Annotated in this window: 50 protein-coding genes (1 of these 50 only partly in view); 15 read left to right on the top strand and 35 right to left on the bottom strand. The window is 71.4% G+C overall.

Annotation, left to right across the window (positions count from 1 at the left end):
* On the top strand, positions 1-705 hold the 3' portion of the coding sequence (locus tag AB0H82_RS32595) for an NADP-dependent oxidoreductase (protein WP_362999115.1). The gene continues 288 nt to the left of window position 1, outside the view; only the last 705 of its 993 coding nucleotides appear in the window; the start codon falls outside the window, past its left edge; it ends in the stop codon at positions 703-705.
* Between the two features lie 55 nt (positions 706-760).
* Positions 761-1468: a nitroreductase family protein gene (locus AB0H82_RS32590; protein WP_362999114.1), complete on the top strand. Its 708-nt coding sequence runs from the start codon at positions 761-763 to the stop codon at positions 1466-1468.
* On the opposite strand, the gene AB0H82_RS32585 is transcribed toward AB0H82_RS32590, so the two are convergent.
* Complete coding sequence (locus tag AB0H82_RS32585; RefSeq protein ID WP_362999113.1) at positions 1447-2565, bottom strand: alkene reductase; 1119 nt, start codon at positions 2563-2565, stop codon at positions 1447-1449. The two genes, AB0H82_RS32590 and AB0H82_RS32585, sit on opposite strands and share 22 nt — an antisense overlap.
* Positions 2566-2687: 122 nt before the next feature.
* Here AB0H82_RS32585 and bla point away from each other — a divergent pair, with 122 nt between their 5' ends.
* Entirely contained in the window at positions 2688-3578 is an 891-nt protein-coding gene (gene bla / locus AB0H82_RS32580; protein WP_362999112.1) for a class A beta-lactamase, read from the top strand.
* Between the two features lie 87 nt (positions 3579-3665).
* On the opposite strand, the gene pruA is transcribed toward bla, so the two are convergent.
* Positions 3666-5297: an L-glutamate gamma-semialdehyde dehydrogenase gene (gene pruA, locus AB0H82_RS32575; RefSeq protein ID WP_362999111.1), complete on the bottom strand. Its 1632-nt coding sequence runs from the start codon at positions 5295-5297 to the stop codon at positions 3666-3668.
* A 53-nt stretch (positions 5298-5350) separates the two neighbouring features.
* Entirely contained in the window at positions 5351-6277 is a 927-nt protein-coding gene (locus AB0H82_RS32570) for a proline dehydrogenase family protein (RefSeq protein ID WP_362999110.1), read from the bottom strand.
* Between the two features lie 193 nt (positions 6278-6470).
* Here AB0H82_RS32570 and AB0H82_RS32565 point away from each other — a divergent pair, with 193 nt between their 5' ends.
* Positions 6471-7640: a helix-turn-helix domain-containing protein gene (locus AB0H82_RS32565; RefSeq protein ID WP_362999124.1), complete on the top strand. Its 1170-nt coding sequence runs from the start codon at positions 6471-6473 to the stop codon at positions 7638-7640.
* A 93-nt stretch (positions 7641-7733) separates the two neighbouring features.
* The gene (locus AB0H82_RS32560) at positions 7734-8081 is read left to right on the top strand and encodes a hypothetical protein (protein WP_362999109.1); all 348 of its coding nucleotides are present in this window, start codon (positions 7734-7736) and stop codon (positions 8079-8081) included.
* Between the two features lie 99 nt (positions 8082-8180).
* Here the strand turns inward: AB0H82_RS32560 and serA are convergent, their stop codons facing one another.
* The 6 genes from serA to AB0H82_RS32530 form a co-directional block, all read right to left on the bottom strand.
* Positions 8181-9785: a phosphoglycerate dehydrogenase gene (gene serA, locus AB0H82_RS32555; protein WP_362999108.1), complete on the bottom strand. Its 1605-nt coding sequence runs from the start codon at positions 9783-9785 to the stop codon at positions 8181-8183.
* Positions 9786-10012: 227 nt separating this feature from the next.
* A complete protein-coding gene (ilvC, locus tag AB0H82_RS32550; protein WP_127909881.1) occupies positions 10013-11014 on the bottom strand; it encodes a ketol-acid reductoisomerase in 1002 nt (333 codons plus the stop codon).
* A 104-nt stretch (positions 11015-11118) separates the two neighbouring features.
* Positions 11119-11646, bottom strand: a complete 528-nt coding sequence (gene ilvN / locus AB0H82_RS32545; RefSeq protein ID WP_030785263.1) for an acetolactate synthase small subunit — start codon at positions 11644-11646, stop codon at positions 11119-11121.
* A 29-nt stretch (positions 11647-11675) separates the two neighbouring features.
* On the bottom strand, positions 11676-13523 hold the full coding sequence (locus AB0H82_RS32540; RefSeq protein ID WP_362999107.1) for an acetolactate synthase large subunit: 1848 nt from the start codon (positions 13521-13523) through the stop codon (positions 11676-11678).
* Between the two features lie 233 nt (positions 13524-13756).
* The gene (locus AB0H82_RS32535; protein WP_362999106.1) at positions 13757-16801 is read right to left on the bottom strand and encodes an EAL domain-containing protein; all 3045 of its coding nucleotides are present in this window, start codon (positions 16799-16801) and stop codon (positions 13757-13759) included.
* Positions 16802-17187: 386 nt separating this feature from the next.
* The gene (locus tag AB0H82_RS32530) at positions 17188-18141 is read right to left on the bottom strand and encodes a 2-hydroxyacid dehydrogenase (protein WP_362999105.1); all 954 of its coding nucleotides are present in this window, start codon (positions 18139-18141) and stop codon (positions 17188-17190) included.
* A 116-nt stretch (positions 18142-18257) separates the two neighbouring features.
* On the opposite strand from AB0H82_RS32530, the gene AB0H82_RS32525 reads away from it, so the two are divergent.
* The gene (locus tag AB0H82_RS32525) at positions 18258-19286 is read left to right on the top strand and encodes an aldo/keto reductase (RefSeq protein WP_362999123.1); all 1029 of its coding nucleotides are present in this window, start codon (positions 18258-18260) and stop codon (positions 19284-19286) included.
* A gap of 91 nt (positions 19287-19377) precedes the next feature.
* On the top strand, positions 19378-20511 hold the full coding sequence (locus tag AB0H82_RS32520) for a PQQ-dependent sugar dehydrogenase (RefSeq protein WP_362999104.1): 1134 nt from the start codon (positions 19378-19380) through the stop codon (positions 20509-20511).
* A 1-nt stretch (position 20512) separates the two neighbouring features.
* On the opposite strand, the gene AB0H82_RS32515 is transcribed toward AB0H82_RS32520, so the two are convergent.
* From AB0H82_RS32515 to AB0H82_RS32440, 16 genes are all read right to left on the bottom strand, one after another.
* The gene (locus AB0H82_RS32515; RefSeq protein ID WP_362999103.1) at positions 20513-20758 is read right to left on the bottom strand and encodes a DUF6191 domain-containing protein; all 246 of its coding nucleotides are present in this window, start codon (positions 20756-20758) and stop codon (positions 20513-20515) included.
* Between the two features lie 80 nt (positions 20759-20838).
* Positions 20839-23943 carry an AAA family ATPase gene (locus AB0H82_RS32510; RefSeq protein WP_362999102.1) on the bottom strand — a complete coding sequence of 1035 codons (3105 nt, stop codon included), beginning with the start codon at positions 23941-23943 and terminating at the stop codon, positions 20839-20841.
* A 67-nt stretch (positions 23944-24010) separates the two neighbouring features.
* Positions 24011-24211: a hypothetical protein gene (locus AB0H82_RS32505; RefSeq protein WP_362999101.1), complete on the bottom strand. Its 201-nt coding sequence runs from the start codon at positions 24209-24211 to the stop codon at positions 24011-24013.
* A gap of 206 nt (positions 24212-24417) precedes the next feature.
* Complete coding sequence (locus AB0H82_RS32500; protein WP_362999100.1) at positions 24418-25083, bottom strand: hypothetical protein; 666 nt, start codon at positions 25081-25083, stop codon at positions 24418-24420.
* A gap of 35 nt (positions 25084-25118) precedes the next feature.
* Positions 25119-25676, bottom strand: a complete 558-nt coding sequence (locus AB0H82_RS32495; protein WP_362999099.1) for a GNAT family protein — start codon at positions 25674-25676, stop codon at positions 25119-25121.
* Positions 25645-27924 carry an MMPL family transporter gene (locus AB0H82_RS32490; protein WP_362999098.1) on the bottom strand — a complete coding sequence of 760 codons (2280 nt, stop codon included), beginning with the start codon at positions 27922-27924 and terminating at the stop codon, positions 25645-25647. The genes AB0H82_RS32495 and AB0H82_RS32490 overlap by 32 nt, the downstream gene beginning before the upstream one ends.
* 230 nt (positions 27925-28154) lie before the next feature.
* Positions 28155-30263: a phosphocholine-specific phospholipase C gene (locus AB0H82_RS32485; protein WP_362999097.1), complete on the bottom strand. Its 2109-nt coding sequence runs from the start codon at positions 30261-30263 to the stop codon at positions 28155-28157.
* A 232-nt stretch (positions 30264-30495) separates the two neighbouring features.
* Entirely contained in the window at positions 30496-32010 is a 1515-nt protein-coding gene (gatB, locus tag AB0H82_RS32480) for an Asp-tRNA(Asn)/Glu-tRNA(Gln) amidotransferase subunit GatB (RefSeq protein WP_362999096.1), read from the bottom strand.
* Positions 32011-32026: 16 nt separating this feature from the next.
* Positions 32027-32266, bottom strand: coding sequence for a hypothetical protein (locus tag AB0H82_RS32475; RefSeq protein ID WP_362999095.1), 240 nt, complete (start codon positions 32264-32266; stop codon positions 32027-32029).
* Positions 32263-33762 carry an Asp-tRNA(Asn)/Glu-tRNA(Gln) amidotransferase subunit GatA gene (gatA, locus tag AB0H82_RS32470; RefSeq protein ID WP_362999094.1) on the bottom strand — a complete coding sequence of 500 codons (1500 nt, stop codon included), beginning with the start codon at positions 33760-33762 and terminating at the stop codon, positions 32263-32265. The genes AB0H82_RS32475 and gatA overlap by 4 nt, the downstream gene beginning before the upstream one ends.
* 4 nt (positions 33763-33766) lie before the next feature.
* Positions 33767-34063, bottom strand: coding sequence for an Asp-tRNA(Asn)/Glu-tRNA(Gln) amidotransferase subunit GatC (gatC, locus tag AB0H82_RS32465; RefSeq protein WP_362999093.1), 297 nt, complete (start codon positions 34061-34063; stop codon positions 33767-33769).
* 101 nt (positions 34064-34164) lie between these two features.
* Positions 34165-36480 carry a bifunctional diguanylate cyclase/phosphodiesterase gene (locus AB0H82_RS32460; RefSeq protein WP_362999092.1) on the bottom strand — a complete coding sequence of 772 codons (2316 nt, stop codon included), beginning with the start codon at positions 36478-36480 and terminating at the stop codon, positions 34165-34167.
* A 315-nt stretch (positions 36481-36795) separates the two neighbouring features.
* Positions 36796-38979: an NAD-dependent DNA ligase LigA gene (gene ligA / locus AB0H82_RS32455; RefSeq protein ID WP_362999091.1), complete on the bottom strand. Its 2184-nt coding sequence runs from the start codon at positions 38977-38979 to the stop codon at positions 36796-36798.
* Between the two features lie 30 nt (positions 38980-39009).
* The gene (locus AB0H82_RS32450) at positions 39010-40023 is read right to left on the bottom strand and encodes a methionine synthase (protein ID WP_362999090.1); all 1014 of its coding nucleotides are present in this window, start codon (positions 40021-40023) and stop codon (positions 39010-39012) included.
* Positions 40020-40718, bottom strand: coding sequence for an SDR family oxidoreductase (locus AB0H82_RS32445; protein ID WP_362999089.1), 699 nt, complete (start codon positions 40716-40718; stop codon positions 40020-40022). The genes AB0H82_RS32450 and AB0H82_RS32445 overlap by 4 nt, the downstream gene beginning before the upstream one ends.
* Before the next feature lie 7 nt (positions 40719-40725).
* Positions 40726-41271 carry a TIGR00730 family Rossman fold protein gene (locus tag AB0H82_RS32440; RefSeq protein WP_362999088.1) on the bottom strand — a complete coding sequence of 182 codons (546 nt, stop codon included), beginning with the start codon at positions 41269-41271 and terminating at the stop codon, positions 40726-40728.
* Between the two features lie 51 nt (positions 41272-41322).
* Between AB0H82_RS32440 and AB0H82_RS32435 the strand changes: the two genes are divergently transcribed.
* Positions 41323-41685 (top strand): DUF427 domain-containing protein, encoded by a 363-nt coding sequence (locus tag AB0H82_RS32435; protein ID WP_362999087.1) that lies wholly within the window; start codon positions 41323-41325, stop codon positions 41683-41685.
* On the opposite strand, the gene AB0H82_RS32430 is transcribed toward AB0H82_RS32435, so the two are convergent.
* Positions 41669-42649 (bottom strand): helix-turn-helix domain-containing protein, encoded by a 981-nt coding sequence (locus AB0H82_RS32430; protein WP_362999086.1) that lies wholly within the window; start codon positions 42647-42649, stop codon positions 41669-41671. The genes AB0H82_RS32435 and AB0H82_RS32430 overlap by 17 nt on opposite strands.
* 107 nt (positions 42650-42756) lie before the next feature.
* On the opposite strand from AB0H82_RS32430, the gene AB0H82_RS32425 reads away from it, so the two are divergent.
* The 3 genes from AB0H82_RS32425 to AB0H82_RS32415 all read left to right on the top strand — a co-directional run bounded on the left by AB0H82_RS32425 (position 42757) and on the right by AB0H82_RS32415 (position 46075).
* Positions 42757-43692, top strand: a complete 936-nt coding sequence (locus tag AB0H82_RS32425) for an NADP-dependent oxidoreductase (RefSeq protein WP_362999122.1) — start codon at positions 42757-42759, stop codon at positions 43690-43692.
* 152 nt (positions 43693-43844) lie between these two features.
* A complete protein-coding gene (locus tag AB0H82_RS32420; protein WP_362999085.1) occupies positions 43845-45272 on the top strand; it encodes an amidase in 1428 nt (475 codons plus the stop codon).
* Between the two features lie 149 nt (positions 45273-45421).
* Positions 45422-46075: a GNAT family N-acetyltransferase gene (locus tag AB0H82_RS32415; protein ID WP_362999084.1), complete on the top strand. Its 654-nt coding sequence runs from the start codon at positions 45422-45424 to the stop codon at positions 46073-46075.
* Between the two features lie 21 nt (positions 46076-46096).
* Here the strand turns inward: AB0H82_RS32415 and mnmA are convergent, their stop codons facing one another.
* Positions 46097-47251 (bottom strand): tRNA 2-thiouridine(34) synthase MnmA, encoded by a 1155-nt coding sequence (gene mnmA, locus AB0H82_RS32410; RefSeq protein WP_362999083.1) that lies wholly within the window; start codon positions 47249-47251, stop codon positions 46097-46099.
* 61 nt (positions 47252-47312) lie between these two features.
* Between mnmA and AB0H82_RS32405 the strand changes: the two genes are divergently transcribed.
* Entirely contained in the window at positions 47313-48014 is a 702-nt protein-coding gene (locus AB0H82_RS32405; RefSeq protein WP_362999082.1) for an N-acetylmuramoyl-L-alanine amidase, read from the top strand.
* Here AB0H82_RS32405 and AB0H82_RS32400 read toward each other — a convergent pair.
* The 3 genes from AB0H82_RS32400 to AB0H82_RS32390 form a co-directional block, all read right to left on the bottom strand.
* Positions 48011-49180 (bottom strand): cysteine desulfurase family protein, encoded by a 1170-nt coding sequence (locus AB0H82_RS32400; protein WP_362999081.1) that lies wholly within the window; start codon positions 49178-49180, stop codon positions 48011-48013. The two genes, AB0H82_RS32405 and AB0H82_RS32400, sit on opposite strands and share 4 nt — an antisense overlap.
* A gap of 48 nt (positions 49181-49228) precedes the next feature.
* Positions 49229-49561 (bottom strand): hypothetical protein, encoded by a 333-nt coding sequence (locus AB0H82_RS32395; protein WP_362999080.1) that lies wholly within the window; start codon positions 49559-49561, stop codon positions 49229-49231.
* Positions 49562-49623: 62 nt separating this feature from the next.
* Complete coding sequence (locus AB0H82_RS32390; RefSeq protein WP_362999079.1) at positions 49624-49776, bottom strand: hypothetical protein; 153 nt, start codon at positions 49774-49776, stop codon at positions 49624-49626.
* A 111-nt stretch (positions 49777-49887) separates the two neighbouring features.
* Here AB0H82_RS32390 and AB0H82_RS32385 point away from each other — a divergent pair, with 111 nt between their 5' ends.
* Both AB0H82_RS32385 and AB0H82_RS32380 read left to right on the top strand, forming a co-directional pair.
* A complete protein-coding gene (locus AB0H82_RS32385; protein WP_362999078.1) occupies positions 49888-50517 on the top strand; it encodes a TetR family transcriptional regulator in 630 nt (209 codons plus the stop codon).
* 53 nt (positions 50518-50570) lie between these two features.
* Complete coding sequence (locus tag AB0H82_RS32380; protein ID WP_362999077.1) at positions 50571-51419, top strand: alpha/beta fold hydrolase; 849 nt, start codon at positions 50571-50573, stop codon at positions 51417-51419.
* Here the strand turns inward: AB0H82_RS32380 and AB0H82_RS32375 are convergent.
* A complete protein-coding gene (locus AB0H82_RS32375; protein WP_362999076.1) occupies positions 51416-52285 on the bottom strand; it encodes a thioesterase family protein in 870 nt (289 codons plus the stop codon). The two genes, AB0H82_RS32380 and AB0H82_RS32375, sit on opposite strands and share 4 nt — an antisense overlap.
* A 65-nt stretch (positions 52286-52350) precedes the next feature.
* Positions 52351-53025 (bottom strand): trimeric intracellular cation channel family protein, encoded by a 675-nt coding sequence (locus AB0H82_RS32370; protein WP_362999075.1) that lies wholly within the window; start codon positions 53023-53025, stop codon positions 52351-52353.
* Between the two features lie 140 nt (positions 53026-53165).
* Between AB0H82_RS32370 and AB0H82_RS32365 the strand changes: the two genes are divergently transcribed.
* Positions 53166-53351, top strand: coding sequence for a hypothetical protein (locus tag AB0H82_RS32365; protein ID WP_362999074.1), 186 nt, complete (start codon positions 53166-53168; stop codon positions 53349-53351).
* Between the two features lie 53 nt (positions 53352-53404).
* Here the strand turns inward: AB0H82_RS32365 and AB0H82_RS32360 are convergent, their stop codons facing one another.
* From AB0H82_RS32360 to AB0H82_RS32350, 3 genes are read right to left on the bottom strand one after another with little or no spacing between them, the layout of a single operon-like run.
* Complete coding sequence (locus AB0H82_RS32360) at positions 53405-54574, bottom strand: dipeptide ABC transporter ATP-binding protein (protein WP_362999121.1); 1170 nt, start codon at positions 54572-54574, stop codon at positions 53405-53407.
* Between the two features lie 53 nt (positions 54575-54627).
* Positions 54628-55725: an ABC transporter ATP-binding protein gene (locus AB0H82_RS32355; RefSeq protein WP_362999073.1), complete on the bottom strand. Its 1098-nt coding sequence runs from the start codon at positions 55723-55725 to the stop codon at positions 54628-54630.
* Positions 55722-56681 (bottom strand): ABC transporter permease, encoded by a 960-nt coding sequence (locus AB0H82_RS32350; protein ID WP_362999120.1) that lies wholly within the window; start codon positions 56679-56681, stop codon positions 55722-55724. Before AB0H82_RS32350 ends, AB0H82_RS32355 begins: the two co-directional genes overlap by 4 nt.
* Between the last annotated feature and the right edge of the window lie 97 nt (positions 56682-56778).

Below are 56778 nucleotides of genomic sequence, written 5' to 3'. Positions count from 1 at the left end.
GCCGTGGTGGCACCGGACGAGGTGCGGCGGCTGCCCGCCTTCGAGGGCGTGCCGCTCTCCGCGTATCTGAGCATCCTCGGCGGCACGGGCCTGACCGCGTACGTCGGCCTGACCCGCATCGCCGAACTGCGCGAGGGACAGGACCTGTTCGTCTCCGCGGCGGCGGGCGGCGTGGGCACGGCGACCGGACGCCTCGCCCGGCTCATGGGCGCGGGACGGCTCGTCGGCAGCGCGGGCACCGCGGCGAAGGCGGCGTACCTGACCGGACACGTCGGCTACGACGAGGTCTTCGACCACCGCGCGGGGCCGACCGCCGACCTCCTCGCCAAGGCGGCGCCCGACGGCATCGACCTGTACGTCGACAACGTGGGCGGCGAACACCTGGAGGCGGCGATCTCCTCGCTGCGCGCGTACGGCCGGATCGTACGGATCGGCACGATCTCCCAGTACAACGCGACGGGCGCGCCGTACGCGCTGCGCAACCTCCCCGACATCGTCGAGAAGAGCCTGCGCATGGAGGGCTTCCTCGTCCGTGACTACCCGCATCTCCAGGAGGAGCTGTACGAGTTCGTGGTGCCGCACCTGCAGAGCGGCCGGGTACGGCTCGACGAGACGGTGGTGGAGGGCTTCGACCGGATCGTGGACGCGTTCCTGGGGATGCTGCGGGGCGAGAACCTCGGCAAGATGATCGTCCGCGCGAGCTGACCGCAATTGGTCTGCACCATGGCGTGGAGGCCGCTCCCCGACGCAGAATCGGACCATGCCTGAGACCGAGCAGCAGCAAGCGTGGACCCCGATCCACGGCGAGCCCTACCGCTCCGTGCCCTATCGGCCCGAGCGCATGCCCGAGTCGGAATCCCTGGCGCACGCCGCCGAGTTGAGGGCGCGGATGCGGGAGCGACGGACAGTGCGGCAGTTCGCTCCGGACCCCGTGCCCACGCAGGTCGTGCGGGACGCCATCGCGTGCGCGGCGACGGCACCGTCCGGCGCGCACCAGCAGCCGTGGACGTTCGTCCTCGTCCAGGACCCGGAGATACGCCGCCGCATCCGCGAGGCCGCCGAGCACGAGGAGCAGATCTCGTACGACGGCCGCCTCGGCGAGGAGTGGCTCGCGGCCCTCCGCCCCCTCGGCACCGACGAGGTGAAGCCGCACCTGACGGACGCGCCCGCCCTGATCGTCGTCTTCCAGCAGCGGTACTGGCTGGGCGAGGACGGCACCAAGCACAAGCACTACTACGTCGACGAATCGGTCGGCATCGCGGTCGGCATGCTGCTGTCCGCGCTCCATCTGTCGGGCCTCGCCGCGCTGATCCACACGCCGAGCCCGATGCGGTTCCTGTCCCAGGTGCTCGGCCGGCCCGAGAACGAGAAGGCGTTTGCGGTGATCCCCGTGGGCTATCCGGCGCCGGACTGCCGGGTCCCCGATCTCGTACGCAAGTCCCTGGATCAGGTGCTCGTGGAGGTCTGAGCGGTCAGCGGCCGGTCCGCCAGGGCGGGGTAGTCGGTGTAGCCCTCGGCGCCCTCTCCGTAGAGGAGGGTCTTGTCGATCTCCTGGAGGGGCGCGCCGGTCGCGAAGCGCTCCGGCAGGTCGGGGTTGGCGATGAACCCGCGCCCGTACGACACGAGGTCGGCGAGGCCCGACGCGAGGAGGGCCTCGCCCGCATCGCGGGTGGTCGGATCGCCGTTCTCGCCGACGTTGGCGATCAGCGTGCCGTGCCAGCGGGGGCGCAGGTCCGCGAGGGCCGGGTAGTCGTCGTTGTCGGTGAGGTGGAGGTAGGCGAGGCCCAGGCCGCCGAGCTCGTCGAGCAGCGCGCGGTAGACGGGCCCGGGGTCGGCCTCCACCATGCCGAACTGCGGGTTGCCCGGCGAGAGCCGCAGGCCGAGCCGTTCGGCGCCGATGGCGTCGGCGACGGCGCGCACCACCTCGACGGCGAAGCGGATGCGGTCGGCGACCGAGCCCCGGCCGTACTCGTCGTCACGGAGGTTGGTGTTGTCCGCGAGGAACTGGTGGATCAAGTAGCTGTTGGCACCGTGCAGTTCGACCCCGTCGAAGCCCGCCTCGACGGCGTTGCGGGCGGCGTCCGCGAAGTCCCTGACGGCGGTGCGGATGTCGTCCCGGGTCATCTCGCGGGGTGTGACCGGGTCGGCCTTGCCGCCGGGCACGTGCACGCGCTCCGGGTCCACCAGCACGGCGGACGGCGCGGCGGGGGCGTCCCCGTCGACGCGGGACAGGGGGTGTCCGTGGCGGCCGCCGTGCATCAACTGGGCGTAGATCCGGCCGCCTTCGGCGTGCACGGCGTCGGTGACGCGCCGCCAGGCAGTGATGTGCGCGGCCGTCTCAAGACCCGGGTAGCGCCAGCCGCTCTGGCCCCGGCTACTGGGCCAGATGCCCTCGGTGACGATGAGGCCGGCGCTCGCGCGCTGGGCGTAGTAGTCGGCGACGACCGGGAGCGGGGTGCCGTCGGCCGTCGCCCGGAGGCGTGTCATGGGGGCCATGACCATGCGGTTGGGGAGGAGGCCGAGGGGGCCGGCGGAGTGGGGCGCGAGAAGCGTGGTGTTCGTCATGCCGGAACGGTAGGAGTTGACACCGGTGTGAGGTTCAAGTGCGCAGGCCCGCCGGCCGGGGGGCGGCGGGCCGGTCCCGAACCCCTGGCCCGGCGCCGCAGCGGGCCGGTACCTTCTCGATCATGAACGTGACTCCCTCCCGCAGGACCGTCCTCGGTGCCGCCGCCGCGGCCCCCGTCTTCCTCTCCGTCCCCGGCACCGCGCACGCGGCACCCGCCGCGGAGGCCCGGCGGCGCCTGCGCGAACTGGAGAAGGGCTACCCCGGCCGCATAGGCCTGCACGCCCTGAACACCGGGACCGGCGCCACCCTCGGCCACCGCGCCGACGAGCGGTTCGCGATCGCCTCGACGTTCAAGGTCCTGGCCGCCGCGGCGATCCTGCGCAAGGCGCGCGAGGAGGAGCCCGGCCTGCTCGACACGGTGATCCGGTACGGCCGCGACGACCTGGTCACCCACTCGCCGCGGTGCGAGATGCACCTCGCGACGGGCATGACGGTCCGGGAGCTGTGCGACGCGACCGTGACGTACAGCGACAACGCGGCGGGCAACTTCCTGCTGCGGCGGCTCGGCGGCCCGTCCGGCATCACCCGCTTCGCCCGCTCCCTCGGCGACTCCCGCACCCGCCTCGACCGCTGGGAGACCGATCTCAACACCAACATCCCGGGGGACCCGCGCGACACGACGACCCCGGCGGCGATGACCGCGAACCTGCGCGCGCTCGTCCTCGGCGACGCCCTCGACCCGCGGGACCGCGACCAGCTCGTCCGGTGGCTCGTGGAGAACACCACCGGCGACGCCCGCATCCGCGCCGGGCTCCCCGAGGGCTGGCGGGTCGGCGACAAGACCGGCTCCCCCGCGTACGGCGGGGTCAACGACGTCGCCGTGGCCTGGCCCCCGAAGGGCGGCGCCCCGCTGGTCATCTCCGTCTACACGACCCGCCTGGACCCGGACACCCCCGGCGAGGACCGCATCGCCGCCGACATGACCCGCATCGCCGTGGACACCCTCACCTGACCCCGGACATGACACCGCCTCCGACCGGGGTGGGGCCCAGGTCGGAGGCGGGGTTCAGGGGCGGGCCGCACGGGCCCGCGGCGGGCGTCAGCCCATGTGCGGGTAGCCGTACTCGGTCGGCGGGACCAGCGTCTCCTTGATGGCGCGGGTCAGCGTCCACCGCTGGAGGTTCTGCGGGGCACCGGCCTTGTCGTTGGTGCCGGAGGCACGGCCGCCGCCGAAGGGCTGCTGGCCGACGACGGCGCCGGTCGACTTGTCGTTGATGTAGAAGTTGCCCGCGGCGTAGCGGAGCTTCTCCATCGTGTACGCGGCCGCCGCGCGGTCGTTCGCGATGACCGATCCGGTGAGCGCGTAGTCCGAGACCGACTCCATCTGGGTCAGCATCTCGTCGTACTTGTCGTCCTCGTAGACGTGGACGGCCAGGATCGGGCCGAAGTACTCGGTCGTGAAGACCTCGTTGGCCGGGTCCGAGCACTCGACGACGGTCGGGCGCACGAAGTAGCCGACGGAGTCGTCGTAGGTGCCGCCCGCGACGATCGTGCAGGAGTCGTCCGCCTTGGCGCGGTCGATGGCCGCCTTGTTCTTGGCGAACGCGCGCTCGTCGATGACCGCGCCGATGAAGTTCGACAGGTCGGTGACGTCACCCATCTTGATGCCGTCGACCTCGGCCGCGAACTCCTCCTTGAAACCGGAGTTCCAGATCGAGGCGGGGATGTAGGCGCGCGAGGAGGCGGAGCACTTCTGGCCCTGGAACTCGAAGGAGCCGCGGGTCAGCGCGGTCTTCAGGATCGCGCGGTCGGCGCTGGGGTGCGCGACGACGAAGTCCTTGCCGCCGGTCTCGCCGACGAGGCGCGGGTAGGTGCGGTACTTCGCGATGTTCTCGCCGACCGTCTTCCACAGGTACTGGAAGGTCGGGGTCGAGCCGGTGAAGTGGATGCCGGCCAGGTCGCGGTGGTTGAGGGCGACCTCGGAGACGGCGATGCCGTCACCGGTGACGAGGTTGATGACGCCCTTGGGCAGGCCCGCCTCCTCCAGGAGCTGCATGAGCAGCACGGCGGCGTGCGTCTGCGTCGGGGACGGCTTCCACACGACCACGTTGCCCATCAGGGCCGGGGCGGTCGGGAGGTTGCCCGCGATGGCCGTGAAGTTGAACGGCGTGATCGCGTAGACGAAGCCCTCCAGCGGGCGGTGGTCCAGGCGGTTCCAGACGCCGGTGGCGTTCGCCGGGGGCTGCTCGGCGAGCAGGTCACGGGCGTACTTCACGTTGAAGCGCCAGAAGTCGACGAGCTCGCACGGGGTGTCGATCTCGGCCTGCTGCGCGGTCTTCGACTGGCCGAGCATCGTGGAGGCGGCCAGGGTCTCGCGCCACGTCGTGGAGAGCAGCTCGGCGGCGCGCAGGATGATCGCGGCACGGTCGTCGAAGGACATCGCGCGCCACGCCGGGGCGGCGGCGAGGGCGGCGTCGATCGCGTCCTGGGCATCCTGCTGGGTGGCGCCGCGGCCGGTGCCGATGACGGCCTTGTGGTTGTGCGGCTGCACGACCTGGAAGGGCTCGCCGCCACCGAGGCGCTTGACGCCGCCGATGGTCATCGGCAGCTCGATCGGGTTGTCGGCCAGCTCCTTGAGCTTGGCCTCAAGGCGGGCGCGCTCCGGGGAGCCGGGGGCGTAGCCGTGCACCGGCTCGTTGACCGGGGCCGGGACCTGGGTGACAGCGTCCATGAGTTCCGTATCTCCTTTGAGAGGGTCGAGGGGGTGGGAGCTCAGCCCTTGGTTCAGTCCTTGGTGAGGATGGAGCGGGCGAAGAAGAGGAGGTTCGCCGGCTTCTCCGCGAGACGGCGCATGAAATAGCCGTACCAGTCGGTGCCGTATGCGGTGTACACCCGCATCCGGTGGCCTTCGGCGGCGAGCCGCAGGTGCTCGTCGCTGCGGATGCCGTACAGCATCTGGAATTCGTACTCGTCCAGTTTGCGCCCGGCACGCCGCGCGAGCTCCTGCGCGATCGAGATCAGGCGCGGGTCGTGGGACCCGATCATCGGGTACCCCTTGCCCTCCATCAGGGTACGCAGGATGCGGACGTAGGCCTTGTCGGTCTCCGCCTTGTCCTGGTAGGCGACCTCGGCGGGCTCCTTGTAGGCGCCCTTCACGATGCGGACGCGGCTGCCGTTCTCGGCGAGGCGCCGGGCGTCGGCCTCGGTGCGGAAGAGGTAGGCCTGGATGACGCAGCCGGTCTGCGGGAAGTCCTTGCGCAGCTCGTCGTGGATGGCGAACATCGAGTCGAGGGTGGTGTGGTCCTCGGCGTCCAGGGTGACCGTGGTGCCGATGGCCGCGGCGGCCTCCACGACGGGGCGCACATTGGCGAGGGCGAGCTCGTGGCCGCCCTCCAGCGCCTGGCCGAACATCGACAGCTTCACGGACATCTCGGCCTTCGTCCCGAGGCCCAGGTCCTTCAGCCGGCCGATGAGCTCCAGGTAGGCGTCGCGGGCGGCGTGCGACTGCTCGACGGTGGTGATGTCCTCGCCCACCACGTCGAGGGTCACCTCCAGGCCCTTGTCGGCAGCGTCGACGATGATCGGGACCACCTGGTCGACGGTCTCACCGGCGATGAACCGGGAGACGACCTGCTTGGTGCCGGGGGCCGCCGATACAAAACGGCGCATCTTGTCGCTGCGCGACGCGGCGAGGATCACGGGACCCAGCACGGGGCACCTCCACGGGTGTACGAAATCGAGGGCCATACCGACAAAACCCTCGATGGAGGGAATGCGGCGGTACGGCACGGAGAACCACCGTGAAATTTAGGGATACACCGGATCGTGAACCATCGACAGCTGTCACGCATCCGTGCCCTGGATCTCAGACAGATGTCTGAAGAAAGCGGTGGCCTGCGCGAGAATGGTCATCGTGAAGGGCGACTACCAAGAACTGGTCGACGAGATCTCGGCGCTGCTCGGCGCTCCCGCGACCCTGGAGAACCGGGATTTCGAGCTGATCGCCTTCGGCGCGCACGACGGCGGCGGCGACAGCGGCTTCGACGCGTCCGTCCTCGACCCGGTCAGGACCCGCTCGATCCTGACCCGCCGGTCCACGGCCGAGGTCCGCTCCTGGTTCGAGGGCTTCGGCATCACCCGCGCCACCGCCCCGGTCCGCATCCCGCCCACCCCGGCGGCGGGCGTCCACCGGGGCCGGATCTGCCTTCCCGTACGCCACCGGGGCTTCGCCCTCGGATACGTCTGGCTGCTCGACGACGATCCCGGCCCGGGCGAGCAGCAGCTGGCCGCCGCCATGGAGGTGGCCGCCAGGATCGGTGCGCTGCTCGCCGACGAGGCGCAGGCGGGCGCCGACCTCACCCGGGAGTTCCGGGCGGTCCTGACGGCCGAGCGGGGCTGGCAGCGCGACATGGCGGTGGCCTCGCTGCGCACGGCGCTCGGCTCGCGCGGCGACGGCCTGCACGCGGTGGTGTGCGTCGCCCCGTGGCGCTCCGCGGACCCGGACGACGCCCCCGCCGCCCGTACGGTGCCGGGCGCGGCGGCGGTGTGCACGGTGCCGTGGGGCACGACCGCGCAGTCCCTGGCGGCGCTGGTGCGGCTGCGCTCGGCCGACGCGCTGTCGCCCGCGCACACGGCGGCGTCGCGTCTGCTGGATTCGGCGCCGGGTGCGGCGGCCGGCATCGCGGGGGCCCGGCACGGTCTGGAGGATCTGGGTGCCGCCTGGTGGGAGGCGTCGGGGGCGGCGCGGGCGGCGCTGGCCGAGCGGCGCTTCGGCCCGGTCGCGCAGTGGTCGGACGTCGGCCCGTACCGCCTGCTGACCGCGCTGCCCCCGGAGGCGGCGCACGACCCCGTGGGCCGCCAGCTCCTCTCCCCCACCCACCGTGAACTGGCCCGGACCGCCGAGGTGTTCCTCGACTGCGCGGGCCAGGCGGGGCGCGCGGCCGCCGAGTTGGGCATCCACCGCCAGACCCTCTACTACCGCCTGTCGCGCGTGGAGCAGCTCACCGGCCTCGACCTGGACGACGGCGAGGACCGTCTGCTGCTGCACATGGTCCTGAAGTCGTCACGGCTGTAAGCGGCAGGTAACGAACGCCCGATTCCGTGATCTTGCAGGGGTACGGTTTTCCCCGTCCGAAAATCACCCTCCACACGGGAGAACGAACACCTCATGAAGCTCAGGCTGTTGGCCTCCGCCGTCGCCGTCTCCGCCATCGCGCTCTCCGGCACCGTCCTCACCACGGGCACCGCCGCGGCCGCCACGAGGCCGGACTGCTCCCGTGGCCTCACCAACGTCCCCGCCAAGGAGACGGTGAAGGTCCGCACCACGCCGAAGGTGAACGGCCACGCGGTCGGTCAGCTGAACAAGGGCCGCAAGGCGTTCCTCTGCAACGACGGCCAGTCCTTCACCGGCCAGTCGTACCGCCTCTGCGGCAAGAGCAGCAACAAGTGGCTGTACGTCATGCCGAACAACGCCAACATCAAGGGCTACGTTCCGGCCACCTGCATCGACTGGTAACCCTGCCCTACTGGTAACCCCTGCCCCACTGAACGCCGAACGGGCTGGAGCTCCATCTCTCCAGCCCGTCCGGCGTTTCGCGTTTCCTGGTCGGTTTTCCTAGTCCGTGAGGTTCACCGCGCGGGCGGACTCCGCGCCGATCTCCTCCGCCAGCTCGTTCAGCACCGGCTGCGGCACCGTGTCGTCGACGGTGAGGACGGCGAGGGCCTCGCCACCGACGTCGGCGCGGGCGACCTGCATGCCCGCGATGTTGATGCCCGCCTCGCCGAGGACGCGGCCGACGGTGCCGACGACGCCGGGACGGTCGGCGTACCGCAGGACGACCATGTGGTCGGCGAGCGCCAGGTCCACGTCGTACTCGCCGATGGCGACGATCTTCTGCAGGTGCTTCGGTCCGGCCAGCGTGCCGGAGACGGCGATCTCCTCGCCGCCGGAGAGCGTGCCGCGCACCGTGACCACGTTCCGGTGGTCGGGCGACTCGGAGCTCGTGGTCAGCCGGACCTCGACACCGCGCTCCTGCGCGAACAGCGGCGCGTTCACATAGCTCACGGTCTCGTCGACGACGTCCTCGAACACGCCCTTCAGCGCGGACAGTTCGAGCACCTTCACGTCGTGCTGGGTGATCTCGCCGTACACCTCGACGTCGAGGCGGGCCGCGACCTCGCCCGCGAGGGCGGTGAAGATCCGGCCGAGCTTCTCGGCGAGCGGCAGGCCGGGGCGCACGTCCTCGGCGATGACACCGCCCTGCACGTTCACCGCGTCGGGCACGAGCTCGCCGGCGAGGGCGAGGCGCACCGACTTGGCGACGGCGATGCCGGCCTTCTCCTGCGCCTCGTCCGTGGAGGCGCCGAGGTGCGGGGTGCAGACGACCTGGTCGAACTGGAAGAGCGGGGAGTCCGTGCAGGGCTCCTTCGCGTACACGTCCAGGCCGGCGCCGGCGACGCGGCCCTCCTTGAGGGCGGAGTGCAGCGCTTCCTCGTCGACGATGCCGCCGCGCGCGGCGTTGACGATGCGGACGGTCGGCTTGACCTTGTGCAGCGCCTCGTCACCGATGAGGCCGAGGGTCTCGGGCGTCTTGGGCAGGTGCACGGTGATGAAGTCGGAGACCTCAAGCAGCTCGTCGAGCGACAGGACCTTGACGCCCATCTGGGCGGCGCGCGCGGGCTGCACGTACGGGTCGTAGGCGACGACCTTCATGCCGAAGGCGCTCATGCGCTGGGCGACGAGGGCACCGATGCGGCCGAGGCCGACGACGCCGAGGGTCTTCTCGGCGAGCTCGACGCCGGTGTACTTGGAGCGCTTCCACTCGCCGTTCTTGAGGGCGGCGTTGGCCTGGGGGATGTTGCGCGCGGTGGCCAGGAGCAGGCCGCAGGCGAGCTCGGCGGCGGTGACGATGTTGGACGTCGGGGCGTTGACGACCATCACGCCGGCCTTGGTGGCGGCGGACACGTCCACGTTGTCCAGGCCGACGCCGGCGCGGGCGACGACCTTCAGCTTCTTGGCCGCGGCGATGGCCTCGGCGTCGACCTTGGTCGCGGAGCGGACCAGGATCGCGTCGACATCGGCGATGGCGGGCAGCAACTCGGCGCGGTCCGCGCCGTTGCACTGGCGGATCTCGAAGTCCGGGCCCAGCGCGTCGACGGTGGCGGGCGACAGCTCTTCAGCGATGAGTACGACGGGTTTGCCGGTGGCAGCAGTGCTCACGTGAGTCCTCACAAGTCCATTGCGGACGGCCGTCCCGACGGCCGCAGGCGGTGGAGGGTGCTAGCCGCGTGGAAGACGCACGACGCTGTGGGCCCGACGCGAATGTTGAACAGAAGCATAGTGGCGCCGAACGGATCAGCATGCGCCTCTACGGAAGGATCACCCGTCCGTGGCTGGACAGGGTGGACAAGGGCCGGGGCAACTGCCCCGGCCCTCACCCGTACGACTTACGCGTCGTCGTCGTTGACCCAGCTCATGAGCTTGCGGAGCTCCTTGCCGGTGGTTTCCAGGAGGTGGTTCTCGTCCTGGGTCTTGTACTCGTTGTACTTCTTCAGGCCGCCGTGGTACTCGTCCATCCACTGCTTGGCGAACGTGCCGTCCTGGATCTCCGCGAGGACCTTCTTCATCTCGGCCTTGGTGGCGTCCGTGATGATCCGCGGGCCGGTGATGTAGTCGCCCCACTCGGCGGTCTCGGAGACGGACCAGCGCATCTTCTCCAGGCCGCCCTCGTACATGAGGTCCACGATCAGCTTCAGCTCGTGGAGGCACTCGAAGTACGCGATCTCCGGCTGGTAGCCCGCCTCGGTCAGGGTCTCGAAGCCCGCCTTGACCAGCGCGGCGGTGCCGCCGCAGAGCACGGCCTGCTCGCCGAACAGGTCGGTCTCGGTCTCCTCGGTGAAGGTCGTCTTGATGACGCCCGCACGCGTGCCGCCGATGCCCTTGGCGTACGAGAGCGCCAGCGGGAAGCCGTTGCCGGTGGCGTCCTGCTCGACGGCCGCGATACACGGAACGCCGCGACCCTCCTCGTACTGGCGGCGGACCAGGTGGCCCGGACCCTTGGGGGCGACCATGCAGACGTCGACGCCCTCGGGGGCCTTGATGAAGCCGAAGCGGATGTTCAGGCCGTGGCCGAAGAACAGCGCGTCGCCGTCCTTGAGGTTGTCCTTGATGGACTCCTCGTAGACCTGGGCCTGGATGGGGTCCGGCACCAGGATCATGATGACGTCGGCCTCGGCCGCCGCCTCCGACGGGGTGACGACGCGCAGGCCCTGCTCCTCGGCCTTGGCCTTGGACTTGGAGCCCTCGTGCAGACCGACGCGGACGTCGACACCCGAGTCACGGAGCGACAGCGCGTGGGCGTGGCCCTGGCTGCCGTAGCCGATGACCGCGACCTTGCGGCCCTGGATGATGGACAGGTCGGCGTCGTCGTCGTAGAACAGCTCGGCCACTGGGAATCTCCTATGTGTGCTGGTGTTGCGTCCCACCGTACGGCGGGTTCGGTGAGGGAAGTTCAGGGGTCTCGGTATCCGAGAGGGGTATCGAGGGTCCCGGGTCAGGCGCTGCGGTCGAGCGCCCGCAGACTGCGGTCGGTGATGGAGCGGGAGCCGCGGCCGATCGCGATGGTGCCGGACTGGACGAGCTCCTTGATGCCGAAGGGCTCCAGCATCTTGAGCATGGCCTCCAGCTTGTCGCTGCTGCCGGTGGCCTCGATGGTGACGGCCTCCGGGGAGACGTCCACGGTCTTGGCGCGGAACAGCTGGACGATCTCGACGATCTGGGAGCGGGTCTCGTTGTCGGCGCGGACCTTCGCGAGGACGAGTTCGCGGGCCACGGCGGCGCCCGGCTCCAGCTCGACGATCTTCAGGACGTTGACGAGCTTGTTGAGCTGCTTGGTGACCTGTTCGAGCGGCAGGTCCTCGACGTTCACCACGATGGTGATGCGGGAGATGTCGGGGTGCTCCGTGACGCCCACGGCGAGCGAGTCGATGTTGAAGCCGCGGCGCGAGAACAGGGCGGTGATCCGTGCGAGGACGCCGGGCTTGTTCTCGACCAGGACGGAGAGCGTGTGCTTGGTGGACATGGCGCGTGGTCTCTCTTTCGCTCTCGGTCTCAGTCGTCTTCGTTGTCGCCGAAGTCGGGGCGGACCCCGCGGGCGGCCATGACCTCGTCGTTCGAGGTGCCGGCGGCGACCATCGGCCAGACCTGGGCGTCCTCGTGGACGATGAAGTCGACGACGACCGGGCGGTCGTTGATGGCGTTCGCCTCCGCGATGACCTTGTCGAGGTCCTCGGGGCGCTCGCAGCGCAGCGCCACACAGCCCATGGCCTCCGACAGCTTCACGAAGTCGGGGACGCGGGTGCCCTTGTTGGGGCCGATGTCCTCGGGACCGCTGTGCAGGACGGTGTTGGAGTAACGCTGGTTGTAGAACAGGGTCTGCCACTGGCGGACCATCCCGAGGGCGCCGTTGTTGATGATGGCGACCTTGATCGGGATGTTGTTCAGGGCGCAGGTGGTGAGCTCCTGATTGGTCATCTGGAAGCAGCCGTCGCCGTCGATCGCCCAGACCGTGCGGTCGGGCCGGCCGGCCTTGGCGCCCATCGCGGCCGGGACCGCGTAGCCCATCGTCCCGGCGCCGCCGGAGTTGAGCCAGGTGGCGGGCTTCTCGTACTGGATGAAGTGCGCGGCCCACATCTGGTGCTGGCCGACGCCCGCCGCGAAGATCGTGCCTTCCGGAGCGAGTTGGCCGACGCGCTCGATGACGTGCTGCGGGGAGAGCGAGCCGTCCTCGGGCTGGGTGTAGCCGAGGGGGTAGGTGTCGCGCCAGCGGTTCAGGTCGCTCCACCAGGCGGTGTAGTCACCCTTGTGGCCCTCGGTGTGCTCGGTCTGGACGGCCTGGACGAGGTCGGCGATGACCTCGCGGGCGTCGCCGACGATCGGCACGTCGGCGGCGCGGTTCTTGCCGATCTCGGCCGGGTCGATGTCGGCGTGGACGATCTTCGCGAACGGGGCGAAGCTGTCCAGCTTGCCGGTGACGCGGTCGTCGAAGCGGGCTCCGAGGGCGACGATCAGGTCGGCCTTCTGCAGCGCGGTGACGGCGGTGACCGCACCGTGCATGCCCGGCATTCCCACGTGCAGCGGGTGGCTGTCGGGGAATGCGCCGAGCGCCATCAGTGTGGTGGTGACGGGCGCTCCGGTGAGCTCTGCCAGAACCTTCAGCTCCGCGGTGGCCTGCGCCTTGATGACGCCGCCGCCGACGTAGAGGACGGGTCGCTTGGCGCCGGTGATCAGCTTGGCGGCCTCGCGGATCTGCTTGGCGTGCGGCTTGGTCACCGGGCGGTAGCCGGGCAGGTCCTGCTGCGGCGGCCAGGAGAACGTCGTCTGCGCCTGGAGGGCGTCCTTGGCGATGTCCACGAGGACGGGGCCCGGGCGCCCGGTGGAGGCGATGTGGAAGGCCTCGGCGATGGTGCGCGGGATGTCCTCGGCCTGGGTGACCAGGAAGTTGTGCTTGGTGATCGGCATCGTGATGCCGACGATGTCCGCCTCCTGGAAGGCGTCCGTGCCGATGGCCTTGGAGGCCACCTGGCCGGTGATCGCGACCATCGGGACGGAGTCCATGTGGGCGTCGGCGATCGGGGTGACCAGGTTGGTGGCGCCGGGGCCGCTCGTCGCCATGCAGACGCCGACCTTGCCGGTGGCCTGCGCGTATCCGGTGGCCGCGTGGCCCGCGCCCTGCTCGTGCCGCACCAGGACGTGCCGCACCCGGGTGGAGTCCATCATCGGGTCGTAGGCCGGGAGGATGGCTCCGCCGGGGATGCCGAACACCGTGTCGGCCCCGACTTCCTCAAGAGAACGAATCAGGGACTGCGCACCCGTGACGTGTTCGACGGGGGCGGACTGCTGTCCTGAGGATCGGGGCCGCGGCTGCGGATGGTGGGCCCCGGTGGCCTGCTCGGTCATCGGCATTCTCTTCTCGAAGCTGAGGGTTTTTGCGGGGTGTTTGCGGGGGTTTGGCAGGTGCCAGTGCAACAAAAAACCCCTCGTGCCGTGAGGCAAGCGAGGGGAGCGCGCCGGGTGCGGTCGCTGGATTCCGGTGTTCGGACCGGTCAGTCCCAGCTTCAGCCGACGCGCTTTCCAAGTACGAGAATTCGGGTGCGCATGGCATTGACCCTCCCCCCGGCACGCATGGTGTGTCAAGTAGGTGGGACGGGGGTCTCATCATGTGAACGGGCATAGGGCGAGGGGCCGCTCGCGTACGCCGCCGGGGAGCCGCCCACGTACGTCCCCGCGGGCCCGCCCGCGTACGGCCCGGAGGAGCCGCCCGCATACGCCCCCGCGGGTCCGCCCGCGTAGCTCGCCGACGGCACGCCGCCGTACGTCACCGGACGGCCGCCCGCGAGCACCGGCTCGGCCGGGCCGTGCGGCACCGGATACTCGCCGATGGAGAGCGCCCGGCGCAGCCGGTACTCGTCGAGGGGCCCGGAGAACGCCATCCCCTGGCCGTGCGTGCAGCCCATCGCGCGCAGGGCGACCACCTGCTCGGGCAGGTCGACGCCGTCGGCCACGGAGACGAGCCCCAGGTCGTTCGCGATGCGCAGCAGACCGGAGGTGATCTTGTGCAGCCGGGCGGACTCGACGACACCCTCGATCAGGCCGCGGTCCAGCTTCAGTACGTCGATGGGGAGCCGGCGCAGTGCGGTGATCGCGGCATAGCCACTGCCGAAGCCGTCGAGCGCGATGCGTACGCCGAGCCTGCGCAGGGCCGCGAGGCGGCGCTCCAGGTCGTCGAGCGAGACGCGGGGGTCGCTGTCGGCGAGCTCGATGACGAGCGCGCCGGAGGGCAGGCCGTGCCGGGTCAGGAGCGCCTCGATGGAGCCCATGGGCATGGACCGGTCCAGCAGGCGGCGCGCGCTCATCCGGACGGCGACGGGCACCGCGTGGCCGCTCCGGCCGCGCTCGGCGGCCTGCTCGACGGCTTCTTCGAGCATCCAGCGGCCCAGCTCGGCCGCCCTGCCGCCGTCCTCGCCCTTCTTCTCGGACACGCGCAGGAATTCGGCGGGCGTGAAGAGGATGCCCTGCGCCGAGCGCCAGCGCGCCTGGGCCGCGACCGACGTGATCCGGCCGTCGTCGAGCCGGACCACGGGCTGATGCAGCAGCGCGAACTCGCCCTCGTGCAGCGCGGCGCGCAGCCGGGTGGCGAGCTGCGCCTTGCGGACGACGTCGGCCTGCATCTGGGGCGCGTACAGCTCGACGCGGTTCTTGCCCCCGGCCTTGGCGCGGTACATCGCCAGGTCGGCGTTGCGGAGGAGCTCTCCGGCGCCGATGCCCGGTTCGGCGAAGGCCACGCCGATGGACGCCGCTACGCGCACGTCGTTGCCGTCGATGGCGTAGGGCTGGGACAGGGTGATTCTCAGCCGGTCGGCGAGTTCGTAGATGTGCCGTTCTCTGGCGGCCTGGTCTCTGGTCCCGTCGCCGACGATGAGGGCCGCGAACTCATCGCCGCCGAGCCGGGAGGCGGTGTCGCCCGAACGCACCGCCTCCTGAAGTCTGCGCGCGGCCTGGATGAGGAGCTCGTCCCCGGCCTGGTGTCCGATGGTGTCGTTGACGGCCTTGAAGCCGTCGAGGTCGATGAAGAGGACGGCCGTGCCGCGGTCGGTCACTCTGCGGCCGGCCAGTGCCTGGCCCACGCGGCGGGTGAACAGGGCGCGGTTGGGCAGGTCGGTGAGCGGGTCGTGCTCGGCGTTGTGCTGCAACTGTGCCTGGAGGCGGACCCGTTCGGTGACGTCTCTGCTGTTGAAGATGAGGCCGCCCTGGTGGCGGTTGACGGTGGACTCCACGTTCAGCCAGTCGCCGTCGCCGGACTTGAAGCGGCACTCGATGCGGGTGGTGGGCTCCTCGACGGGGTTGGCGGCGAGGAATCTGCGGACCTCGTGGACGACCCGGCCCAGGTCCTCGGGGTGCATGAGCGAGGCCAGTTCGGAACCGACGAGCTCTTCGGCGTCGCGGCCGTAGACCCCGGCGGCGGCCGGGCTCACGTACCGCAGGATGCCGTTCGGCGCGGCGATCATGATGACGTCGCTGGAGCCCTGGACCAGGGACCTGAAGTGGTTCTCCTTCTGGGCCAGTTCCTGGGTGAGCGTGATGTTGTCAAGGAGCATGATGCCCTGGCGGACCACGAGCGCGAGCACCACGGTGCCCGCGGTGAGCAGCACGACGCGGTCGACACTGCGGCCGTTCAGTACGTTGTAGAGGATTCCCAACGTGCAGACGGCGGCGGCCAGATAAGGAGTGAGGGCGGCCAGCGATCCGGCGATCGGGCGGGTCGCGGCGGCCCGCGGCTCCTCGGGGCCGCTGTCGTACTGCACGCGTGCGTGGCCCGTCCCGCGCGCGCCGTGCACGTGCCAGGGGGCGGCCCATGGGGCGTACGCGAGGAGCAGCGAGCCCGCGAACCAGCCGGCGTCCAGCATCTGGCCGGAGCGGTAACTGGCGTGCAGCAGCGGCGAGGTGAAGAGCGCGTCGCACATCACGGTCAGGGCGAGCGCGCCGATCGCGGTGTTCACCGCCGTGCGGTTGGCCGAGGACCGTCTGAAGTGCAGGGCCAGTACCATGCTGACCAGCGCGATGTCGAGAAGCGGGTAGGCGAGGGAGAGCGCGGCGTACGCGACGCTCCGGCCCTCGAACTGCGCGGTGTGGGCGAGGGCGAGGCTCCAGGAGAGCGTGAGGAGCGAGCCCCCGATCAGCCAGGAGTCGAGGGCCAGGCAGCCCCAGCCCGCCTTGGTCATCGGACGCTTGGCGAGCACGAGCAGTCCGATGATGGCGGGTGGGGCGAAGCAGAGGAAGAACAGGTCGGCGAGGCCCGGACTGGGCACGGGCCGCTCCAGTACGACCTCGTACCAGCCCCAGACGCCGTTGCCGAAGGCTGCCATCGCGGAGGAGAGCGCGAAGAGCAGCCATGCGGGTCGAAAGCGGCTGCGGCGCGTGCGGGAGTAGCGGAAGCAGGAGATCGCGGCCGCCGCCGCCGCGAGGCTCAGCCCGAAGTCGCCCATGATCAGGGCGAGTCGCTCCGATCCCCAGCCGAGCGCCGAGCCCACGGCGTACGCCCCGCAGAGCAGCAGGAGCACCAGCTGGGAGAAGAGTCCACGGCCCCCGGGCAGCGGGCGCCTGACCAGCGGCACCCTGTGCGGCAGCGCCGCCACGCCCCCGTCGAGGACGGGCGTCGGGGTCGGGCGGGCACTCACCGGGCCGCCCTGGTCCGTGCGGCCCCCGTGTCCGCCCGGCGCGCGCGTCGGCCGGGCCGACAGGGGCGCTGGTGCGTGCGGCGACGGCCGCTCGTGCGGTTCCCGGCTCGCCTGCGTCTGCGGGCCGGTGTGCGGCAGAGTCGCCGGCTGCGGTCCCGCCACGTCGGATCGTTCGCCCATAGGCCGTGCATCGCCCGTCGCCCCCCTCGCAGTCTGATGTCTCGTCCCCGGCGCCGAACGGTCCACGGCGCATCCCCTGTCGGGACGATACACCAGACTCGTCACTCAGGGACATAGCTCCTCTACGCTCCGTGACTGTCGGCGGGGAAGCGAACACGGGGCGCACGCAGACGGGCGCGGAGCGTACGCAAAGCGCTCCCGGGCGATCAACTGCCCGTTGTCAGCACCACGTTGTCAAGGGGCTGTCCGGCGACGAACTTGGTCAGTTGGGCGGCGAGCAGTCGTCGGGCGCGGGGCCCGAACGCCGAGGTGGAGCCGCCCACGTGCGGGCTGATCAGTGCTCCTGGAGCGTGCCACAGGGGGTGGCCTGCGGGCAGGGGTTCCGGATCGGTCACGTCGAGGGCGGCGGTGAGGCGGCCGGACTCCAGTTCCGCGAGGAGCGCCTTGGTGTCGACCACGGGTCCGCGGGCGACGTTCACGAGCAGCGCGCCGTCCTTCATGCGGGCCAGGAAGTCGGCGCCGACCAGCCCTCTCGTGGTCTCGGAGAGCGGCGTCGAGAGGATGACGACGTCCGCGTCGGGCAACAGGGAGGGCAGGTCGGCGAGCGGATGCACGGGGCCGCGCTCCGTGGCACGGGCAGAGCGCGCGACGCGCGCCACCCGCGCGCATTCGAAGGGGGCGAGCCTGTCCTCGATGGCGGAACCGATCGATCCGTAACCCACGATGAGCACGGACCTGTCGGCGAGCGCCGGATAGAACCCGGACCGCCACTCCTCCTGCCGCTGCTCCTCCACGAAGCGTGGGATCCCCCGCAGCGAGGCGAGCGTCAGGGCGAGCGCGAGCTCCGCGGTGCTGGCCTCATGCACACCACGGGCGTTGCACAGCCGCACGCCGGACGCGAGGAACGGGATCCCCGGCTCCACGTGGTCGATGCCCGCGGTCAGGGTCTGTACGACGCGTAGGGACGTCATCGCGGACAGGGGGCGTACGGCGATCTCGGTGCCCGTCATGTAGGGCACCACATAGAAAGCGCAGTCGGCCGGGTCCGCGGGGAACTCCGGGCCGCCGTCCCAGAACCGGTAGTCGAGTCCCGCCTCGGAGGCCTCGGGAAGCCCTTGGACCTCGTGCGCTGCAAACGGAAGCCATACGTCTGTCGTCATGGCCAGGAGGCTAGTGCGCGTCGGTGCGGGTCGCCCTGGGAGGGCAGCGGTCGGGGTCGCGGCGACAGCGGTTAGTTTTGATGATCTCCGAACGAGGAGTGGGAGGGTACGTCCAGGTGGAGCGCAGGACGATCGGCGCGGGGGCGCTCGAAGTGGGCGCCGTCGGACTCGGCTGCATGCCGATGAGCTGGGCGTACACCGGCTCGCGGCAGCGCGGCGACGCGTCGGTGCGCACTGTGCACGCCGCATTGGACGCCGTCGGCGCGGCCGGTGGCGGTGGGGGGCTGCTGCTGGACACGGCCGACATGTACGGGCCGTTCACCAATGAGCTGCTGATCGGCAGGGTGCTGAAGGAGCGGCGCGCGGAGGCGTTCGTGTCGACGAAGTGCGGGCTGCTCGTGGGCGAGCAGCACATCGTCGCCAACGGCCGCCCCGGCTATGTGAAACGGGCCTGCGACGCGTCGCTGCGGCGGCTGCAGACGGAGACCATCGACCTCTATCAGCTGCACCGGGCCGACCCCGAGGTACCCATCGAGGAGACCTGGGGCGCGATGGCCGAGCTGGTCGCCGCGGGGAAGGTGCGGGCGCTGGGGCTGTGCGCCGTGGGGGCGCGCGCTCAGCGGCGTGCGGCGCCGGGGCGTCCGGGGCGGGGGCTGCACGACGCGACGATCCGGCAGTTGGAGCGGGTGCAGCAGGTCTTTCCGGTGAGCGCGGTGCAGGCCGAGCTTTCGGTGTGGTCACCGGAGGCGCTGGACGCGCTGCTGCCGTGGTGTGTGGACCGCGGGATAGGGCTGCTCGCGGCGATGCCGCTGGGGAACGGTTTCCTCACGGGCACGCTGAAGCCCGGCCAGGGCTTCGAACCGGACGACCTGCGGGCCCGGCACCCGCGCTTCACCGCCGAAATGATGGCGGCCAACCAGCCGCTGGTGGTGGGGTTGCGTCGGGTGGCGGAGCGGCACGGGGCGACGCCCGCGCAGGTCGCGCTGGCGTGGGTGCTCGCGCAGGGCCGGCACGTGGTGCCCATTCCCGGTGCCAAGCGGGAGCGCTGGGCGGTGGAGAACGCCGGGGCGGCCGCGGTGCGGCTGACGGAGGCGGACCTGGCGGAGATCGCGGCGCTGCCGCCCGCGCTGGGGTCGTGGGACTGAGTTCGGGAACCTGAGGGGCGCGAGCGGTGTATGAACAGGAGAAGCGCTGCGTCGAAGGGATCTGATCGTGCGACGACCTGCTGTTACGGCCATGCTGACCGCTGCCTCCCTCCTGTTCGCGGTGGGGTGCTCGTCCGGCGACGACGAACCGGACCGACGTGAGAGCCCGCCGCAGCGGGACACGTCGAGCCGGACCCCCACCGGGAAGGCGGGCGCCGAGGCGCCACCTGAGAAGGGCTCCGCGAAGGTCGTCCGCACCGTCGCCACGGGCCTCAAGTCCCCCTGGGGCCTCGCGCCACTGCCCGGCGGTGACCTGCTGGTGTCCTCGCGCGACGAGGGGACGATCACCCGGGTCGACGGGAAGACGGGCAAGAAGACGGAGCTCGGCTCGGTGCCGGGCGTCTCCCCCGGTGGCGAGGGCGGCCTGATGGGCCTCGCCCTCTCTCCTTCGTACGCGTCGGACCACTTGGTGTACGCGTACTTCACGACGGAGTCCGACAACCGCATCGCCCGCATGCTGTACGACGAGAAGAAGCCCTCGGGCGAGCAGCTGGGCGCGCCCGACACCATTTTCAAGGGCATCCCTAAAGGCATGATCCACAACGGCGGCCGGATCGCCTTCGGCCCGGACAAGATGCTGTACGCGGGCGCGGGGGAAACGGGTGAGACGGACCTCGCGCAGGACAAGAAGTCGCTGGGCGGCAAGATCCTCCGCCTCACCCCGGAGGGCGAGCCGGCCCCCGGCAATCCCTTCGACGACTCGGCCGTCTATTCGTACGGGCACCGGAATGTGCAGGGCCTGGCCTGGGACGAGCAGAAGCGGCTGTGGGCCTCGGAGTTCGGCCAGGACACCTGGGACGAGCTGAACGACATCGAGGCCGGCGGGAATTACGGCTGGCCCGAGGTCGAGGGCAAGGAGGGCGAGGAGGGCTTCCGGGACCCGGTCGCCCAGTGGAAGACGTCGGAGGCCTCACCGAGCGGTGTCGCCTATGCCGAGGGCTCGGTGTGGATGGCGGGGCTGCGCGGCGAGCGGCTGTGGCGCGTCCCGGTGCGGGGCGTGGAGGGCGAGCCGGAGCCGCAGGCCTTCCTGGAGGGCGAACACGGCCGCCTGCGCACGGTGGTCGCGGCGGGCGGCGACAAGCTGTGGCTGGTCACGAACGAGACGGACTCGCGGGGCACCCCGGAGAAGGAGGACGACAAGATCCTGGAGGTGCGGGTGAAGTAGGTCAGCTGTCCGACGCGTCAGGCGAAGCTATCTCCTCGCCGCTCGGCTCCTCCTCGCCACCCGGCGTCTCGTCGGAGCGTGGCGCCGGGACAGGTGGGCGTACGACCACCTTGCCCGAGGTCAGGTCGATCGGTCCGCGCCCCGGGTCGCCGTCGGCGAGGTCGACGCGGGTCATCTCCAGGCGCTTCTGTTCGTCGTCGGTGTGCTTGCGCCCCGGCGCGAACAGAGCCTCGATCGCGTTGAACACTGCGCCTCCCAGGAGCCGAGATCCTGCCGTCAAGCGTAAGCGAGGCGCCCGGAAACCGGCTTGAGACGAAAAAGGGCAGGTCAGCGCCGGGCGGGCTCTTCGTCGGTGGTGGGGAAGAGCCGCAGCCGGTGGGCGAGCGCGGCGGCCTCGCCGCGGCCGGTGACGGACAGCTTGGCGAGGATGTTGGAGACGTGGACGCTCGCCGTCTTCGGGGAGATGAAGAGCTCCTCGGCGATCTGGCGGTTGCTGCGGCCCGCCGCGACCAGCCGCAGGACGTCCCGTTCCCTGCTGGTCAGGCCCAGCGCCTCGGCGGGGTGGGCCGGGGCGGCGGGGGCGCGGACGGCCTCGGTGGGGTGCAGGGAGAGGCGGGCGCGCCGGGCGAGTCCGGTGATCGAGTCGGAGAGCGGCCGGGCGCCGAGCCGGTCGGCCACCTCGCCGGCCTGGCGCAGCAGGTGGGCGGCGCGGTCGCGGTCGGTGGTGTCCGGGGCGAGGAGGGACTCGGCCAGGCGCAGGCGGGCCTGGGCGAGGTCGTAGGGGCGGTCGAGGGGTTCGAGGGCGGTGACGACGGTCGCCCAGTCGGCGGGGCGGTCGCGGCCTTCGGCGCGCAGGAGTTCGGTGCGGGTCCATTCGTCGTAGGCGAGGGAGAGCGGGGTGGGGGTGGCGAGGGACTTGGTGACGCCGCGGATGCGTTCGAGGGCGGCGGGGCGGCCGGGTTCGGCGGCGGGCAGGCCGCGGGCGTCCGCCTCCATCGTGGCGGCGGCGAGGAGCAGGGGCCAGCCGTATTTGTAGGTGCCGAGGGGGAGCCCGGTGGCGAGGCCGCGTTCGAGTTCGGCGCGGCCGTCGAGGATGCGGCCCTCGGCGGCGGCGAGGCCGAGGGCGATGCGGATGAGGACGAGGAGGTACTGGGGCTGCGGGTCGTGGGTGCCGAGGTGCTGGTGGGCGGTGTGCATGTGGCGGGCGGCCGCGGCGCACTCACCGCGGTAGAGCGCCATGCGCGCGGATCGTTCGGAGGCGGAGGCCCGGGGCTTCGAACTCTGCGCACATCGCTGGGTCTCCGCGACGGCGTGGGCCGCCTCGTCCCAGCGGCCGAGGGAGATGAGCGACTCGGCGACATTGGCCCAGACCCAGCCCTCGGAGTCCACCAGGCCGTACTTCCGGCAGAACTCGATGCCCTCCATCGCGACCTCGACGGCTTCGGCGGAGCGGCCGACGCCTTCGAGGGATGAGGGGAGGTTGATGTGGACCCGGCTGAGGTCGGTGACCAGGCCGTCCTGGACGACGCGGTCTCTGACCTCGTACATCTCGGCGAGGCCCGCCTCGGGGTCGCCGGCCTCGACCAGGAGGGCGCCGCGGGTGAGGCGGGCGTTGAGCTCGATGGTGTCGGCCTTGACCATGCGGGCGTACTCGACGGCGCGTTCGGCGGCGGCCAGGGTCTCGGGCCCCGGGTCGTGCAGCATGCCCCAGGAGGCGCGGTAGACGAGGACATCGGCGTGCACCTCGGAGGGCGGCAGGCCGCGCATCAGCTCCTCGGCCTTGGCGATCTCCGCCCAGCCGTCGCCGCGGCCGAGGGTGGAGACGAGGCGCGAGCGGGCCACCCAGAACCATGCGGAGCGGTGGGGATCGTTCTCGCCGTCGAGGAATCGCAGGGCGCGCTTGGTGATTTTGAGGGCGCGGTCGCGTTCGCCGGAGAGGCGGCCGGCGACCGTGGCCTCGGCCATCAGGTCCAGATAGCGCAGGGGGGCGGTGGTGGGGTCGCAGCCGCAGGCGGGGTAGCCCTCGACGTAGTCGGCGGGGCGGAGGTCTTCGCGGACGGTCTCGGGGGCGTCGTCCCACAGCTCCATCGCCCGTTCGAGCAGGCGGAGTTGTTCGGCGTAGGCGTACCGGCGGCGGGCCTCGACGGAGGCGACGAGGACGGCGGGCAGGGCCTTGGCCGCGTCGTGCGCGTGGTACCAGTAGGTGGCGAGGCGGGCGGCGCGCTGGTCGGCGGAGACGAGCGTGGGGTCGGCCTCCAGGGCCTGGGCGAAGCGGCGGTTGATGCGGGAGCGCTCGCCGGGGAGCAGGTCGTCGCTGACGGCCTCGCGGACCAGGGAGTGGCGGAAGCGGTAGCCGTCGCCGTCCGGCGAGGCGAGCAGGATGTTGGCGCCGACGGCGGCCCGCAGCGCCTCGATGAGGTCGTCCTCGTCGAGTCCCGCGACTTCGGCGAGCAGTGCGTACTCGACGGTGGAGCCGCCCTCGGCGACGATCCGCGCCACCCGCTGGGTGTCCTCGGGCAGCTCCTCGACGCGGACGAGGAGGAGGTCGCGCAGGGAGTCCGTGAGGCTCGCGCAGCTGCCGCCGTGGGAGGCGACGGCGAGTTCCTCGACGAAGAAGGCGTTGCCGTCGGAGCGGTCGAATATGTCGTCGACCAGGCCCTGTTCGGGTTCGGCGGAGAGTATTCCGGCCATCTGGCGGGCGACTTCGTCCTTGCTGAAGCGGCTCAGCTCGACGCGGCGCACCGTGCGCAGCCGGTCGAGTTCGGCGAGGAGGGGGCGTAGCGGGTGGCGGCGGTGGATGTCGTCGGCGCGGTAGGTGGCGAGGAGGACGAGGCGGCCGCCGCGCAGGGTGCGGAAGAGATAAGCGAGGAGGTGGCGGGTGGAGGCGTCGGCCCAGTGCAGGTCCTCCAGGGCGACGACGACGGTGCGGTCGCGGGAGAGGCGTTCCAGGAGGCGTGCGGTGAGTTCGAAGAGGCGTGCGGTTCCCTCGTCGGACCTGCCTCCGGGGGTGTGGCCGTGCGTGGCGTGGCCGTGCGCGGGCGTGGCCAGTTCGGGCAGCAGCCTGGCGAGCTCCTCCTCCTGGCCCTCGGCGGCTGCGGCCAGCTCGTCGGGGAGTTGGCGGCGCAGCGAGCGCAGCGCGGTGGAGAAGGGGGCGAACGGCAGGCCGTCGGCACCGATTTCCACACAGCCGCCGACGGCGACGACGGCGCCCTGCCTCTCGGCGGCCGCGGCGAACTCCTCGACGAGGCGGGTCTTGCCGACCCCCGCCTCACCGCCGAGCAGCAACGCCTGCGGCTCGCCCGGGCCGGGGCCCCCGGCTCCTTCGAGCGGGGTGCCCGCGGCGCGGGCGAGCGCTTCGTTCAGTACGCCGAGTTCGTCGGTCCTGCCGACGAACACCGGGCTCACGGACCTGGTCTCCACAGCCGCGAGCATCGCACAGAGAGTGGCCGGTGTGGCACCCGATGTCCGCGGAGCGGTCACCGGCACAGGCCCTGTCATCTCAGGCGGCCCGGGTGAAGCGCGCCTTGCCCCGCGTGAGGCGACTCCTCCAGAGCGTCGTACTCACCCGCCCCTCGGCTTCGTGGCGGGCCGAACGGCGGGCGGCGGCACGGATCTTGCGGGCCTCGCCGAGCAGGCGCCGGTGGTCGGCCTCGCGGCTCAGCTCGGCGGCGCGCATCTGGTGCATCTCGTACTCGAACATGTCGTGCCCCTCGGGTTGTCGGTGGTATCGCCGGTGTCGTTCTCTGCGATGTCTCCACTTTCGTCTCCCAGGGGGGTCGCCCACATCGGGCGGGTGCCGCATCTCGTGGGGGCGGGGGTCCTTAGGTACGACGAAGGGCGGGGCGGGGGCCTTAGCCCCTGCCCCGCCCCTGCCTTAGTACGCGGGTGGGTGAGCGGGTGGGTGGCTCAGGAAGGTGCGGACGGCAGCCCGAGCAGCAGGTCGGAGTACTTGGCGACGGCGAGGATCAGCCCGATCACGCCGAGCGCGACACCCGCCCACGCCACGGACTTGATCCACGGCGCCTGCTCCTTGCCGGGGGCGCCGAACGCGGGCCTCACCAGCACCAGGAAGCCGACGACCAGCGCGGCGGCCGCGAAGAAGCCTGCGATCAGCGCGGTGGCCTGCCAGGAGTCGCCGTACATGGCCTGGAGCTGGTCGGAGACGCTCGCGGACTGCTTGGTCTCCAGCTGCCCCATGATGTTGGAGCGCGCCCCGGCGATCGTGCCGAGCCAGCCTCCGGAGAGGCCGATCACGCCGAGCGCGGCGGACACGACGGCCGCGGCGCCCTGGCCGACACCGGTGGACCCGGCGGTCCTGGCGGTCACGTCGGCATCCGCTTCGGCGTCGGCTTCGGCGTCGGAGGTCTCATCGTGCTCGGCGTCGTCCGCCGTGTCGTTCTTGGTGGTCGCCTCCGCCTCGGGGGTGGCGCCCTCGGGCCCGGCGGCGTCGGCCGCGTCGGACTTCGTGACGTCGACCGTCCCCGGCTTCCCGGCCCCGGTCACTTCGTCGGCCTCGGCCTCGGTCCCGGCCGCACCCTTGGCACCGGCCGCGTCATCTGTCTTAGTACCCATGCCCCGCACCGTACGGACGGAGTCTGAGAGCTTGCTTAACGCGCGTCCCGCGCCGCCCGCCACTCCGGGGCGAGGACGGACCAGACCTCCATGTCGTGCCGCACGCCCTGCCAGGGGAAGCTCTCCCGCAGCACGCCGTCCCTGGTGAACCCGAGCCGCTCGGCGGCCGCCTTGCTGCGGTCGTTGAGCGAGGAGACCAGCCACTCCACGCGGTGCATCCCGCGCTGGTCCACGGCCCAGTCGATGAGCACCCGCGAGGCCTTGTTGACCAGGCCGCGCCCGGCGGCCGACGGTTCGAGCCACACCCCGATCTCACAGCTGTCGCAGCTGGTGTCGAAGATCCGGAAGAGCACACCGCCGACGAGGGTGCCGTCCAGCCAGATGCCGTAGAAGCGTCCGGTGTCGGAGGCCTGCTTGTCGGCGTACGTCTGGAGATGCTTCCGCGCGGTCTCCAGGTCCGTCACGGTCGCGGTGAAGGGCACCCACGGCCCCGCGTACTCCCGAGCCCGCTCGACATGGTCGAGGAACTCCTGTGCCTGCCACGGCTCCAGCGGCCGCAGCTCAGCGCCCTCGGCCAGCGATATCGCGAACATCCTGCTCCTTCAGCGCACTCACGTCGTCGGCGACGTCCCGGTTTCCGGGGATCCTCGCACGTGCGCCGCGCGGGTTCGAACGAGATTCGGGCGGCTCGATGCTGATGCGCGGCAGGAGGCGGTCGAGGCGGCCCGGCAGCCACCAGTTGGCGCCGCCGAGCATGTGCATCAGGGCGGGCACGAGCAGCGTGCGCAGCACGAAGGCGTCGAGGGCGACGGCCGCCGCGAGCGCGATGCCGAACATCGCGACGACCCGGTCGCCGCTGAGCACGAAGGCGAGGAAGACCGAAATCATGATCACGGCCGCGGAGTTGATCACGCGGCTGGTCTCGGCGAGGCCCACGCGCACGGCCCGCCGGTTGTCGCCGGTCTCCAGCCACTCCTCGTACATCCGGCTGACGAGGAAGACCTGGTAGTCCATGGAGAGCCCGAAGAGGACGGACACCATGATCACCGGCAGGAAGGGCTCGATCGGCCCGGCCCTGCCGAGCCCGAGCAGCTCGCTCCCCCAGCCCCACTGGAAGATCGCGACGACGACCCCGAAGGCGGAGGCGACGGCGGCGACGTTCATCGCGGCGGCCTTGAGGGGGATCCCGATGGACCGGAAGGCCAGCAGGAGCAGCACGCAGCCGAGCCCGATGACGACGCCCACGAAGAGCGGCAGCTTGCCGACGATGACCTCCGCGAAGTCGTCGTAGCTCGCGGTGACACCGCCGACGGACACCTCCAGGGAGCTCTCCGCCTCCGCCTCGGGCAGGACGTCGTCGCGCAGCCGGTCGACGAGTGCGCTGGTCTTCTGCGACTGCGGCGCGGAGTCGGGGACGACGGTGAGGAAGGCGGCGCGGCCGTTGTCCCCGTAGGTCGCCGGGGACACGGAGGCGACGCCTTCGGTCGACCTCAGCGTCGTGGCGAGGTCGTCGAGGGCCATCCGGTCGCCCGCTCCGTAGACCTCGCTCACGAGGGTCAGGGGGCCGTTCACGCCGGGGCCGAAACCGTCGGCGAGGAGGTCGTACGCCTGCCGGGTGGTGGCCTTCGCCGGGTTGTTGCCCTGGTCGGATGTGCCCAGGTGCAGGCCGAGGGCGGGCAGTGCGAGCACGGCCATGACGAGGACCGCGACGGCGCCGAGCAGCCGGGGGTGGCGCTCCACGAAGACGGCCCAGCGGGCGGCGAGCCCGGTCGGCAGCTCCGGTTCGGGGCCGTGTTCGGCCATGCGGCGGCGTTCGCGGCGGCTGAGGGCGCGCGGGCCGATCCAGGTGAGGAGCGCGGGCAGCAGGGTCACGGACGCGGCGACGGTGAGGACGACGGTCAGCGAGGCGGCGATCGCGACTCCGTTGAGGAAGCCGAGCCGCAGGATGAGCATGCCGAGCAGGGCGATGCAGACGGTGGCGCCCGCGAAGACCACGGCGCGTCCGGTGGTGGCGACCGCGCGCTCGGCGGCGACGGCCACGGGCAGGCCGCGTTTGAGGCCCTTGCGGTGCCGGGTGACGATGAAGAGGGCGTAGTCGATGCCGACGCCGAGCCCGATCAGGGTGCCGAGCATCGGCGCGAAGTCCGCGACGGTCATCACGTGGCCGAGCAGCACGATGCCCGCGTACGCGGTGCCGACGGACACCAGTGCGGTGGCTATGGGCAGGGCGGCCGCGGCGAGCGAGCCGAAGGCGACGAAGAGCACGACGGCGGCTACGGCCACCCCGACGACCTCGGCGACCTGGGCGCTCTTGGACTCGGTGAGGCCGATGGCGGTGCCGCCGAGCTCCACTTGCAGGCGGTCGGAGCCGGCGGCCTTCGCGGTGTCGACGACGGCCTGCGCGTCGGCCTTGTCCAGGTCGTCGGCCTGCTCGCGGAAGGTGACGGTGGCGTACGCCGTGCGGCCGTCCGCGCCGACCCGGCCCGCGCTCGCGCCCTCTCCGTGTCCCTTGCCCTCGTAAGGCCCGGTCACGGAGGCCACTGCGGGCAGTCCGGCGATCTTGTCGAGGGCGTCGGACATCGCCTGCTCGACGTCGGCGGCGCGCACGGAGGTGCCGGGTCCGGTGTGCCAGACGACGGTGTCGCTGTCGCCGCCGAGGCCGTGGAAGTTCTCGTTCAGGAGCTGGGTCGCCCGGCCGGACTCGGTGCCCGGCACCTCGTAGTCGTTCGAATACGCGGATCCCGCGACCGCGGCGGCCGAGGCGGCGCCGCCGAGGGCGAGGAGCCACAGCAGGACGACGACGAGTCGGTGCCTGACGCACCACCGGGCGAGTGCTGCCACGGACTGGCTCCCTGAATGGTTCGTGGATCTTCATCGGGAGCAACAGTCAAGCAATGGAACAGCCCGCAGCCCGCAAAGAACGCATGAGTGGCGACATGAGCGCCACAGTCACTTTGACAGCGCTTGGTGATCGTTGGTCCGTTTCGTGGCCTTACTCACAAGAGCACAAGGGGTGCGCGGAGGTACCAGGGGCACCGCCGCGCACCCGAGCGGGCCGGCGGTCAGGACGGTCAGCCCGAGACGCTCACGCGGCCGTTCTCGATGTGGCCCATGAGGCGGCGGCGGAAGGCGGTGTCGCGGTCGGTGGTCACCTCGACGTCGTACCAGCCGTGCTCGTCGGCGGTGTGCCAGGCGACGGTGCGGCTGCCGCGCGCCTTGACGCGGACGGTCCGTGTGCGGCGCCTGATGTCGTCCTCGTCCACATAGCCGAGGGGCTTGACCGTGAAGACCAGGTCGTGGCGGCCGCGGTTGGCCAGGGTGAGGTGTATCTCGCGGCGGGTGATCGCGGAGGCGAGCCGCGCGCCGCTGTCCTTGCCTCCCTTGGCCCCCGCGAACTCGCGGCGGAAGCCGTTCGGCCCGGTGACGGTGAAGTCGTACGCGTCCCCCGGCACGGGCACGGTCCATGAGCCCTTGCGCACGACGTCCTGATGGAGCGGGACCGGGAACTCACCGGCGTACGGGTAGAGCGCGAAGTGCGCACTGGAGCTGCCGCCGTTGCGCAGCCGCACCGTGAGCGTGCCGTCCTCGGCGGGCGTCACGTCGGCGTCGGGCTGGTAGGGCAGCGGGCGGGCGCGGCGGGTGCCGGGCTCCTGGACCGGCATGGACTGCTTCAGGGGCGGCTGCGGGGCCCAGCGGCCGCTGAACGGAGGGATGGCGCCGGGCTGGTCGATGTCGGGCCTGCGGTGGCCGCGCCGGAAGTCGAAGGCGCCGGTGAGGTCGCCGGTGACCTTGCGGCGCCAGGCGCTGATGTTGGGCTCCCGCACCCCGGTCCACTTCTCCAGGAAGCGCACGACGGAGGTGTGGTCGAAGACTTCGGAGCAGACGTATCCGCCGACGGTCCACGGCGAGATGACGAGCATCGGCACGCGCGCGCCGAGACCGGTCGGCTTCCCGTCCCAGCGCTCCTCCTTCTCCTCGGCGGAGTCGCCGCCGGGCACGGGCGGCGGGACGTGGTCGAAGAAGCCGTCGTTCTCGTCGTAGTTGATGAACACGGCGGTGCGGCGCCAGACGTCGGGGTGGGAGGCGAGGGCGTCGAGCACCTTGTAGACGATGGTCGCGCTGTGGAGGGGCGAGGAGACGCTGGGGTGCTCGGAGTCCACCGCGGAAGGCACCAGATAGGTGACTTTCGCGAGCTTGCCGCCCGCGACGTCCTTCGCGAACTCCTCGGCGAGCCTGCCGGTCGGCACGCGCCGCAGACCGCGCTCGAACAGCGACCGCTCGCTTCTGGTGAGGGTCGCGACGCCCTCCTCCAGCGTGGCGAGCAGCTTGGCGCGCTCTGTCTCGTCCTTCGCGTCGCGCACCTTGGCGTAGAAGGCCTCCATGAAGGTGAGGCCCGTCTTGGCCAGGGCCTTGCGGGCGATGGCCTTGAAGGTGGTGAAGAACTCGATCTGGTTGTCGGTGAAGTTCTCCCACTCGGTGTACGTCCGCCAGCTCACGCCCGCCTTCTCCAGGCGCTCGGCGTACGTCCCCCAGCCGTAGCCGGGGTGCGTTCCCTCGGCGTAGGCGTCGTTGCCGACGGCCCGCTTGCCGTTCGCCTCGTAGCCCGTCTTCCCGCTCCACAGGTGGTTGCGGTTGGGGCTGGTGGAGGTGTGGATGGAGGAGTGGTAGGCGTCGCAGACGGTGAAGGTGTCGGCGAGTTCGTAGTGCAGCGGGATGTCCTCGCGCGTGTAGTACGCCATCGTGGCCGCCGTCTTGGCGGTGATCCAGCCGTCCATCCAGCCGTCGTGCCAGGCCTTGGCGCCGCCGCTCCAGGAGTGGTCCAGGTCGCCGATGTACTGGAGGTCCTTCTTCTGTGTCTCGGCGGCCTCGCGGACGGGGAAGGGCAGGATCGTGCGCAGGGCGCCGGGCTGCTCGAACACCGACTTGCCGCTGGGCAGCCGGATGGCGTTGCGGTCGCCGAAGCCGCGGACGCCGCGCAGGGACCCGAAGTAGTGGTCGAAGGACCGGTTCTCCTGCATGAGGATCACCACGTGCTCGATCTTGTCGAGACCGCCGTCCCTCGGCGGCTCCTGCGCGAGCGCCTCCTGCAGCGAAGGCGGCAGGAAGGAGCCGACCGTGGCGGCGCCGAGCGCGCCGCCGCCGATCGCCATCAGGCGTCTGCGCGAAATCTCCGGAGTCACGTGCGACCTCCCAGTAGTCCTGGCCAACAGCCAATGGTTCTCTGCTGATCCATTGACCTGTTCGGCGGGGACGCTAGTGACGTCCGGTTTCCTTGTGAAGGCTGCGGGACGAAGTCGGCGTGAACGTCCCGGAATTCACCAGGACTTCCGGATACGAGTGACTTCCGGATACGAGTGAGGGGGCGGCGCCCCCGTCGGGTGCGCCGCCCCCTCACCGGGAGGAAGGGAGACCTCAGCCCTCGCTGACGCCCAGCTTCTCCAGGATGAGCTCCTTGACGCGGGCCGCGTCGGCCTGGCCACGGGTGGCCTTCATGACCGCGCCGACCAGCGCGCCGGCGGCCGCGACCTTGCCGCCGCGGATCTTGTCCGCGACACCGGGGTTGCCGGCGATGGCCTCGTCGACGGCGGCCGTCAGCGCGCCCTCGTCCGAGACGACCTTCAGACCGCGCTTCTCGACGACCTCGTCCGGGGTGCCCTCGCCCTTCAGGACACCCTCGATGACCTGGCGGGCCAGCTTGTCGTTCAGGTCACCGGAGGCGACGAGCTCGGTCACCCGGGCGACGTGCGCCGGGGTGATGGGGAGCTCCTCCAGGGCCACGCCCGACTCGTTGGCGTTGCGGGCCAGTTCGCCCATCCACCACTTGCGGGCCGACGCCGCGTCGGCGCCCGCCTCGATGGTGGCGACGATCGGCTCGACCGCGCCCGCGTTGAGGATCGACTGCATGTCGTGCTCGGTGATGCCCCACTCCTCGCGGAGGCGGTTGCGGCGCACGCGCGGCATCTCGGGCAGACCCGCCCGCAGCTTCTCGACCCACTCGCGGGACGGGGCGACGGGGACGAGGTCGGGCTCCGGGAAGTACCGGTAGTCCTCGGCGTTGTCCTTGATGCGGCCGGAGGTCGTGGAGCCGTCGTCCTCGTGGAAGTGACGGGTCTCCTGCACGATGGTGCCGCCGGAGCTCAGGACCGCCGCGTGGCGCTGGATCTCGAAGCGCGCCGCGCGCTCCACGGACCGCAGCGAGTTGACGTTCTTCGTCTCGCTGCGGGTGCCGAACTCCTGCTGCCCCTTGGGGCGCAGCGAGAGGTTCACGTCGCAGCGCATCTGGCCCTTGTCCATGCGGGCCTCGGAGACGCCGAGCGCCTTGATGAGCTCGCGCAGCTCGGCGACGTACGCCTTGGCGACCTCGGGGGCACGCTCGCCCGCGCCCTCGATCGGCTTGGTGACGATCTCGATGAGCGGGATGCCGGCGCGGTTGTAGTCCAGGAGGGAGTGCGAGGCGCCGTGGATACGGCCCGTCGCGCCACCGACGTGCGTGGACTTGCCGGTGTCCTCCTCCATGTGGGCGCGCTCGATCTCCACGCGGAAGATCTCGCCGTCCTCCAGCTGGACGTCCAGATAGCCGTTGAAGGCGATCGGCTCGTCGTACTGCGAGGTCTGGAAGTTCTTCGGCATGTCCGGATAGAAGTAGTTCTTCCGGGCGAAGCGGCACCACTCGGCGATCTCGCAGTTCAGCGCGAGACCGATCTTGATGGCGGACTCGACACCGATCTCGTTGACGACCGGCAGCGCGCCGGGCAGGCCGAGGCAGGTGGGGCAGGTCTGGCTGTTCGCGTCCTGCTTGAGCGCGGTCGAGCAGCCGCAGAACATCTTGGTCTTGGTGCCGAGCTCGACATGGACCTCAAGGCCCATGACGGGGTCGTACGTCGCGAGGGCTTCCTCGTACGACACCAGGTCAGAAGTGACAGTCACGGTGAAACTTTCCCTCTCAGCCCAGCAGGACGTCGTCGTCGCCGAGGCGCTTCAGCTCGCGCACGAGCAGGGCGACGCCGGTGGCGATGGCGGCAGCGGAGACGATCGCGTCCACGAGGCGGAGCGTGTCGTGGTCGTAGCGGGCCTTCTTGGCCTGCTTGATCACGCTCACCGCGCCGAAGGCGGTGGTGCCGATCGACAGGTACGTGCCGGTCTTGGACTTCTTGAAGCCCTTGGCCTTGTTCAGTGCACTCACAGCGACGGTGCCTCCTCAAGCAGCGGGTGACCCCACTTTTCCACGAAGGCGGCCTCGACGGCAGCACCGACCTTGTACAGCCGGTCGTCCTTCATGGCGGGGGCGATGATCTGCAGTCCGACGGGCAGGCCGTCCTCCGGCGCGAGGCCGCAGGGCAGCGACATGGCGGCGTTGCCCGCCAGGTTGGTCGGGATGGTGCACAGGTCCGCGAGGTACATCGCCATCGGGTCGTCGGCGCGCTCGCCGATCGGGAAGGCGGTGGTCGGCGTCGTCGGGGAGACGATCACGTCGACCTGCTCGAAGGCCGCCTCGAACTCGCGGGTGATGAGCGTGCGGACCTTCTGGGCGCTGCCGTAGTACGCGTCGTAGTAGCCGGAGCTGAGCGCGTACGTACCGAGGATGATGCGGCGCTTGACCTCGTCGCCGAAGCCGGCCTCGCGGGTCAGCGCGGTGACGTCCTCGGCGGACTTCGTGCCGTCGTCGCCGACACGCAGGCCGTAGCGCATGGCGTCGAAGCGGGCGAGGTTCGAGGAGCACTCGGAGGGCGCGATCAGGTAGTACGCGGAGAGCGCCAGGTCGAACGTCGGGCAGTCCAGCTCGACGATCTCCGCGCCGAGCTCCTTGAGGAGCTCCACGGACTCGTCGAAGCGCTGGACGACACCGGCCTGGTAGCCCTCGCCGCGGAACTGCTTGACGACGCCGACCCGCATGCCCTGGACCGAGCCGTTGCGCGCGGCCTCGACGACCGGCGGGACCGGGGCGTCGATGGACGTCGAGTCGAGCTCGTCGTGGCCGGCGATGACCTCGTGCAGCAGGGCCGCGTCGAGGACGGTGCGGGCGCAGGGGCCGCCCTGGTCGAGGCTGGAGCTGAAGGCGACCATGCCGTACCGGGAGACGCCGCCGTACGTCGGCTTGACGCCGACCGTGCCGGTGACGGCCGCGGGCTGGCGGATCGAGCCGCCGGTGTCGGTGCCCATGGCGAGCGGGCTCTCGTACGCGGCGAGGGCCGCGGAGGAGCCGCCGCCGGAGCCGCCCGGGATGCGGGTGAGGTCCCAGGGGTTGCCGGTGGGGCCGTACGCGCTGTTCTCGGTGGAGGACCCCATGGCGAACTCGTCCATGTTGGTCTTGCCGAGGATGACGACGTCGGCGGCCTTCAGGCGCTTGGTGACGGTCGCGTCGTACGGCGGGATCCAGCCTTCGAGGATCTTCGAGCCGACCGTGGTCGGCACGCCCTCGGTGGTGAAGATGTCCTTGAGCGCGATCGGGACGCCGGCCAGCGGGCCGAGCTTCTCGCCCCTGGCGCGCTTCTCGTCGACGGCGCGGGCCTGCGCGAGAGCGCCCTCGCGGTCGACGTGCAGGAAGGCGTTCACCTTCTCGTCGACGGCTTCGATACGGGCCAGGTGGGCCTCGGTGACCTCGACGGCCGTGAGCTCGCCGGCTGCGATCTTCCCGGCGATCTCGGCGGCCGTGAGCTTGATGATGTTGCTGTCCGTCATGGTCTTAGTCCTCCCCCAGGATCTGCGGCACCTTGAAACGCTGCTGCTCCTGGGCCGGGGCGCCAGAGAGCGCCTGCTCGGTGGTGAGCGACGGACGGACCTCGTCCGCGCGCATGACGTTCGTCAGCGGCAGCGGGTGCGAGGTCGGCGGTACGTCTTGGTCGGCGACCTCCGAGACGCGGGCGACCGCGCCGATGATGTCGTCGAGCTGTCCGGCGAAGTGGTCGAGCTCCTCGGCCTTCAGCTCCAGACGTGCAAGGCGGGCGAGGTGGGCGACCTCCTCGCGCGTGATGCCAGGCATGCGGCGATCCTCAGGGGTGAGTGTGCGGGTTGTGGCCCCAATCCTATGGGTCGCTCCGGGGTGCCCGTTAAACGGTTTGCTCCCCGCCGCTCCGGCGGCGGCTACTGGACCACGCGGCCCGAGGACTGTTCCGCCGCGGAGGCCGCCTCCGCGGCGACGTCCGCGGGGCGGCGCCACCCGCGGGAGCCGCGCGCGCGGAGCCACGCCGTCGCCTCCTCGGCGGGCATCGCCGCGGCGACGAGCCAGCCCTGCACCGCGTCGCACCCGAGGTCCCGCAGCCGCTCCCACGTCTCGTCGTCCTCGACGCCCTCCGCGACGACGAGCAGGCCGAGCGAGTGGGCGAGGTCCACGGTGCAGCGGACGATCGACGCGTCCTCGTCGTCGATGGCGAGGCGGGCCACGAAGGAGCGGTCGATCTTCAGCTCGCTGACCGGGAGGCGGCGCAGGTGGACCAGGGAGGAGTACCCCGTGCCGAAGTCGTCGAGGGACATCTTGACGCCGTGGCCGGTGAGGCCGGCCAGCGTGTCCGCGGCGCGCTGCGGGTCCTCCAGGAGGACGTGCTCGGTTATCTCCAGCTGCAGCGCCCCCGGCGGGACGCCGTGCCGGGCGAGGCGCGCCGCGACCGCGCCGGCGAAGCCGGGGGTGTGGACGTCGCGCGGCGACACGTTCACCGCGACGGGGACCTTGAGTCCCATCGCCTGCCACTTCGCGACCTGGCCGAGCGCCGTCTCCAGGACGTACTCCGTCAGGTGGGGCATGAGGCCGGACGACTCGGCGATGGCGATGAACTCGTCGGGCGGCACCCGGCCGCGCTCGGGGTGCACCCATCGGACCAGCGCCTCCAGGCCCGCGACCTTGCCGTCGAAGCGGACCTTGGGCTGGTAGTGCAGTTCTACGTCGCCGGCGTCGAGGGCGCGGCGCAGGTCGCCCAACAGGCCGAGGCGGTCCGGGGTGTTGGAGTCCCGCTTGGACTCGTACACCTCGACGCCGGTGCGGTCGCGCTTCGCCTGGTACATCGCGACGTCGGCCCGGCGCAGGAGGCCCTCCGCGTCGAGCGCGTGGTCGGGGAAGACGGCGAGGCCGGCGCTGGCCTCCAGGACGAGGGTCAGGCCGTCCAGGTCGAGCGGCGAGCCGAGGGCGGCGACGAGCTGGCGCGCCACGCGCGTGGCCGACGTCGTGGAGTCGGCGACCGGCAGCAGGACGGCGAACTCGTCGCCGCCGAGCCGTGCGGCCTCCGCGCCGCGCGGCAGCGCGAGCCGCAGCCTGTCCGCTATCTGCAGCAGCAGCCGGTCGCCCGCGAGGTGGCCGAGGGTGTCGTTGACCGACCGGAAGCGGTCCATGTCGATGAGCATTAACGCGGCCCGTGCGCCGAGCCGCTCGGCGTCGTCGAGGGCCGTCCAGGTCCGTTCCAGCAGCCACTGCCGGTTGGGCAGTCCGGTGAGCGGGTCGCGCAGCTGCTCCTCCGCGCGGGCGCGGGCGATCCAGAGGGTGGAGTCGAGCGCGACCAGCGGGATGGCGAAGAGGGGCAGCAGGATGGGCAGGGAGACCGCCACCACGCAGATCAGCGGGGCGATGCCGAGCAGCGCGACGCTGAGGAGGCCCTGCCTGACGAGGGCGGTGCGGGTGACGGTGGGCAGGGCGCCGGTGCGGGGCGCGTGCACGTACCAGAGCAGGACGCGGGTGACGACGAGGTACGCGACGGCGACCAGGGCCACTTGGGGGGCGGTGTACAGGTCCCAGGTGTCGGGCAGCCAGGGGGATTCGGCGCTCGGCGCCGTGCCGAAGGCGGCCAGGGCGAGCGCGCCCGCGCCGATGCCGAGGACGTCGACCGCGCCGTGCAGCAGGCCCTGCCGCCAGCGGTGTCTGCGCGCGACACCGACCAGGACGACGACGGTGAGGCTGACCATGCCGGCGGGCACCCAGCCGTAGAGCAGGAGGACGGCGACGGTGAGCGCGCCGCCGGAGCCGGTGCCGCCCCACCAGCGGTCGCGGCCGAGGGCGACGAGGTGGGCGACGATGAGGCCGGTGAGGACGGCGAGGGACCAGCCGGCCGCGCCGGTGGGGAACAGTGCGTGCCTGCCCGTGACGGCCTGGAAGAAGCCGGTGCCGAGGAACACGGCGGCCGCGGCGACGACCATGACGGGCAGCAGGGGCCAGGGCTCGCGGGAGTCCTGCGCGGCCGGGTCGGCCGTGCAGGTGACGGTGGTGTCGGTGCGATCGGGTGCGGCGGTCCAGGCCCGTTCGCGTGGTTCGACGGCGGTGCTCACGGCCGCGGATCCGGAGCGGGCGGCCGCTCCGACCGCGGCGCCCGGGTCGGTGGCCGGCACTGCCCGGCGGCCCCGCAACCAGGCTCCCGACGCGCGCCACAGGCGCGCGCGCAGCCGTGAGGCCGGGGCGGCGCTCTCGGTCGGTTCCATTCCCGTCCCTCTCACAGCCGGCGGTGCCCACGCCACGCGGACTCGGCCCAGGAGTCGGCCGCGTCCGTAAAACCGTCCCCTCGCTCCGCACGAGCAGGGAGACGCAGGTCTCCCGAACCCTTGCCGAGCAGGGGATGCCCCCTTCCAGGCTCTTGATGAGCAGGTGATACCCCGTTCGCAGCGGGGCACGGCAGGCGCACACCTCAACAGTAGGCCGCAGAAGGCTTCCACGGGCAGCGGTCCGCTACGGTTGCCCGAATGCGACCCGGCCACCCGTATGCCTCTGGTATGCGCCGAACGGGTGGCCTTCAATCGCTACTCCTCGGTCGGAAGCGCGACTTCCCGCGCGGCGTCCGGTCCTTGTTCGAGCAGGACAGCGAAGCCTTCCTCGTTGAGAACCGGAACCTTCACCTGCATGGCCTTGTCGTACTTCGAGCCGGGGTTGTCGCCCACGACGACGAATGAGGTCTTCTTCGAAACGGAACCGGTCACCTTGGCTCCCTGGCTCTGCAGCGCCTCTTTCGCGCCATCCCGGGTGTGGTGTTCGAGCGTGCCGGTGACGACCACGGTGAGGCCCGCGAGCGGGCGCGGTCCCTCGTCCTCGCCGCCCGACTCCTCCTCCATGCGCACGCCGGCGGCCCGCCACTTGCGCAGGATCTCCCGGTGCCACTCCTCGGCGAACCACTGTTTGAGGGAGGCCGCGATGATCGGACCGACGCCGTCCGTGGTGGCGAGCTCCTCCTGGGTGGCCTGTTCGATGCGGTCGATGGAGCGGAACTCGCGGGCCAGCGCCTCGGCGGCCACCGGGCCGACGTGCCGGATCGAGAGGCCGGTGAGGACGCGGGCGAGCGGGCGCTCCTTGGCCGCCGCGATGTTCTCCAGCATGGCGAGGGTGTTCTTCTTCGCCTCGCCCTTCTGGTTGGCGAAGAAGGTGACGACTTTTTCCTCGCCGGTTTTGGGGTCGCGCTTGGGCAGGCCGGAGTCCTGGTCCAGGACGTACGACTTGATGGGCAGCAGCTCCTCGACCTTCAGGTCGAAGATGTCGCCCTCGTCGAGGATCGGCGGTTCGGCGGGCTCCAGGGGCCGGGTGAGGGCGGCCGCGGCGACGTACCCGAAGTTCTCGATGTCGAGGCTCTTGCGGCCCGCAAGGTAGAAGAGGCGCTCACGCAACTGGGCGGGGCACAACTGGGCGTTGGGGCAGCGGAGGTCGATGTCGCCCTCCTTCATGGGCCGCAGCGCCGTGCCGCACTCGGGGCACTCGGCGGGCATCACGAACTCCCGCTCGCTGCCGTCCCGCAGGTCCACGACGGGGCCGAGGATCTCCGGAATGACGTCACCGGCCTTGCGGATCACGACGGTGTCGCCGATGAGGACGCCCTTCTTCTTCACCACGTCCTGGTTGTGCAGGGTCGCGAACTCGACCTCGGAGCCCGCGACGGTGACGGGCTCCACCTGGGCGTACGGCGTGACGCGGCCGGTGCGGCCGACGCCGACGCGGATGTTGATGAGCTTGGTGTTGACCTCCTCCGGCGCGTACTTCCAGGCGATGGCCCAGCGTGGGGCGCGGGAGGTGGAGCCGAGGCGGCCCTGGAGCGGGATCTCGTCGAGCTTGACGACGACGCCGTCGATCTCGTGCTCCACGGAGTGCCGGTGCTCTCCGAAGTACGCGATGAAGTCCCGGACGCCGTCGAGGCCGTCCACCACCTTGTTGTGCTTGGCGGTGGGCAGGCCCCACTCCTGGAGCAGGTCATAGGCGTGGCTGAGACAGTCGATGTCGAAGCCCTCGCGGGCGCCGATGCCGTGCACCACCATGTGCAGCGGGCGGGTGGCGGTGACGCGCGGGTCCTTCTGGCGGAGCGAGCCCGCCGCCGCGTTGCGCGGGTTGGCGAAGGGCTTGTCGCCCGCCTCGACCAGGCGGGCGTTCAGCTCCTCGAACTTCTCCATGGGGAAGAAGACCTCGCCGCGGATCTCCACCAGGGCGGGGACGCGGTCGCCCTTGAGGCGCTGGGGGATGTCGGCGATCGTGCGGACGTTCGGTGTGATGTCCTCGCCGGTGCGGCCGTCGCCCCTGGTGGCGGCGCGGGTCAGCCTGCCGTCCTCGTACGTGAGGTTGACCGCGAGGCCGTCGACCTTCAGCTCGCACAGGAAGTGGTGGTCCGGGGAGCCGACCTCCTTGGCGACGCGGTCGGCCCAGGCGGCCAGCTCCTCGTCGTCGAAGGCGTTGTCCAGGGAGAGCATGCGCTCGCGGTGCTCTACCGCGGTGAACTCCGTCTCGTACGAACCGGAGACCTTCTGGGTGGGCGAGTCCGGGGTCCTGAGCTCCGGATACTCCTCCTCCAGGGCTTCGAGAGAGCGCAGGAGCCTGTCGAACTCGGCGTCGCTGACGACCGGTTGGTCCTTCACGTAGTACCGGAAGCGGTGCTCCTCGATCTGTTCGGCCAGCTGGGCATGCTGATCCCGTGCCTCGGCGGGCACAGAGCCTTGCTGTTCGACAGCCACCGTTTCGTCCTCCCGTTACGTCATACCCAATTACTCAGGGTTGTCCGCGAGCGATCGCGCCGCTTTGACGCAGTGGGTGAGCACCTCGCGTGCGTACGCGGGAGAAGAGCCCGCGAGTCCGCACGACGGAGTGACCACGACCGACTCCGCGAGCGATCCCGGATTCAGCCCCAGCCTGCGCCAGAACGTCCTGACACCCATGACGCTACCGGCAGGGTCTGACAATCGGCCGTCCACGCCCGGCACGACACCGGCGAAGAGCTTCGTGCCGCCCTCGACCGCCTCACCGATCGCCTCGTCGTCACGCTCGGTGAGCAAGGAGAAGTCGAACGAGATCACGTCGGCACCGGCGCGGCGAAGGAGTGCGAAGGGCACGTCGGGCGCGCAGGAGTGGACGACCGCGGCGCCTTCGCCCCGGACGGCGAGGACGTCCCGCAGGGTGCTCTCGACGACCTGCCGGTCCACGGCGCGGTGCGTGCGGTACTCGCTGGCGGTCTTGACCTGTCCGCGCAGCACGGCGATGAGCGAGGGCTCGTCGAGCTGCAGGACCACCTGTGCGCCGGGCACCCTGCGGCGCACGTCCGCGAGGTGTTCGCGCAGGCCTTCGGCGAGGGATCCGGCGAGGTCGCGGCAGGCGCCCGGGTCGGAGAGCGCGGCCTCGCCGTTCCTCAGCTCCAGGGCGGCGGCGAGCGTCCAGGGGCCGACGGCCTGGACCTTCAGCGGGCCCCGGTACCCCTGGGTGAACTCCTCCAGGGCGTCGAGGTCCTCGCCGAGCCAGGCCCTGGCGCGGCGGGTGTCGCGGCCGGGGCGGTCGCCGACGCGCCAGCCGCTGGGCTCCACGCGCGCGTACAGGTCGACGAGCATTCCGGCGGTGCGGCCGATCATGTCGGCGCCGGGTCCGCGCGCGGGCAGCTCGGGAAGGTGCGGGATGCCCTGCTCGGGCCCCTCGAAGCTGCCGGTCACGGTCTTCGCGGCCTCGCGGGCGTCCCCGCCTGGCATCGACCCGACGCCGGTGGCGGGGCCCCAGGTGAAGGTGTCGCTCATCGTCCCGGCCGCACCGTCAGGTCGTTGACCTCCGCGTCGCGCGGCAGGTCCAGGGCCATGACGATCGTCGTGGCGACCGACTCGGGGTCGATGAAGCGCGACGGGTCGTACTCCTTGCCCTCCTGCTGGTGCACCTTGACCTGCATGGCGCTCGCCGTGCGGCCGGGGTAGACGGAGGTGACGCGGACGCCGTTGCCGTGCTCCTCCTGGCGCAGCGAGTCCGCGAGGGCCTTCAGGCCGTGCTTGGAGGCCGCGTACGCGGACCAGTCGGCGTGGGCGTTGAGGCCGGCGCCCGAGTTGACGAAGACCACGTGTCCCTGGGCGACCCGGAGCTGGGGCAGGAAGTGGCGGGTCAGTTCGGCGGGGGCGATGAGGTTGACGTTGAGCTGGTGGCGCCACGCCTTGGGGGTGAGCTCGCCGACCGGGCCGAGGTCGACGACGCCCGCGATGTGCAGCAGCGAGTCGACCCGGGAGGGCAGCGACTGGTGGCCGAAGGCCCAGGACAGCTTGTCGGGGTCGGAGAGGTCTCCGACGAGGGTGCTCGCGCCGGGGAACTCGGCGGCGAGCTCCTTGGCGCGGCCCGCGTCGCGCGCGTGCAGGACGAGGTCGTCGCCGCGTGCGTGGAGGCGGCGGGCGACGGCCGCGCCGATGCCGGAGCCCGCCCCGGTGATCACATGTGTAGCCATACACGCCATGCTCGCATCACCGGGTGCCGAAGGATTCCTCCAGGTAGGCCAGGGCGCCGACGGGCTCCTCGGCGAAGAAGACCAGGTCGGTGAGCGGGACGGGCAGGAAACCCTCGTCCTCCATGCGGCGGAACTGCTCCTTGAGGCCGTCGTAGAATCCGGCGGAGTTCAGCAGGACCACCGGCTTGGTGTGCTTGCCGTGCTTCTTCAGCTCCAGGATCTCGGTGGCCTCGTCGAGCGTGCCGGTGCCGCCCACCATGATCACGATCGCGTCGGCCTTCTCCAGGAGGAGCGCCTTGCGCTCGGCGAGGTCGCGCGCGATCACCATCTCGTGGGGCTCGACGACCTGCCTGGCCTTGGCCGCGAGGAAGTCGACGGAGACGCCGACGAGCCGTCCGCCCGCCTCGTGCACGCCGTCCGCCACGACCTTCATCAGGCCGCTCTCGGAGCCGCCCCACACCAGTGTGTGGCCGCCCTTGCCGAGCAGTTCGGCGAATTCGCGGGCCGGGCGGGTGTAGCGGTCGTCGAGGTCGGCGGCGGAGAGGAAGACGCAGATGTTCATGCGCCCACGGTACGTTCCGTCCCGGAAGGCACTCGTCGAGGAGGGCATCTCATGACCAACGGACACCGGATCACCGTCGAGCAGGGCACGGACCACGTGCGCGTGGTGTGCGACGGACAGGTCGTGGCGGAGAGCAGCCGCCCCCTGCTGCTGCGCGAGACGGGCTATCCCGTACGCCACTACCTCCCTCCGGAGGACGTGCGCACGGACCTGCTGACCCCGTCGGACACCACCACGTACTGCCCGTTCAAGGGCACGGCCGCCTACTGGTCGCTGCCCGGCGCGGCGGACACGGTGTGGGCGTACCCGGAGCCGAAGTCGGCCGTGGCCCAGATCAAGGACCACTTCTGCTTCTACGAAGCAGAAGTCACGGAAGCAGAAGCCACGGAAGCAGAAGTCACGAAGCAGCCGTGAACGTCCGCCGGTAGGCGGCCGGCGAGACGCCGAGCACGGAACGCATGTGCTGGCGCAGGGAGTTGCCGGTGCCGAACCCGGCCCGGTGGGCCACCACGTCCACGGGCAGGTCGCTGGACTCCAGGAGCTGCCGGGCCAGTTCGATGCGCTGGGCGGTCAGCCAGCGGCCGGGCGGCATGCCGGTCTCTTCCTGGAAGCGGCGGGTGAAGGTCCGCAGGCTCATGCGCGCGTGGGCGGCGAGTTCGCCCAGGGGCAGTGGCTCCTGGAGCCGTTCGAGGGCCCACGCGCGCGTGGCGGCCGTCGTGGCGAGCGTGGGCTCCGGGACGGGCCGCTCGATGTACTGGGCCTGCCCGCCGTCGCGCCAGGGCGGTACGACGCAGACGCGGGCGACGTGGTTGGCGACGGCGGCGCCGTGGTCCCGGCGTATGACGTGCAGGCAGAGGTCGATGCCGGCCGCCACCCCCGCCGCCGTGAGGACGTCGCCGTCGTCCACGAAGAGCACGTCCGCGTCGACCTTGATCCTGGGGAATGACCTCTGGAAGTCGTCGGCGACGTGCCAGTGCGTCGTCGCGGGGCGCCCGTCGAGGAGGCCGGTGGCGGCGAGGACGTACGAGGCGTTGCAGAAGGAGACGATCCGGGTGCCGGGCCTGATCCGGTCGAGGGCTTCGGACACGCCCTCCGGCAGCTCCTCGCCCGCCATTCCGGCGTCGAAGCGGCGGGTCGGCGGGATCACCACGGTGTCCGCCCGCTCCAGGGCCTCCGGGCCGTGCTCCACCGACACCGTGAACCCGGAGTCCGTCCGCGCCGGGCGCCCGTCCACCGTGCAGACCACGACGTTGTAGAGCGGCCTGCGCCCGGCGCCCTCGGCGGCACCGAAGAGCCGGGAAGGGATGCCCAGCTCGAAGGCGTACACGCCGTCCAGTGCGAGGACCGCCACGCGGTGCCGTCTGTCTCCGGAAGTCATGGCCGAATCCTGTCACATCATGGCCAAACTGCCAGCACTGCCCCCGGCCGGACCGCCTCACGCTTGATCCCGCAAGCCGTTCTCGAAGAAAGCGGAAGACCATGAAGATGCGTGCTGTCAGCCCCCGGACCTGGGGCGCCCCCGAGAACCTCGTCCCCGTGGAGGTCGACCGCCCCGAGCCGGGCCTGACCGAGATCCTGGTCCGGGTCCACGCGGCGGGCGTCAACCCCGTCGACTGGAAGACCCGCGCGGAGGGCGCCTTCGGCTCCTGGGGCGACACCCCGATCCTCGGCTACGACGTATCGGGCGTCGTCGAGGAGGTGGGCCCCGGAGTGACCCTCTACCAGCCCGGCGACGCGGTGTTCGGCATGCCCCGCTTCCCCGAACAGACCGGCGCGTACGCCGAGTTCGTCACGGCCCCCGCCCGGCGCTTCGCACCCAAGCCCGCGGGGATCAGCCACATAGAGGCGGCCGCGCTCCCCCTCGCCGCGCTCACCGCCTGGCAGGGCCTGATCGAGACAGCCGGTCTCCGCGCCGGGCAGCGGGTCCTGATCCACGCGGCGGCCGGCGGCGTGGGCCACCTGGCCGTGCAGATCGCCAAGGCGCGAGGGGCGTACGTGATCGGAACGGCCCGCGAGGAGAAGCACGACTTCCTGCGCGGCCTCGGCGCGGACGAAGTCGTCGACTACGCGCGCGTGGACTTCACCGAGGCGGTGCGCGACGTGGACGTGGTCCTCGACGGCGTGGGCGGCGAGTACGGGGCACGCTCCCTGGAGATCATCCGCCCCGGCGGCCACCTGGTGACGCTGCCCGACCCGGGCGGCCTCCCGGACCCGGCACGGGCGGCGGAGCTCGGCGTGCACACCGGCTGGACGATCGTCGAGCCGGACCGCCTGGGCCTGCTGGAGATCTCCCGCCTGATCGACGAGGGGAAGCTCCGCGTCGAGATCGACACGGTCGTCCCCCTGGAGGACGCGGCGAAGGCCCACGCGCGCGGCGAACAGGGCCGCACCCAGGGCAAGATCGTGCTCCAGGTCGCCTGACTTCTTCAGACGCTCTGGGGTGCCGCCCCGGGACAGGCGAGTTGGCGCCGTTCTGTCGGAGTCGCCCCCACTCCGGCGCTTCCGATGATGCAGTGGAAGCCAGTGGGCGGGGGCCGCCGTCCCCGCTGCCGGACGGCCGAGAGGTGGGCGTCATGCCGGACAGGGACCTGGTCGCCAAGGATCTCGTCTTCAAGACGGCACGTGAACTCGTACATCTGATGGTCACCCGTCAGGTCTCCGCCCGGGAAGTTCTCGACGCGCACCTCGACCAGATCGCACGGGTCGACCCGGCGGTCAACGCCGTCGTCACGCGGGCGCCGGACCGGGCACGGCGGATGGCGGAGGCCGCCGACGCGTCGATCAGCCGAGGAGTGGCGCTCGGCCCGCTGCACGGCCTGCCCGTCCTCCACAAGGATCTGGCGGCGACCGAGGGCATGCGCACCACCCAGGGGTCACCGATCTTCCGGGACGACGTGCCCGCGTTCAACACGCTGGTGGTGCAGCGGCTGATCGACGCGGGCGCGGTGTCCCTGGGCAAGACCAACACGCCCGAGTTCGGGACCGGTTCACAGACTTACAACGAAGTCTTCGGCGCCACCCGCAACCCGTACGACACCGCCACCACCTGCGGCGGTTCGAGCGGCGGCGCGGCGGTGGCGCTGGCCTGCGGGATGGCGCCCATCGCCGACGGCTCCGACATGGCCGGTTCGCTCCGCAACCCCGCTTCCTTCTGCAACGTCGTCGGTCTGCGGCCGTCCATCGGCCGGGTACCGGTCTGGCCGTCCCCGCAGCACCACTTCACGCTCGGCGCCCACGGAGCGATGGCCCGTACCGTGGGCGACGTGGCGCTTCAGATGCGGGTCATCGCGCGCCCCGACGGCAGGGCCGCTCTCAACGCCCCGGCCGTCGACTTCTCCCTGCCCCTGGAGTGTGGTGTCGAAGGGGCCCGCGTCGCCTGGTCGGACACCCTCGATGGGCTGCCCGTGGACGAGCGGATCACCAGGACGCTCGCCCCCGCCAGGCTGCTCCTCGCCGACCTCGGCTGTCGGGTCGAGGACCGCGAACCGGACTTCAGCGGCGCCGACGAGGCCTTCTCGATCCTGCGCGCCGCCTACTACCGGCAGGCGTTCAAGCGGTTCTACGAGGAGCGTCCCGGGGACCTCGGCGAGTCCACCGCCTGGGAGATCGAGCAGGGCCTTTCGCTGACCGTGGACGACCTCGGCCGCGCGGAACTGCTCCGCTCCGAGGTGTACGACCGCCTGTACGCCTTCCTCACCGAGTACCGCTTCCTCGTGGCCCCGGTCACCCAGGTCCCGCCGTTCGACGTGACCGAGCCGTGGCCGAGGACGGTGGCCGGGGTGAAGCAGACGTACTACCGCGCGTGGATGCGGATCTGTTCGCGGATCACCCTCGCCGGGTTGCCGGCGATCTCAGTGCCGTACGGCTTTACGGCGGAGGGCCATCCGACGGGGCTCCAGATCGTCGGCAGACAGGGCGACGACCTGGGCGTCCTGCGCATGGCGGCCGCCGTGGAGGCGGCCACCGGCACTTGGCGGCGCGCCCCGGAGCCGGCGCTGTGATCGCGCCGCGCCGCGTCGCCCGTTCCGCGGCACGCGACGCCCCGGCCGCGTTCGCTCTGAGCGATCACGGCTCCCACCACCCGCCACCGGCCGCATAAGGTCGACCCCGTAATAGTCTCTATCGCCGATCAGGCATTACAGGGGATGGCATGAACGACCTCGTGCAGGCCTGGGTGGAGGGCTGGGTGGTGTCGCGCGGGGCCGCGCCGCCGCTCACCGAGCCGTGGGGCTGGACCATCGACGTGGGCCGGACCGACCACGTCACCCGGCACGTCCTCGGGGCGGTGGGCGACGAGGTCGACGAGACCGTCGTCCGGAAGGTGGCCGACGCGGTGACCGGGGACGGTGTCTGGTTCAAGGCGTTCGCCGACCCGGAGGTGGTGCACGCGTGGCTGGGCCCGCGCTGGCGGCTCGACCCGGAGCCGGGGTGCCTGATGTCGCTGGCGCTGACTCCGGACGTGCCGGAGCCCGCGCCGGTGCCGACCGGGTACCGGCTGCGCACCTGGTCCCGCGGTGGCGTCACACAGGCACTGGTCACCGCGCCCGACGGCGCCCTCGCGGCACGCGGTCAGATCGCCCCGACCGGGGCGACCGCCGTCGTCGACCAGGTCGAGACCGCCCCCGCGCACCGGCGCAGGGGTCTCGGCGGCCTGGTGGTGCACACGCTCCAGGACGCGGCGGCGGCCCGCGGCGCTCGCACGGCCGTCCTCGCGGGCACTCCGGAGGGACGCGCGCTGTACGAGTCGCTGGGGTGGATCTATCGGGCCCCGCTGACGAGCGCGAAGTTCACGGCGGCCTGCTGAGCGACCTTGTGGACGAGGCGGTCAGGCCGCCGCCGTCGCCCGTTCCGTAGTGGCGATCGTCGCCGAGCCGACCACGCGCGTGCCGTCGTACAGCACGACGGCCTGGCCGGGGGCGACGCCGCGTACGGGCTCGTCGAAGGTCACCCGCAGTTCCGAGCCGCCGACCAGCTCGGCGGTGACGGGGGTCTCGTCGCCGTGGGCCCGGAGCTGGGCTGTGTACGTGCCGGGGCCGGTGGGGGGCACTCCGCACCAGCGGGGCTTGATCGCGGTCAGGGCCGTGACGTCCAGGGCGGCGGCCGGGCCGACCGTCACCGTGTTGTTCACCGGGGAGATGTCCAGGACGTAGCGCGGCTTGCCGTCGGGGGCGGGGGTGCCGATGCGGAGGCCCTTGCGCTGGCCGATGGTGTAGCCGTACGCCCCCTCGTGGGTGCCGAGAACCTCCCCGGACTCGTCCACGATGTCGCCCTCCGCCTTGCCGAGGCGGGAGGCGAGGAAGCCCTGGGTGTCGCCGTCGGCGATGAAGCAGATGTCGTGGCTGTCCGGCTTCTTGGCGACGGCCAGACCGCGCTCCTCGGCCTCCGCGCGGATCTCCTCCTTGGTGGTGACCGTGTCGCCCAGGGGGAACATCGCGTGGGCGAGCTGCTTGTCGTCCAGGACGCCGAGGACATAGCTCTGGTCCTTGGCCATGTCCGAGGCCCGGTGCAGCTCGCGCGTGCCGTCCTCGCGGACGATCACCTTGGCGTAGTGGCCGGTGACGACCGCGTCGAAGCCGAGGGCGAGGGCCTTGTCGAGGAGCGCGGCGAACTTGATCTTCTCGTTGCAGCGCAGGCACGGGTTCGGGGTGCGGCCCGCCTCGTACTCGGCGACGAAGTCCTCGACCACGTCCTCGCGGAACCGCTCGGCGAGGTCCCACACGTAGAACGGGATGCCGATGACGTCCGCGGCGCGGCGGGCGTCGCGCGAGTCCTCGATGGTGCAGCAGCCCCGCGCACCCGTGCGGAACGACTGCGGGTTCGCCGAGAGCGCGAGGTGCACTCCGGTCACGTCGTGCCCCGCTTCGGCCGCGCGGGCGGCGGCGACGGCGGAGTCCACGCCTCCGGACATGGCGGCCAGGACGCGGAGGGGGCGCTGGGAACGCTGCGGGGGCTGAGGCTGCGGGGTCTCGGTCAAAGTCATAGCTCTAACAGAGTACGGGGCGACGGGAACCGGACGCCCCTGAGTAAGCGTTGACGATCATATGGGGGATGCGGAGCAGGAGAAGCCGGGGCGCCGGGGAATCGACCGGCGCACTCTGCTGATCGGCGGCGCCGCGGCGGCCGTCGGCACCGCCGTGCTCGCCGGTGACGAGCTCGGCCGGCTGTGGTGGCGGCTGCCCGGCGTGGTCAAGAAGCGCAAGGAGGGCGAGGTCGACGCCCCGGGCGCGCAGTGGATAGCCGCCTCGGACTACAACTGGCGCCGCGCGGACCGCCCCGACGACTACGAGATCGACCGCGTCATCATCCACGTCGTCCAGGGCGGGTACCAGACGGCGCTGCGCGTCTTCAAGGACCCGGGGCACGGCGCCGCCGCGCACTACGTGGTGCGCAAGGACGGGCACATCGCGCAGATGATCCGCGAGCTGGACGTGGCGTTCCACGCGGGCAACAGGAGCTACAACGAACGCAGCATCGGCATCGAGCACGAGGGCTTCGTCGACAAGAAGTCGTCGTTCACCGCGCCGATGTACGCGGCGTCGGCGCGGCTCACCGCCGGGATCTGCCAGCGGTACGACATCCCGGTGGACCGCGAGCACATCATGGGCCACGTGGAGGTGCCGGGCACGGACCACACGGATCCGGGGCCGCACTGGGACTGGGACCGGTATCTGCGCCTGGTGCGGGAGGAGCGGGACAGACCGGAGCAGCCGAAGCCGTCCACGAAGCCGGAGAAGAAGGCCTAGCTCAGGCCCGCCGTCCGCGCCCGCTCCACCGCCGGGCCGATCGCCGCCGCCACCGCGTCGACGTCCGCCTTCGTGGACGTGTGGCCGAGCGAGAAGCGGAGGGTGCCCCGCGCCAGGTCGGGGTCGGTGCCGGTGGCGAGCAGGACATGGCTGGGCTGCGCGATGCCCGCCGTGCACGCGGAGCCGGTGGAGCACTCGATGCCCTGCGCGTCCAGGAGCAGCAGGAGGGAGTCGCCCTCGCAGCCGGGGAAGGTGAAGTGCGCGTTGGCGGGCAGCCGGCCGCCCGGAGCCGGGTCGCCGCCGAGGATCGCCTCGGGGACCGCCGAGCGGACGGCGGCCACCAAATCGTCGCGGAGCGCGCCGATCTCGGCGGCGAACCGCTCGCGGTGCGCGGCGGCGTGCTCGCCCGCGACGGCGAACGCGGCGATGGCGGGGACGTCCAGCGTCCCGGAGCGCACGTGCCGCTCCTGGCCGCCGCCGTGCAGGACGGGCACGGGGCTGTACTCGCGGCCGAGCAGCAGCGCGCCGATGCCGTAGGGGCCGCCGATCTTGTGGCTGGACACCGTCATCGCGGCAAGCCCGGAGGCGGCGAAGTCGACGGGGACCTGGCCGTAGGCCTGGACGGCGTCGGCGTGCAGCGGGACGCCGAACTCGTGCGCGACGTCGGCCAGTTCGCGGATCGGCTGGACCGTGCCGATCTCGTTGTTGGCCCACATGACGGTGGCCAGGGCGACGTCGTCGGGGTTGCGCCCGATGGCCTCGCGCAGCGCGTCGGGGTGGACGCGGCCGTGCCGGTCGACGGGGAGGTATTCGACGGTGGCGCCCTCGTGCTCGCCGAGCCAGTGCACGGCGTCGAGGACGGCGTGGTGCTCGACGGGGCTGGACAGGACGCGGGTGCGGGCCGGTTCCGCGTCGCGGCGGGCCCAGTACAGGCCCTTCACGGCGAGGTTGTCGGCCTCGGTGCCGCCGGAGGTGAAGACGGTCTCGCTGGGGCGGGCGCCGAGTGACTCGGCGAGCGTCTCGCGGGCCTCCTCGACGGTGCGTCGCGCTCGGCGCCCCGCCGCGTGCAGCGAGGAGGCGTTGCCGGTGACGGCGATCTGCGCGGTCATCGCCGCGATCGCCTCCGGGAGCATCGGAGTGGTCGCTGCGTGGTCGAGGTAGGCCATGGTGGGCACGATTCTACGAGCCGCGCGGTGCCCTCCGCCCCGCCGGTATCAGCCTGCGAGACCCCAGGACACGGTGTCGTCCGTCGCGACGAGCGCGGCGAGCACGACGAGGTCGGCCACGCCGAGCCCGAGTCCGAGCAGCGCGCGGCCCCTGCGGGTGGTGCCGCGCCACAGGGCGATGCTCGCGAGGACGATCGCGATGGGCCCGAGGAAGAGGTTCAGGACGAGGAGGCCGAGCAGGCCGAGGACGAAGGAGGCGACGGCCATGCCGTCGGTGTCCCGGCGTCCGGTGGGCCGCGCCTCCCGCACCTCCTCGGTGCGGTCAGGGGCCGGGGCCGGGGCTGTGGTCTCGGGACGGGTGCGAGTTGCGGTGCTGTTCATGGTGCGACTCCTGGCAGGTGGAGGTGTCGTACGGAGCGGGTCCTGCGGCGCCGGGCGGTGGCTCAGCGGTGCCGCGTGCGGCGCTCGCGCAGGGCGAAGACCGCGAGCCACACGCCGATGACGGCGGCGGCGACGAGGGTGACCGGTAGCGGGGCGTGCGCCACGGTGCCCATGGCGACACCCAGCAGCATCAGGGCGGCGACGATGAAGAGCACGGAGATCCCTCTCTCGTTCGGTGAACGCTTGTGGTTACAGTTGTTCACTGACTTAGAGAGTACTCCGTCTCCGGCTTTCAAAACTCGGAGAACAGTTGTTAACTGCATGGCATGAGTCACACCCTCGGCGTCCGGCAGGCCCAGAAGCAGAAGACCCGGCAGGCACTCCTCGACGCGGCGCTCCAGCTGCTGGACGAGCAGAGCCTCAGCAGCCTGGGCCTGCGCGAGGTCACCCGCGCCGTGGGCGTCGCCCCCACCGCCTTCTACCGGCACTTCCGCGACACCGCCGACCTGGGCGTGGCCCTGGTCGAGGAGGCGTTCGCCAGCCTGCACACCACGCTCACCGCGATGCTGGCGGCGACCGGCGACGGCGAGGAACGCATCGCGGGCACGGTCGAGTTGATAGCGGGATACGTCCGGACGCACCCCGCGCACGTCCGCTTCATCGCCCGCGAGCGGCACGGCGGCGTGCGGGCGGTGCGGGACGCGATCGGCGCCCAACTCGCCCTGTTCGCCAAGGAGGTGGCGGAGCAGTTCGCCCGGGAGGAGCCGACGGCGGGGTGGACCGAGGACGATCTGCTGATGCTGGCCGGAATGTACGTCGACCACATGGTGATGACCGCGTCGGCGTTCCTGGACGCGGGGCCCGGCACGGCGGCGGAGGCCCGGGTGGCCGACGTCGCCCGCAGGCAGCTGCGGCTGGTGGGGCTCGGCCGCCGGCACTGGCACGACGAGCGCTGACACGCCCCGTCGACCTCTCGACGCCGCCGTAAGGAGCAACTAGCCTTACGGTCATGACAGTCGCCCCGGACCGTGACCCCTGGGTCCTCGACCAGACCTTCGAAGGCCCCACCGGCACCGTCCGCTGGGCGGCCCTGGGCCCCGCCGACGCCCCGCCCGTCGTCCTCGTCCACGGCACGCCCTTCTCGTCGTACGTGTGGCGTGACGTCGCGCGTGCGCTGGCCGGCGGCCACCGCGTGTACGTGTGGGACCTGCCCGGGTACGGCGCGTCGGAGATGCGGGCCGGGCAGGACGTGTCACTCGCCGCGCAGGGCCGGGTCCTCACCGCACTCCTCGGCCACTGGGGTCTGGACCGGCCCGCCGTCGTGGCACACGACTTCGGCGGGTGCGTCGCCCTGCGCGCACACCTGCTGCACGGCGCCCGCTACGGACGGCTCGCCCTCGTCGACCCGGTGGCGCTCCCTCCTTGGGGCTCCCCCACGTACCGGCTCCTCGGCGCGAACGCCGACGTGTTCACCCAGCTGCCGCCCGCGCTGCACCGGGCGCTGGTCCGCGGGTACGTGAGCTCGGCCAGTGCGCGCGGACTGCGCCCGGCCGTGCTCGACCGGCTCGTGGAGCCCTGGTGCACGGGAGAGGGGCAGGCCGCCTTCTACCGGCAGATCGAACAGAACGACCAGCGGTTCACCGACGAGATCCAGGGCCGGTACGGCGAGCTGCGGCTGCCCGTGCTGATCTGCTGGGGGGCCGGGGACACCTGGATCCCCGCCGCCAAGGGCGAGGAGCTCGCGAAGCTCGTCCCCGGCTCCCGGCTGCGCCTGATCGAGGGCGCGGGGCATCTCGTCCAGGAGGACGCGCCCGCCGAACTCACCGGAGAGCTGACGAGGTTCCTCTCCGAGAGCTAGCTCAGCCGCGCCCGCGCCAGCTGCCGCGACTGTGCCACCAGGCGGTCCTCGCTGTCCCAGACCTCGGCGTCCTCCTCCAGGAAGCCGCCCGCGAGGTTCCGCGTGGTGATCGAGACGCGCAGCGGCCCGGGGGCCGGGCGGTGGCGGACGTGGACCGTCAGCTCGACGGTCGGGACCCAGCCGGTGAGGCCCATCTCGAAGGCGGTCGGCGGCAGCGCGTCGACGGCGAGCAGCAGCGAGAGCGGGTCCGCGTCGCGGCCGTCCGCGAGCCCGAACCAGGCCCGCATCTCGCCCTTGCCGGACGGCTGCCCGAGCGCCCAGCCGAGCGTGGCGGGGTCGAGCTTGAGGAAGAGGCGGTCGGCGATGGCCGAACTGCCGGGCACGGGCCGGTGGTCCGGGGCGTCCTGCGCGCCGAAGCACTGGTCGAGCGGCGGGATGGCGGGCGGCTCGGCCGTCGTGCGGACGTCGTCGGGGAGCGCGTCCAGGTCGCCGTACGAGGCGAGCACGCGGATCCGCTCGACCTCGCGCCCCTCCTCGTCGTACTGGAAGAGCGAGGCCTGACCGGTGGAGAGCGAACGGCCGCCGCGCACCAGGTCCGTGCGGATCACGGCGGGGCCGGGGCTCGACGCGGTGAGGTAGTGCGCCGAGACGGTGAAGGGGTCGGCGTGCGGCAGGGCGTCCGCGAGGGCGCGGCCGATGACGGCGAGGAGATAGCCGCCGTTGACGGCGCTGATGATCGTCCAGCCCGCGGAGAGCTCCGTGTCGTAGACGCCGGGCTCCCGGCGGGTGACCGCCGTGTCGCGGTCGAACTCGCTGTCGCCGATGCGTGCGGGCACCGATGCGGGAATTGATGCTGCCGTTGCCATGGCAGCAAGGTACAACATTCGATTACTGAGCGGTAGCTTTTCTAGTGGCCCGCTACCGTGACCCGCTACGGCTGCTCCCGGACCTCCGCCTCCACCGCCGTGGAGCGGCGGTTCCAGGCGCGCGGTGCCCGCCAGTGGTAGCGGATCGCGAGCAGCCGCAGGGTGAACGCCGTCACGGCGGCGAGGCCGCTGGTGAACCCCGTCAGCTGTTCGAAGTGGATGCACAGGGCGACCATCGTGGCGCCCACGATGGCGGGCACCGCGTACAGGTCGCGGTCCCAGCGGACCAGCGACGGCACTTCGTTGGCGACGATGTCGCGCAGCACGCCGCCGCCCACCGCGGTCATCAGGCCGAGGGTCGCCGACGCGGTGAGTCCGAGGCCGTAGTCGTACGCCTTGGTCGTGCCCGCCACGCAGAACAGGCCGAGGCCCGCCGCGTCGAAGACGTTCACCGCGAGCTGGGTGCGCTCCACCTCCGGGTGCAGGAAGAAGACCAGCGCGGCCGCGAAGAGGGGGGTGATGAAGTAGCCGAGGTCGGTGAAGGCGGCCGGCGGGACCGCCCCGATCACCAGATCGCGGAAGAGACCTCCGCCCAGCGCGGTGACCTCGGCGAGCACGGCGATGCCGAAGACGTCGAAGTTCTTGCGCACGGCGAGCAGCGCGCCGGAGATCGCGAAGACGAAGATCCCCACGATGTCGAGCGCGTGCTGGACGGAGGGCGTGAACAGATCCTGGAGCACGCGCCATTCTTACCCGTGGCCGGGCGGGGCTCTCCGCCGCCTTACCCCGCGTTTGAGGGTTCTCCCGGTCCCACCGCTCCCCCCGCGGGCCTCGACGTCCGCAAAGTCTCACAAAGGACTTCAATGACAGGGTTGAAGCCATGAGATTCCAGTTGGAGATCGACATGGGCGAGACGGCGTTCGACGTCAGGGCCGCCGAGGAGCTGGGCCGGATCCTGCGGTACTGGGGCGGCAACCTCGGGCACTACGCGCTGACGCCCGGCGACGGCGAGAGCGTCTACGACTCGGCGTACCGGGAGGTGGGGCGCTGGACCGTCACGGAGTGACACACGACGGAGGGAGGGCGCGCGACCACTCGCACGCCCTCCCTCCGCGGTGACTACTTCCCGGCCGGGTCCGGATCCTTGCCCGGCGCCGTCTTCTCGGCCGCCGGCTTCTCCGCGGCAGCCGCCGTCTCGTCCGCCTTGGTCGCCACCGAGACGACCTCGATCGCCTCCTTGGCCGCCGAGAGGAGCACGGTGTCCTGCGGTGCCTGGTCCGCCGCGTTCTCCGGGTGGTGGCACGCCACCTGGTGCCCGGTGGCGAGCGCGGTCAGCGGCGGCTCCTTCGTCTTGCAGATCTCCGTCGCCTTCCAGCACCGCGTGTGGAAGCGGCAGCCGCTGGGCGGGTCGATCGGCGAGGGGACGTCGCCGCGGAGCAGGATGCGCTCGCTCTTGACGCCGCGCCGCTTGGGGTCGGGCACCGGCACTGCGGAGAGCAGCGCCTTGGTGTACGGGTGCATCGGTGTGGCGTAGAGGTCGTTGCGGTCGGCCAGCTCCACGATCTTGCCGAGGTACATCACCGCGATGCGGTCCGAGACGTGCCGGATGACCGACAGGTCGTGCGCGATGATCACGTACGTGAGGCCGAGCTCTTCCTGGAGGTCGTCCAGGAGGTTGACCACCTGGGCCTGGATGGAGACGTCCAGGGCGGAGACCGGCTCGTCCGCCACGACCAGCTTGGGCCGCAGGGCGAGGGCCCGGGCGATGCCGATGCGCTGGCGCTGGCCGCCGGAGAATTCGTGCGGGTAGCGGTTGTAGTGCTCCGGGCTGAGCCCGACCCGCTCCAGCATCTCCTGCACGGTCTTCTTCACGCCGCCCTCGGGCTTCACGCCCTGGAGCTTGAAGGGCGCGCCGACGATCGTGCCGATGGTGTGCCGCGGGTTCAGCGACGAGTACGGGTCCTGGAAGATCATCTGGACGTCGCGGCGGAGCGGGCGCATCCGCGCGGTGTTCAGGTGCGTGATGTCCGTGCCCTCGAACTCGACGCGGCCGCCGGTCGGTTCGAGCAGCCGGGTGATCAGCCGGCCCATCGTCGACTTGCCGCAGCCGGACTCGCCGACCACGCCGAGCGTTTCACCGGGGCGTACGTCGAAGGAGAGGCCGTCGACCGCCTGCACCGCCGCCACCTGGCGCTGGAGCAGCCCCTTCTTGATCGGGAAGTGCTTCACCAGGCCGTCGACCTTGAGCAGCGGCTCGGACGAGCCCTTCGCCTGCGCCGGGATCGTCATCTCCTGGCCCTTCGCCGTGCCTTGGGGGTTCTTCTGGTCCTTCGCGGCATCGTTCACAGCTTCGGCGCAATCTCTTCGGTCCAGATCCGGGTGCGCTCGTCCTGCGACATGTGGCAGGCGGAGTAGTGTCCGGCGGCCACCTCGCGCAGTTCGGGGCGCTCGCGGCGGGTGATCTGATCCTTGGGGATGTCCGCGTAGGGGCAGCGCGGGTTGAAGGCGCAGCCGCCCGGCAGGTTGATCAGGCTGGGCGGGGAGCCCTTGACCGGGATGAGCCGCTCGGTCTGCTCGCGGTCGATGCGGGGCATCGAGCCGAGCAGGCCCCAGGTGTAGGGGTGCTGGGGTTCGTAGAAGACCTTCTCCGCGGTGCCGCGCTCGACGCACCGGCCGCCGTACATGACCAGGAGCTCGTCCGCCATCTCGGCGACCACGCCCAGGTCGTGCGTGATCATGATGACGGCGGAGCCGAACTCCTTCTGCAGGTCCCTGATGAGGTCGAGGATCTGCGCCTGGACGGTCACGTCGAGGGCGGTGGTCGGCTCGTCGGCGATGAGCAGCTCGGGGTTGTTGACGAGCGCCATCGCGATCATCGCGCGCTGGCGCATGCCGCCGGAGAACTCGTGCGGGTAGGAGTCGACACGCTTGTCCGGCTGCGGGATCCCGACCCGGTCGAGCATCTCGATCGCCCGCTTGCGGGCGCTCTTCTTGTCGACGTCGTTGTGGACCCGGTACGCCTCGGTGATCTGCTTGCCGATGGAGTAGTACGGGTGCAGCGCGGAGAGCGGGTCCTGGAAGATCATCGCCATCTCGCGGCCGCGCAGCTTGCGCACCTCGTCCGGCGGGGCGGAAAGCAGTTCCTTGCCGTCCAGCCAGATCTCACCGGAGATCCTGGCCTTGCGGGCGCCGTACTGGCCGGCGGTGTGCAGGCCGAGGATGCCCAGCGAGGTGACCGACTTGCCGGAGCCGGACTCGCCCACGATGCCGAGGGTCTTGCCCTTCTCCAGCTGGAAGCTGAGCCCGTCGACGGACCTGACCAGGCCGTCGTCGGTCGGGAAGTGCACCTTGAGGTCGCGCACCTCCAGGAAGGCGGAGGGAGCGGGCGAGCCGGTGACGGGCTCCCCCACCGCGGCTCCGCTCTTGGACAGTTCGGTCATCCCAGCCTCACTCGCGGGTCGATGACGGCGTACAGAAGGTCGACGACGAGGTTGGCCACGGCGATCGCGAGCGCCGCGCACAGGGTGACGCCCAGGATGACGGGCAGGTCCTTGCTGCTGATGGCCTTGACCGCTTCGAGGCCGAGCCCCGGCAGGTTGAACGTGGACTCGGTGAGCACCGCGCCGCCCATCAGGACGCCGAGGTCGAGTCCGAAGACGGTGAGGATCGGGGTCATCGCGGAGCGCAGCGCGTGCTTGCGGATGACGGTGGGCTCGCCGAGGCCCTTGGCGCGGGCGGTGCGGATGTAGTCCTCGCCGAGCACTTCGAGCATCGTGGCGCGGGTGAGGCGGGCGTACATCGCGGCGTTGAGGAAGGCGAGCACGATCCACGGCAGGATCATCGTCTGGAGCCAGACGTCGATCGAGTCGTCGGTGCTGAGGCTGTCCGCGATCTTCACCCAGCCGAGTTCGTGGACGAAGACGCCCATCGCGATCATGCCGGTGAAGAAGACGGGCAGGGAGACACCGGCGAGCGCGGTGGTCATGGCGGCGCGGTCCCAGATGGTGCCCCGGCGCAGCGCGGAGATCACGCCGGTGATGACGCCGCCGGCCAGCCACAGCACGCAGGCGCCCGCGGCGAGGGCGCCGGTGACGGGCAGGGCGTCCTTGAGGGTGTCCCACACCGGTGCCTCGGTGCGGAAGGAGTAGCCGAAGCAGGGGGCCGGGCAGTGCGTGACGTCACTGCCGTTGACGTAGTCGCGGCCCATCGGGATGCCCTTGATGAAGTCCCAGAACTGGACCAGCAGGGGATCGTTGAGGCCCAGTTTGACGCGGATGCCTTCGAGCTGCTCGGCACCCGACGCCTTGCCGGCGAAGAGGACGGCGATGTCCTGTCCCGCCCACTTGGGCAGCATGAAGAAGATGGTGAAGGTCGCGAGCAGTACGACCAGCACCATGACGCAGCCCTTGAGGTGCGCGGTGTGCTTGCCGTGGGCGGTGACGTTGCGGATGCCGAGGGTGTGCCCGGCGTCGACGCCCACGCCCTTGCCCCAC

The organism is Streptomyces sp. NPDC050732 (genome assembly GCF_040654255.1).
Taxonomy (GTDB): Bacteria; Actinomycetota; Actinomycetes; order Streptomycetales; family Streptomycetaceae; genus Streptomyces.
Note: the sequence above shows the minus strand (reverse complement) of the source record. Positions and strands in the feature narration are given on the sequence as shown.

Coding starts and splice junctions, on each gene's coding strand:
- AB0H82_RS32590 (WP_362999114.1), top strand. CDS start 761: ATGCCTGAGACCGAGCAGCAGCAAGCGTGGACCCCGATCCACGGCGAG.
- AB0H82_RS32585 (WP_362999113.1), bottom strand. CDS start 2,565: ATGACGAACACCACGCTTCTCGCGCCCCACTCCGCCGGCCCCCTCGGC.
- bla (WP_362999112.1), top strand. CDS start 2,688: ATGAACGTGACTCCCTCCCGCAGGACCGTCCTCGGTGCCGCCGCCGCG.
- pruA (WP_362999111.1), bottom strand. CDS start 5,297: ATGGACGCTGTCACCCAGGTCCCGGCCCCGGTCAACGAGCCGGTGCAC.
- AB0H82_RS32565 (WP_362999124.1), top strand. CDS start 6,471: ATGGTCATCGTGAAGGGCGACTACCAAGAACTGGTCGACGAGATCTCG.
- AB0H82_RS32560 (WP_362999109.1), top strand. CDS start 7,734: ATGAAGCTCAGGCTGTTGGCCTCCGCCGTCGCCGTCTCCGCCATCGCG.
- ilvN (WP_030785263.1), bottom strand. CDS start 11,646: ATGTCCACCAAGCACACGCTCTCCGTCCTGGTCGAGAACAAGCCCGGC.
- AB0H82_RS32540 (WP_362999107.1), bottom strand. CDS start 13,523: ATGACCGAGCAGGCCACCGGGGCCCACCATCCGCAGCCGCGGCCCCGA.
- AB0H82_RS32530 (WP_362999105.1), bottom strand. CDS start 18,141: ATGACGACAGACGTATGGCTTCCGTTTGCAGCGCACGAGGTCCAAGGG.
- AB0H82_RS32520 (WP_362999104.1), top strand. CDS start 19,378: ATGCTGACCGCTGCCTCCCTCCTGTTCGCGGTGGGGTGCTCGTCCGGC.
- AB0H82_RS32510 (WP_362999102.1), bottom strand. CDS start 23,943: ATGCTCGCGGCTGTGGAGACCAGGTCCGTGAGCCCGGTGTTCGTCGGC.
- AB0H82_RS32505 (WP_362999101.1), bottom strand. CDS start 24,211: ATGTTCGAGTACGAGATGCACCAGATGCGCGCCGCCGAGCTGAGCCGC.
- AB0H82_RS32500 (WP_362999100.1), bottom strand. CDS start 25,083: ATGGGTACTAAGACAGATGACGCGGCCGGTGCCAAGGGTGCGGCCGGG.
- AB0H82_RS32495 (WP_362999099.1), bottom strand. CDS start 25,676: ATGTTCGCGATATCGCTGGCCGAGGGCGCTGAGCTGCGGCCGCTGGAG.
- gatA (WP_362999094.1), bottom strand. CDS start 33,762: ATGACGGACAGCAACATCATCAAGCTCACGGCCGCCGAGATCGCCGGG.
- gatC (WP_362999093.1), bottom strand. CDS start 34,063: ATGCCTGGCATCACGCGCGAGGAGGTCGCCCACCTCGCCCGCCTTGCA.
- AB0H82_RS32460 (WP_362999092.1), bottom strand. CDS start 36,480: ATGGAACCGACCGAGAGCGCCGCCCCGGCCTCACGGCTGCGCGCGCGC.
- AB0H82_RS32450 (WP_362999090.1), bottom strand. CDS start 40,023: ATGAGCGACACCTTCACCTGGGGCCCCGCCACCGGCGTCGGGTCGATG.
- AB0H82_RS32445 (WP_362999089.1), bottom strand. CDS start 40,718: ATGGCGTGTATGGCTACACATGTGATCACCGGGGCGGGCTCCGGCATC.
- AB0H82_RS32440 (WP_362999088.1), bottom strand. CDS start 41,271: ATGAACATCTGCGTCTTCCTCTCCGCCGCCGACCTCGACGACCGCTAC.
- AB0H82_RS32435 (WP_362999087.1), top strand. CDS start 41,323: ATGACCAACGGACACCGGATCACCGTCGAGCAGGGCACGGACCACGTG.
- AB0H82_RS32430 (WP_362999086.1), bottom strand. CDS start 42,649: ATGACTTCCGGAGACAGACGGCACCGCGTGGCGGTCCTCGCACTGGAC.
- AB0H82_RS32425 (WP_362999122.1), top strand. CDS start 42,757: ATGCGTGCTGTCAGCCCCCGGACCTGGGGCGCCCCCGAGAACCTCGTC.
- AB0H82_RS32420 (WP_362999085.1), top strand. CDS start 43,845: ATGCCGGACAGGGACCTGGTCGCCAAGGATCTCGTCTTCAAGACGGCA.
- AB0H82_RS32415 (WP_362999084.1), top strand. CDS start 45,422: ATGAACGACCTCGTGCAGGCCTGGGTGGAGGGCTGGGTGGTGTCGCGC.
- mnmA (WP_362999083.1), bottom strand. CDS start 47,251: ATGACTTTGACCGAGACCCCGCAGCCTCAGCCCCCGCAGCGTTCCCAG.
- AB0H82_RS32405 (WP_362999082.1), top strand. CDS start 47,313: ATGGGGGATGCGGAGCAGGAGAAGCCGGGGCGCCGGGGAATCGACCGG.
- AB0H82_RS32400 (WP_362999081.1), bottom strand. CDS start 49,180: ATGGCCTACCTCGACCACGCAGCGACCACTCCGATGCTCCCGGAGGCG.
- AB0H82_RS32395 (WP_362999080.1), bottom strand. CDS start 49,561: ATGAACAGCACCGCAACTCGCACCCGTCCCGAGACCACAGCCCCGGCC.
- AB0H82_RS32385 (WP_362999078.1), top strand. CDS start 49,888: ATGAGTCACACCCTCGGCGTCCGGCAGGCCCAGAAGCAGAAGACCCGG.
- AB0H82_RS32380 (WP_362999077.1), top strand. CDS start 50,571: ATGACAGTCGCCCCGGACCGTGACCCCTGGGTCCTCGACCAGACCTTC.
- AB0H82_RS32375 (WP_362999076.1), bottom strand. CDS start 52,285: ATGGCAACGGCAGCATCAATTCCCGCATCGGTGCCCGCACGCATCGGC.
- AB0H82_RS32365 (WP_362999074.1), top strand. CDS start 53,166: ATGAGATTCCAGTTGGAGATCGACATGGGCGAGACGGCGTTCGACGTC.
- AB0H82_RS32360 (WP_362999121.1), bottom strand. CDS start 54,574: ATGACGATCCCGGCGCAGGCGAAGGGCTCGTCCGAGCCGCTGCTCAAG.
- AB0H82_RS32355 (WP_362999073.1), bottom strand. CDS start 55,725: ATGACCGAACTGTCCAAGAGCGGAGCCGCGGTGGGGGAGCCCGTCACC.
- AB0H82_RS32350 (WP_362999120.1), bottom strand. CDS start 56,681: ATGGTGCTGGTCGTACTGCTCGCGACCTTCACCATCTTCTTCATGCTG.